At 70.9% G+C, this 56,767-nt stretch carries 52 protein-coding genes and 5 tRNA genes (1 of these 57 cut by a window edge); 38 read left to right on the forward strand and 19 right to left on the reverse strand.

Features of this window, described 5'->3' with window-relative positions:
• The 4 genes from IE206_RS31265 to IE206_RS31280 form a co-directional block, all read right to left on the reverse strand.
• Window positions 1-268, reverse strand: a 268-nt coding sequence (locus IE206_RS31265; protein WP_189968086.1) for an ATP/GTP-binding protein, incomplete at its 3' end; no start/stop codon positions are given.
• Entirely contained in the window at window positions 249-656 is a 408-nt protein-coding gene (locus IE206_RS31270) for a DUF742 domain-containing protein (protein WP_189968088.1), read from the reverse strand. The genes IE206_RS31265 and IE206_RS31270, both read right to left, overlap by 20 nt.
• A 178-nt stretch (window positions 657-834) precedes the next feature.
• Window positions 835-1,248: a roadblock/LC7 domain-containing protein gene (locus tag IE206_RS31275; protein ID WP_189968090.1), complete on the reverse strand. Its 414-nt coding sequence runs from the start codon at window positions 1,246-1,248 to the stop codon at window positions 835-837.
• A 9-nt stretch (window positions 1,249-1,257) separates the two neighbouring features.
• Window positions 1,258-5,082 (reverse strand): sensor histidine kinase, encoded by a 3,825-nt coding sequence (locus IE206_RS31280; protein WP_189968092.1) that lies wholly within the window; start codon window positions 5,080-5,082, stop codon window positions 1,258-1,260.
• A 581-nt stretch (window positions 5,083-5,663) separates the two neighbouring features.
• On the opposite strand from IE206_RS31280, the gene IE206_RS31285 reads away from it, so the two are divergent.
• The 3 genes from IE206_RS31285 to gltX all read left to right on the forward strand — a co-directional run bounded on the left by IE206_RS31285 (window position 5,664) and on the right by gltX (window position 8,282).
• A complete protein-coding gene (locus IE206_RS31285) occupies window positions 5,664-5,864 on the forward strand; it encodes a hypothetical protein (RefSeq protein WP_189968271.1) in 201 nt (66 codons plus the stop codon).
• A 173-nt stretch (window positions 5,865-6,037) separates the two neighbouring features.
• Entirely contained in the window at window positions 6,038-6,814 is a 777-nt protein-coding gene (locus tag IE206_RS31290; RefSeq protein WP_189968094.1) for a fumarylacetoacetate hydrolase family protein, read from the forward strand.
• Window positions 6,807-8,282, forward strand: a complete 1,476-nt coding sequence (gene gltX / locus IE206_RS31295; RefSeq protein WP_189968096.1) for a glutamate--tRNA ligase — start codon at window positions 6,807-6,809, stop codon at window positions 8,280-8,282. Before IE206_RS31290 ends, gltX begins: the two co-directional genes overlap by 8 nt.
• A gap of 93 nt (window positions 8,283-8,375) precedes the next feature.
• Here the strand turns inward: gltX and IE206_RS31300 are convergent, their stop codons facing one another.
• Window positions 8,376-8,687 (reverse strand): hypothetical protein, encoded by a 312-nt coding sequence (locus IE206_RS31300; RefSeq protein WP_189968098.1) that lies wholly within the window; start codon window positions 8,685-8,687, stop codon window positions 8,376-8,378.
• Complete coding sequence (locus IE206_RS31305) at window positions 8,651-9,142, reverse strand: hypothetical protein (protein ID WP_189968100.1); 492 nt, start codon at window positions 9,140-9,142, stop codon at window positions 8,651-8,653. The genes IE206_RS31300 and IE206_RS31305 overlap by 37 nt, the downstream gene beginning before the upstream one ends.
• Before the next feature lie 298 nt (window positions 9,143-9,440).
• On the opposite strand from IE206_RS31305, the gene IE206_RS31310 reads away from it, so the two are divergent.
• The 7 genes from IE206_RS31310 (at window position 9,441) to IE206_RS31340 (ending at window position 11,504) form a co-directional block, all read left to right on the forward strand.
• On the forward strand, window positions 9,441-10,112 hold the full coding sequence (locus IE206_RS31310) for a DUF4241 domain-containing protein (protein ID WP_189968102.1): 672 nt from the start codon (window positions 9,441-9,443) through the stop codon (window positions 10,110-10,112).
• Window positions 10,113-10,181: 69 nt separating this feature from the next.
• Window positions 10,182-10,901 (forward strand): HAD family hydrolase, encoded by a 720-nt coding sequence (locus IE206_RS31315; RefSeq protein ID WP_189968104.1) that lies wholly within the window; start codon window positions 10,182-10,184, stop codon window positions 10,899-10,901.
• A gap of 89 nt (window positions 10,902-10,990) precedes the next feature.
• A tRNA-Gln gene (locus IE206_RS31320) sits at window positions 10,991-11,062 on the forward strand.
• Window positions 11,063-11,084: 22 nt separating this feature from the next.
• Window positions 11,085-11,157 (forward strand) — tRNA-Glu (locus IE206_RS31325).
• Window positions 11,158-11,218: 61 nt separating this feature from the next.
• Window positions 11,219-11,291 (forward strand) — tRNA-Glu (locus tag IE206_RS31330).
• Window positions 11,292-11,307: 16 nt separating this feature from the next.
• Window positions 11,308-11,379 (forward strand) — tRNA-Gln (locus tag IE206_RS31335).
• Between the two features lie 52 nt (window positions 11,380-11,431).
• A tRNA-Glu gene (locus IE206_RS31340) sits at window positions 11,432-11,504 on the forward strand.
• A gap of 252 nt (window positions 11,505-11,756) precedes the next feature.
• On the opposite strand, the gene ndgR is transcribed toward IE206_RS31340, so the two are convergent.
• A complete protein-coding gene (gene ndgR / locus IE206_RS31345; RefSeq protein WP_005311436.1) occupies window positions 11,757-12,473 on the reverse strand; it encodes an IclR family transcriptional regulator NdgR in 717 nt (238 codons plus the stop codon).
• Window positions 12,474-12,646: 173 nt separating this feature from the next.
• Between ndgR and leuC the strand changes: the two genes are divergently transcribed.
• The 4 genes from leuC (at window position 12,647) to IE206_RS31365 (ending at window position 15,941) form a co-directional block, all read left to right on the forward strand.
• A complete protein-coding gene (gene leuC, locus IE206_RS31350; RefSeq protein WP_189968106.1) occupies window positions 12,647-14,071 on the forward strand; it encodes a 3-isopropylmalate dehydratase large subunit in 1,425 nt (474 codons plus the stop codon).
• A 5-nt stretch (window positions 14,072-14,076) separates the two neighbouring features.
• Window positions 14,077-14,670, forward strand: coding sequence for a 3-isopropylmalate dehydratase small subunit (gene leuD / locus IE206_RS31355; RefSeq protein WP_189968108.1), 594 nt, complete (start codon window positions 14,077-14,079; stop codon window positions 14,668-14,670).
• Between the two features lie 239 nt (window positions 14,671-14,909).
• A complete protein-coding gene (locus tag IE206_RS31360; RefSeq protein WP_053727896.1) occupies window positions 14,910-15,137 on the forward strand; it encodes an SCO5555 family protein in 228 nt (75 codons plus the stop codon).
• Between the two features lie 144 nt (window positions 15,138-15,281).
• Window positions 15,282-15,941 carry an HU family DNA-binding protein gene (locus IE206_RS31365; protein ID WP_189968110.1) on the forward strand — a complete coding sequence of 220 codons (660 nt, stop codon included), beginning with the start codon at window positions 15,282-15,284 and terminating at the stop codon, window positions 15,939-15,941.
• A gap of 96 nt (window positions 15,942-16,037) precedes the next feature.
• Here IE206_RS31365 and IE206_RS31370 read toward each other — a convergent pair whose 3' ends face one another.
• Together IE206_RS31370 and cofC are read right to left on the reverse strand one after the other, a co-directional pair.
• A complete protein-coding gene (locus tag IE206_RS31370; protein ID WP_189968112.1) occupies window positions 16,038-16,241 on the reverse strand; it encodes a hypothetical protein in 204 nt (67 codons plus the stop codon).
• Window positions 16,242-16,251: 10 nt separating this feature from the next.
• Complete coding sequence (gene cofC, locus IE206_RS31375) at window positions 16,252-16,875, reverse strand: 2-phospho-L-lactate guanylyltransferase (RefSeq protein ID WP_226600025.1); 624 nt, start codon at window positions 16,873-16,875, stop codon at window positions 16,252-16,254.
• Window positions 16,876-17,122: 247 nt separating this feature from the next.
• On the opposite strand from cofC, the gene IE206_RS31380 reads away from it, so the two are divergent.
• From IE206_RS31380 to IE206_RS31390, 3 genes are read left to right on the forward strand one after another with little or no spacing between them, the layout of a single operon-like run.
• Window positions 17,123-17,875: a lysophospholipid acyltransferase family protein gene (locus IE206_RS31380; protein WP_189968114.1), complete on the forward strand. Its 753-nt coding sequence runs from the start codon at window positions 17,123-17,125 to the stop codon at window positions 17,873-17,875.
• A complete protein-coding gene (locus IE206_RS31385; protein ID WP_189968116.1) occupies window positions 17,872-18,885 on the forward strand; it encodes an NAD(P)H-dependent glycerol-3-phosphate dehydrogenase in 1,014 nt (337 codons plus the stop codon). The genes IE206_RS31380 and IE206_RS31385 overlap by 4 nt, the downstream gene beginning before the upstream one ends.
• A 59-nt stretch (window positions 18,886-18,944) precedes the next feature.
• Window positions 18,945-20,102 carry a D-alanine--D-alanine ligase family protein gene (locus IE206_RS31390; RefSeq protein ID WP_189968118.1) on the forward strand — a complete coding sequence of 386 codons (1,158 nt, stop codon included), beginning with the start codon at window positions 18,945-18,947 and terminating at the stop codon, window positions 20,100-20,102.
• Here IE206_RS31390 and IE206_RS31395 read toward each other — a convergent pair.
• Both IE206_RS31395 and IE206_RS31400 read right to left on the reverse strand, forming a co-directional pair.
• A complete protein-coding gene (locus IE206_RS31395) occupies window positions 20,099-20,572 on the reverse strand; it encodes a DUF3515 family protein (protein WP_189968120.1) in 474 nt (157 codons plus the stop codon). The genes IE206_RS31390 and IE206_RS31395 overlap by 4 nt on opposite strands.
• A 20-nt stretch (window positions 20,573-20,592) precedes the next feature.
• Window positions 20,593-20,826, reverse strand: coding sequence for an Lrp/AsnC family transcriptional regulator (locus IE206_RS31400; protein ID WP_053727902.1), 234 nt, complete (start codon window positions 20,824-20,826; stop codon window positions 20,593-20,595).
• A gap of 224 nt (window positions 20,827-21,050) precedes the next feature.
• Here IE206_RS31400 and IE206_RS31405 point away from each other — a divergent pair, with 224 nt between their 5' ends.
• Window positions 21,051-22,016: a thiamine-phosphate kinase gene (locus tag IE206_RS31405; RefSeq protein WP_053727946.1), complete on the forward strand. Its 966-nt coding sequence runs from the start codon at window positions 21,051-21,053 to the stop codon at window positions 22,014-22,016.
• Complete coding sequence (gene thiD, locus IE206_RS31410) at window positions 22,013-22,804, forward strand: bifunctional hydroxymethylpyrimidine kinase/phosphomethylpyrimidine kinase (protein WP_189968122.1); 792 nt, start codon at window positions 22,013-22,015, stop codon at window positions 22,802-22,804. The genes IE206_RS31405 and thiD overlap by 4 nt, the downstream gene beginning before the upstream one ends.
• Window positions 22,805-22,929: 125 nt before the next feature.
• On the opposite strand, the gene rpmB is transcribed toward thiD, so the two are convergent.
• Window positions 22,930-23,115, reverse strand: coding sequence for a 50S ribosomal protein L28 (rpmB, locus tag IE206_RS31415; RefSeq protein WP_003957616.1), 186 nt, complete (start codon window positions 23,113-23,115; stop codon window positions 22,930-22,932).
• A 252-nt stretch (window positions 23,116-23,367) separates the two neighbouring features.
• Between rpmB and fakA the strand changes: the two genes are divergently transcribed.
• Window positions 23,368-24,975, forward strand: a complete 1,608-nt coding sequence (gene fakA, locus IE206_RS31420; RefSeq protein ID WP_189968123.1) for a DAK2 domain-containing protein — start codon at window positions 23,368-23,370, stop codon at window positions 24,973-24,975.
• A gap of 107 nt (window positions 24,976-25,082) precedes the next feature.
• On the opposite strand, the gene IE206_RS31425 is transcribed toward fakA, so the two are convergent.
• Entirely contained in the window at window positions 25,083-27,947 is a 2,865-nt protein-coding gene (locus IE206_RS31425) for a tetratricopeptide repeat protein (RefSeq protein ID WP_373301012.1), read from the reverse strand.
• Window positions 27,944-29,785 carry an HSP90 family protein gene (locus IE206_RS31430; protein ID WP_189968125.1) on the reverse strand — a complete coding sequence of 614 codons (1,842 nt, stop codon included), beginning with the start codon at window positions 29,783-29,785 and terminating at the stop codon, window positions 27,944-27,946. Before IE206_RS31430 ends, IE206_RS31425 begins: the two co-directional genes overlap by 4 nt.
• A gap of 167 nt (window positions 29,786-29,952) precedes the next feature.
• Here IE206_RS31430 and recG point away from each other — a divergent pair, with 167 nt between their 5' ends.
• The 8 genes from recG (at window position 29,953) to mutM (ending at window position 37,342) form a co-directional block, all read left to right on the forward strand.
• Window positions 29,953-32,166, forward strand: a complete 2,214-nt coding sequence (gene recG / locus IE206_RS31435) for an ATP-dependent DNA helicase RecG (protein ID WP_189968127.1) — start codon at window positions 29,953-29,955, stop codon at window positions 32,164-32,166.
• Between the two features lie 47 nt (window positions 32,167-32,213).
• Window positions 32,214-32,810, forward strand: coding sequence for a 16S rRNA (guanine(966)-N(2))-methyltransferase RsmD (gene rsmD, locus IE206_RS31440; RefSeq protein WP_189968129.1), 597 nt, complete (start codon window positions 32,214-32,216; stop codon window positions 32,808-32,810).
• A gap of 26 nt (window positions 32,811-32,836) precedes the next feature.
• Window positions 32,837-33,316 carry a pantetheine-phosphate adenylyltransferase gene (gene coaD / locus IE206_RS31445; protein WP_189390095.1) on the forward strand — a complete coding sequence of 160 codons (480 nt, stop codon included), beginning with the start codon at window positions 32,837-32,839 and terminating at the stop codon, window positions 33,314-33,316.
• Window positions 33,317-33,424: 108 nt separating this feature from the next.
• Window positions 33,425-34,522, forward strand: coding sequence for a F0F1 ATP synthase subunit B (locus tag IE206_RS31450; RefSeq protein WP_189968131.1), 1,098 nt, complete (start codon window positions 33,425-33,427; stop codon window positions 34,520-34,522).
• A gap of 174 nt (window positions 34,523-34,696) precedes the next feature.
• A complete protein-coding gene (locus tag IE206_RS31455) occupies window positions 34,697-35,344 on the forward strand; it encodes a YceD family protein (RefSeq protein ID WP_189968277.1) in 648 nt (215 codons plus the stop codon).
• A 2-nt stretch (window positions 35,345-35,346) separates the two neighbouring features.
• Window positions 35,347-35,520, forward strand: coding sequence for a 50S ribosomal protein L32 (gene rpmF / locus IE206_RS31460; protein ID WP_007493396.1), 174 nt, complete (start codon window positions 35,347-35,349; stop codon window positions 35,518-35,520).
• Between the two features lie 19 nt (window positions 35,521-35,539).
• Window positions 35,540-36,349 carry a ribonuclease III gene (gene rnc, locus IE206_RS31465; protein ID WP_189968133.1) on the forward strand — a complete coding sequence of 270 codons (810 nt, stop codon included), beginning with the start codon at window positions 35,540-35,542 and terminating at the stop codon, window positions 36,347-36,349.
• 132 nt (window positions 36,350-36,481) lie between these two features.
• On the forward strand, window positions 36,482-37,342 hold the full coding sequence (gene mutM, locus IE206_RS31470) for a bifunctional DNA-formamidopyrimidine glycosylase/DNA-(apurinic or apyrimidinic site) lyase (RefSeq protein WP_189968135.1): 861 nt from the start codon (window positions 36,482-36,484) through the stop codon (window positions 37,340-37,342).
• Here mutM and IE206_RS31475 read toward each other — a convergent pair.
• Complete coding sequence (locus IE206_RS31475) at window positions 37,315-37,737, reverse strand: winged helix-turn-helix transcriptional regulator (RefSeq protein WP_189968137.1); 423 nt, start codon at window positions 37,735-37,737, stop codon at window positions 37,315-37,317. The genes mutM and IE206_RS31475 overlap by 28 nt on opposite strands.
• 163 nt (window positions 37,738-37,900) lie before the next feature.
• On the opposite strand from IE206_RS31475, the gene IE206_RS31480 reads away from it, so the two are divergent.
• Window positions 37,901-38,491 carry a flavodoxin family protein gene (locus IE206_RS31480; protein WP_189968139.1) on the forward strand — a complete coding sequence of 197 codons (591 nt, stop codon included), beginning with the start codon at window positions 37,901-37,903 and terminating at the stop codon, window positions 38,489-38,491.
• A gap of 223 nt (window positions 38,492-38,714) precedes the next feature.
• On the opposite strand, the gene IE206_RS31485 is transcribed toward IE206_RS31480, so the two are convergent.
• Entirely contained in the window at window positions 38,715-39,602 is an 888-nt protein-coding gene (locus IE206_RS31485) for a CAP domain-containing protein (protein ID WP_189968141.1), read from the reverse strand.
• Window positions 39,603-39,784: 182 nt separating this feature from the next.
• Here IE206_RS31485 and IE206_RS31490 point away from each other — a divergent pair, with 182 nt between their 5' ends.
• The 4 genes from IE206_RS31490 to IE206_RS31505 all read left to right on the forward strand — a co-directional run bounded on the left by IE206_RS31490 (window position 39,785) and on the right by IE206_RS31505 (window position 46,127).
• Entirely contained in the window at window positions 39,785-40,078 is a 294-nt protein-coding gene (locus tag IE206_RS31490) for an acylphosphatase (protein ID WP_078966592.1), read from the forward strand.
• A gap of 380 nt (window positions 40,079-40,458) precedes the next feature.
• Entirely contained in the window at window positions 40,459-40,677 is a 219-nt protein-coding gene (locus tag IE206_RS31495; protein WP_053727915.1) for a hypothetical protein, read from the forward strand.
• Between the two features lie 199 nt (window positions 40,678-40,876).
• Complete coding sequence (smc, locus tag IE206_RS31500; protein ID WP_189968142.1) at window positions 40,877-44,458, forward strand: chromosome segregation protein SMC; 3,582 nt, start codon at window positions 40,877-40,879, stop codon at window positions 44,456-44,458.
• A 250-nt stretch (window positions 44,459-44,708) separates the two neighbouring features.
• On the forward strand, window positions 44,709-46,127 hold the full coding sequence (locus IE206_RS31505; protein WP_189968144.1) for a sugar porter family MFS transporter: 1,419 nt from the start codon (window positions 44,709-44,711) through the stop codon (window positions 46,125-46,127).
• Between the two features lie 142 nt (window positions 46,128-46,269).
• On the opposite strand, the gene IE206_RS31510 is transcribed toward IE206_RS31505, so the two are convergent.
• Together IE206_RS31510 and IE206_RS31515 are read right to left on the reverse strand one after the other, a co-directional pair.
• On the reverse strand, window positions 46,270-47,235 hold the full coding sequence (locus tag IE206_RS31510) for an LLM class flavin-dependent oxidoreductase (RefSeq protein ID WP_189968146.1): 966 nt from the start codon (window positions 47,233-47,235) through the stop codon (window positions 46,270-46,272).
• A 70-nt stretch (window positions 47,236-47,305) separates the two neighbouring features.
• Window positions 47,306-48,778, reverse strand: coding sequence for a cytosine permease (locus IE206_RS31515; RefSeq protein WP_189968148.1), 1,473 nt, complete (start codon window positions 48,776-48,778; stop codon window positions 47,306-47,308).
• 192 nt (window positions 48,779-48,970) lie between these two features.
• Here IE206_RS31515 and ftsY point away from each other — a divergent pair, with 192 nt between their 5' ends.
• Window positions 48,971-50,179 (forward strand): signal recognition particle-docking protein FtsY, encoded by a 1,209-nt coding sequence (gene ftsY / locus IE206_RS31520; RefSeq protein WP_189968150.1) that lies wholly within the window; start codon window positions 48,971-48,973, stop codon window positions 50,177-50,179.
• A gap of 86 nt (window positions 50,180-50,265) precedes the next feature.
• Here ftsY and IE206_RS31525 read toward each other — a convergent pair whose 3' ends face one another.
• A complete protein-coding gene (locus IE206_RS31525) occupies window positions 50,266-50,931 on the reverse strand; it encodes a bifunctional DNA primase/polymerase (protein WP_189968152.1) in 666 nt (221 codons plus the stop codon).
• 452 nt (window positions 50,932-51,383) lie between these two features.
• Here IE206_RS31525 and nsdA point away from each other — a divergent pair, with 452 nt between their 5' ends.
• The 4 genes from nsdA to IE206_RS31545 form a co-directional block, all read left to right on the forward strand.
• Window positions 51,384-52,859, forward strand: a complete 1,476-nt coding sequence (nsdA, locus tag IE206_RS31530) for a transcriptional repressor NsdA (protein ID WP_189968154.1) — start codon at window positions 51,384-51,386, stop codon at window positions 52,857-52,859.
• A 352-nt stretch (window positions 52,860-53,211) separates the two neighbouring features.
• On the forward strand, window positions 53,212-54,552 hold the full coding sequence (locus tag IE206_RS31535; RefSeq protein ID WP_189968156.1) for an ammonium transporter: 1,341 nt from the start codon (window positions 53,212-53,214) through the stop codon (window positions 54,550-54,552).
• A complete protein-coding gene (locus IE206_RS31540; RefSeq protein ID WP_053727924.1) occupies window positions 54,549-54,887 on the forward strand; it encodes a P-II family nitrogen regulator in 339 nt (112 codons plus the stop codon). The genes IE206_RS31535 and IE206_RS31540 overlap by 4 nt, the downstream gene beginning before the upstream one ends.
• Window positions 54,888-54,902: 15 nt before the next feature.
• Window positions 54,903-56,767: the 5' portion of a [protein-PII] uridylyltransferase gene (locus IE206_RS31545; RefSeq protein ID WP_189968158.1), read on the forward strand. It continues 595 nt past the right edge of the window; only the first 1,865 of its 2,460 coding nucleotides appear in the window; the start codon lies at window positions 54,903-54,905; its stop codon lies beyond the right edge, outside the window.

Genomic DNA, 56,767 nt, shown 5'->3' on the forward strand with positions numbered 1-56,767 from the left:
GTGTACCGAAGAGGTACAGGATCAGGTCCTGGTCCAGGGTGATGCGGCCGAAGTCCATGGCGACCGTGGTGGTCGTCTTGTCCCCGGTGTGGGTCAGGTCGTCGATGCCCGCGCTCGCGGACGTCATCACGGCTTCCGTGCGCAGCGGGTTGATCTCCGAGACCGCGCCGACGAACGTGGTCTTGCCCACGCCGAAACCGCCCGCCACCACGATCTTCGCCGACGTGGTGGAACGGGCGGCACCGCCGCTAGAGCTTGCGAAGTCCACTGAGCACCCTCTCGAGCAGCGTTACGTCCGGCGTGCCGCCGGTCTCTCCATTGCCCGGCTGGTGGATCGCCACCATGCCGGCCTCCGCCAGGTCGGCGACGAGGATCCGGGCGACACCGAGTGGCATCTGGAGCAGCGCGGAGACCTCCGCCACCGACTTGACCTCACGGCAGAGGTGGCAGATCCGCTGGTGCTCGGGAAGGAGCGTGGCAAGGTGCGCCGGGTCTGCTGTGGTGCTGACCAGCGCCTCGATGGCGAGCTGGTAGCGCGGCCTGGTCCGGCCGCCGGTCATGGCGTACGGACGGACCAGCGGCTGGTCGCCTTCACTGTCGTACGCCGCGTCATGCAGTGCGCCGTACGAATCGTGTGAGGCGGGGGGCGGGGTCATTGGTTCCTCCGGGCGGAGACAGCAAGCCATCTGCGAGCCGTCAGACAGGGCCGGTGGGGGGCGAGGTGCGGCCGGGACGGATATCTGCATCGTGCGGGAGCGGTCCGGGCCGGAGGGGGGCGGCGTCGGTGGCTCCCGACCCCCGGCCTCGCGAGCGGCTCGGCCGGGGGGTTTGCGGTCAGTGGAGCAGGCTGCCCTGGAGCTCGGCGCGCAGGTCCGGCGTCAGGACGCTGCCCGCGCGGTCGACCAGGAGGGCCATCTCGTAGCCCACCAGGCCGATGTCGCACTCCGGGTGCGCGAGCACGGCCAGGGAGGAACCGTCGGACACGGACATCAGGAAGAGGAAGCCGCGCTCCATCTCCACCACGGTCTGGGCGACGCTGCCCCCCTCGAAGATCCGGGAGGCCCCGGCGGTCAGCGAGGTCAGCCCGGACGCCACGGCGGCCAGCTGGTCGGCGCGGTCGCGCGGGAAGCCTTCGGACATGGCGAGGAGCAGGCCGTCGGCGGAGACCACCACCGTGTGGGACACCCCGGGGGTGCTGTCCACAAAGTTGGTGATCAACCAGTTCAGGTTCTGTGCCGCCTGGCTCATCGGACTCAACTAACGCTCCTGCTGGTGAGTGGGGTCCACGTGGAAGCTGCCGGTGGAGCCGTTGCCGGCTTGCCGGCCCTGCTGGATGCCCCGGCGGAGATTGGTCAGCCGGCCGCGCACGTCGTCGGGCGCCCGGGAGACCTGGGGTCCTGCCTGGTGGTTCTGCTGCTGTGCGGTGCCCGGCACCAGGTTGGCGCGCGGGACCCGCTTGGGGAGTCCGGACGTGGTCACGCCGCCGGCGGCGGGCTTGCGGGCCCGCTCGGCCTGGCGGACCAGGTCGTCGTTGGGCGAACTGCGCCAGGCGCCGGAGCCGTTGGAGGCGTCCGAGCCGTTGGCGCCGTTGTTCGCGGTGGCGTTGCCGTTCCCGTTGCCGCCCTCGCGGACCGGGCGGCGCTCGGGGGCCGGCCGCTGCGGAGCGGCGCTCCGGCCCTGCGGGGCCTGCGGCTGCTGGGCCTGGGGCGCCTGCGGTGCGGACTGCTGCGGTTGGCCGCCCTGCTGGCCCTGCTGCTGGAACCAGTTGGTCTCAAGGGTGTCGAACAGCGGGGTCCGCCCGTCACCGGCACCGGCCGGCGGCAGGGCCTCGTGCTGCGGCTGCGCGGGCAGGCTGCCGGCCGGCTGGCGCGGGCCGCCGAACTCGTTGCCGTCCCGGCGCTGACGCGGGGCACCCTGACCGAAGTCCTGGCCCTGCTGGGGCGCCTGCTGCTGGTACTGCTGCGGCTGGGCCGGCTGCGGCGCGGGAGGACGCGGCGCGTTGAAGTCCGGGCGGGCGAACTCGGAGGTCGCCGCCGGGTTCTGCCGGTCGTCGGCCGCGGGGCGCTGGTAGGAGCCGGTGTCCTGGCCGGGCCGGGCGAACTGGCCGGTGCCGGACGCGTCCTGGTTCGGCCGGGGGAACGAGCCGGTGGCGGACGGGTCCTGGTCCGGACGCGGATACGAGCCGGTGGTGGACGACTGGTCGCCGTACCCGTTGTAGGAGCCCGGGCGCTCGAACTGCCCGGTCGCCGACGGGTCCTGCGCGGCCGGCGCGCCGAACACGTCGGGGCGTACGAACTGGCCGGTGCCCGCGTTCTGGTCCTGCTGGGTGCCCGGCGGGGGGCCGTCGAAGTCGGGGCGGGCGAACTCGGCGGTCGCGCCCGGGCCCTGGCGGTCGTCGGTGGCGGCGGGACGCGGGTACTGGCCGGTGTGCTGCTCCGGCTCCTCGTGGCCGCGCGGCGCGTCCAGGGCCGAGGACTGGTCGGTGCCCCAGCTCGCGGCCTGCGGCCGGGCCGGCTGCTGCCCCTGCGGGTTGCCGCCGGGCAGCTCGGCGCGCGGGGCGCCGGGCGGCGGGGTGATCGGGCGGTCGCCGCGGCGCGGGGCGGCCGGGGAAGCCGGGCCGCTGCCGAACGCGGACTGCTGGCCCTGCTGCGGGGGCTGCCCCTGCTGCGGGCCGCCGCCCCGGGGCGGCAGCGCGGCGCGCGGGCCGGGACCGCCGGTGACCTGGCCGCGCGGGGCGCCCGCGGCGAGCCGGCCGCCGGGAGCACCCGGGCCGCCGCTGAGCGGCCCTGCCGCGAGCCCGGCACGCGAGGGCGGGCCGCCCGCGAGACCGGGACGGCCACCCTGGCCGGCCGGAGCCTGCGGCTGACCGGCACCCGGCTTGCCGGGCACCTTCTTGCCGCCCTGGGCGACGTCGACGGGCAGCATGACGAGCGCGGTCGTACCGCCGGAGTCGGACGGGCGCAGCTGGATGCGGATGCCGTGTCGCAGGGACAGGCGGCCGACCACGAACAGACCCATGCGGCGCGAGACCGAGACGTCCACGGTGGGCGGCGACGCCAGCCGCTCGTTGATCGCGGCGAGGTCCTCGGGGGAGAGGCCGATGCCGGTGTCGTGGATCTCGACCAGAACGCGGCCGTCGGGCAGCGCGTGACCGGTGACGCGGACCTTGGTCTGCGGCGAGGAGAACGAGGTCGCGTTCTCGAGCAACTCGGCGAGGAGGTGCACGAGGTCGTTGACCACGCGTCCGGCGACCTCGGTCGCGGGCACGGCGGCCAGCTCGATGCGCTCGTACTGCTCCACCTCGGAGGCGGCGGCGCGGAGCACGTCGACCAGCGGGACCGGGCGGGTCCAGCGTCGGCCGGGCTCCTCACCGGCGAGGACGAGGAGGTTTTCGCCGTTACGGCGCATACGGGTCGCGAGGTGGTCCAGCTTGAACAGCGAGGACAGCTGGTCGGGGTCGGCCTCGCGGGACTCCAGTTCGGAGATGAGCGAGAGCTGACGCTGGATCAGACCCTGGGAGCGGCGCGAGAGGTTGGTGAACATCGCGTTGACGTTGCCTCGCAGAAGGGCCTGCTCGGCGGCGAGTCGTACGGCCTCGCGGTGCACGTCGTCGAAGGCCGCGGCCACCTGGCCGATCTCGTCCCGGGAGTGCACGCCGACCGACTCCACGGAGGTGTCGACGTCCTGCGGGTCCGACTCGGAGAGCTGCTTGACGAGCTCGGGCAGGCGGTCCTGGGCGACCCGGGTCGCGGTGTCCTGCAGCCGCCGCAGCGAGCGGATCATGGAGCGGGCCACGACGAACGCGCCGACCAGCGAGACGCCGAGGACGACGAGGATCAGCACACCGTTGAGGATCGCGTCGCGCTGCGAGGTGTCGCGGAGCTCGCGGGCCTTCTGCTCCATCTCACCGAGCAGGGTCTGCTCGATGGTCTTCATCTGGTTGATCTTGTTGGAGTCCTGGTCGTACCAGTCGAGGTACGAGCGCTTCTGCTCCTGGTTGATGCCGCCCGGGTTCTTCAGCACGCGCTGCGAGTACGCGTTGGCGGCGGTGATCTCCGAGTTGCCCTTGTCGAGCGGGGCCATCAGCTCGGTGGAGTTGCCGCCGTTGGCCTCGTACACGTTCTGGAACGAGGCGAGCGACTGGCGCTCGCCGTCCTGGGCGGCCTTGGCGTACAGGCGGTCGGGCTCCAGGAGGTTGCCGGACTTGTCCTTGGTGGCGGGCAGCGCCGCGGCGATGATCGCGCGCTGGACCGAGGCGTACTCCTTCGCGGAGGAGAAGGCGGCGAGCGCACGGGTCCGCTTGATCATCTCCGGGTTGGAGGTGGCCTGCGCCATGTCCTGGGAGAGGCTGAGCAGACCGCGGATGAGACGGCTGTAGGACTCGACCGTCTGCGAGTGAGTGGTGGTGGTGCCGTCGCCCTTGTACGCGGTCTTGCGGATGCTCTCCAGGTCCTGGAGCTGGATCGCGATGTTGGTGACGTTACGGCGGATCGACTCCAGGGCCTCGTCGTTCTCCGTGCCGCTGACGTCCTGCGTCGCCTGGATGAACGACTTCCGGACCAGGTCGGTGGCCCCGCGGTCGGTCTGGACGCGGGCGTCGGAGGTCTGGGTGGAGAGCGGGCCCGCCGAGTCGTCGCGCTCGGTCTGGAGCGCGGCGGCGAGCTCGGTCGCCTGCTTGGTCATGTCGGTGAGCAGCTGCATGTGGTCGAGCTGCTGCATGTCGTTCATCGACTGGTTGATGCGGAGCCCGCCCAGGGTGGTCGCGGCGACCACGGGGAGGGCGAGCAGGGCGACCAGTCGGGTCGAGATGCGCCAGTTGCGCAGGGCTATTCGGGAGCCCGTGTCCACGGGCCCCGTCGGCTTCCGTTCGGCGCCGTTCTGGTCGCCGCCGGAGGGACCCGAGGGCCCGCTGGTGCGCGCCGTCTGTCCGCCCGTCTCGCCGGCCGGTGAGGCGGAGGGGTTTTCGGGGCCCCGGGGGTTCTGGGCGTGCTGGGGCGAGGAACTGGCCGTCTTGGGGCCAGTCCCGCCCTGCGGCTCCTGCTCCGCCGCAGCGCTGCCATCCCTCTTGAAACGTCCCTGCACTAGCGTCGCAACCTCTGGACCAGGCGTCCCTCCGTAAAAACGGATAGGACGGTGTCGGCGTCATGGGGGGCACTGCGCGCCCCCTGTGTGGTCTGAGTGACCGGCGCTTGTCCTGCTCCCCCTCCCGCCGCACACCCGGCGCTGCGTTGCGCCCCTGCGCGCCGGTCAGTGACCCGCGGCGGTGCGTGGAATTCCAGCACAGTGCCGGATCTCCAACAAGGCCCGCGTACTGGGCCGTGACCTGAGTGACACATTGTGAGTATCGCGTCACAAAATGTAGAAAGTGATCACGGAGAAAACGGACTAATGCGTGCGAGTCGCTTAGGGGTGGGGGGTGTCCCAGTCGAGATGATCAGGAGCGGAATGAAGGGTTCAATACCGGAATGTCCGTTCCTGGACGGCCAGTTGACGGACCCTTATATCCCTTTTGTGGCTTGATTCGTGAGCAAACTCACATGTTGATCGTCGTCTCTACGACCCTTTGCCGGGAATTCGAATGTTTAGCCTGACGCTTTACAGGGATGGCCAATCCGACAACCGGCGCCCCCGCGGCGCCCGTACCGACAGGGTTCGTAGCAGAGATGAAGACGACGATGATCATCCGGAACATAGCCAACCCGCGCCGCACCACCCTCGCGCACCTCGCGGACGCCGAGGAGCTCCAGCGGCCGGCCCAGCCGGAGCACACCGTCGAGCTGCCCACCCAGACGGCCAACCCGCGCCGCACCATTTTGATGAAGGCCCCGGCCCCGGCCGACGCCGTCGAGGCCGCCGCCGTCTGATCCGGGAGCTCTCTCCGTCCTCCCCGTCGGCCCCGCCCGGCCCCCCCCGGCGGGACGCTCCGCCGCCGGTGGCGCCGCGGAGTAATGCGCACGGCCGGTGTCCCTGCCCGGTTAGCCTGGAGTGTCAGACTCCAGCCAGTACCAGTTAAGCGAAGTGAGGGGCGACAGCACTCGTGCGCATCGCCAGGTTCTCCATCGACGGCAATGTCGCCTTCGGAGCCGTCGAGGGCGAAGGCCCCGACGGTCTCGTACTCGACATCATCAAGGGCATCCCGTACGGCGACTTCGAACTCAGCGGCACCAAGGTGCCGCTGACCAAGGTCCGCCTCCTGCCGCCCGTGCTCCCCAACAAGGTCGTGGCCATCGGCCGCAACTACGCGGAGCACGCCAAGGAGCTCGGCAACGAGGTCCCCGAGGTGCCGGTCGCCTTCTTCAAGCCGACCACCTCGGTGATCGGCCCCGGCGACACCATCGAGTACCCCTCCTTCTCCAACGAGCTGCACCACGAGGCGGAACTCGCCGTCGTCATCGGCCGCATGTGCCGCGAGGTCCCGCGCGAGCGCGTCAAGGACGTGATCTTCGGCTACACCTGCGCCAACGACGTCACCGCCCGTGACGTTCAGCAGCGCGAGAAGCAGTGGGCCCGCGCCAAGGGCTTCGACACCTCGTGCCCGCTGGGCCCCTGGGTGGAGACCGAGCTCGACCCCACGGATCTCACCATCCAGGCCACGGTCAACGGTGAACAGCGCCAGCTCGGCCGAACCGCGGACATGGTCCGCTCCATCGAGGACCTGGTCGTCCACATCACCGAGGCCATGACGCTGCTCCCGGGCGACGTCATCCTCACGGGGACTCCGGCCGGAGTCGGCCCCCTCAACGTCGGCGACGAGGTCGCCGTCACCATCGAAGGCATCGGCACTCTCACCAACAGGGTGATCAAGCGTGGCTAACGCGAACGTCCGCGTACGTTTCTGTCCCTCCCCGACCGGCAACCCCCACGTGGGCCTGGTCCGCACCGCCCTGTTCAACTGGGCGTTCGCCCGGCACCACGGCGGCACGTTCGTCTTCCGCATCGAGGACACCGACGCGGCCCGCGACAGCGAGGACTCCTACAACCAGCTCCTCGACTCCCTGCGCTGGCTGGGCTTCGACTGGGACGAGGGCCCGGAGGTGGGCGGCCCGCACGAGCCGTACCGCCAGTCGCAGCGGATGGACCTCTACAAGGACGTCGCCGAGAAGCTGCTCGCCGCCGGCAAGGCGTACAACTGCTACTGCACGACCGAGGAGCTCGACGCCCGCCGCGAGGCCGCCCGCGCGGCCGGCAAGCCGTCCGGCTACGACGGCCACTGCCGCGAGCTGAGCGCCGAGCAGGCCGAGGCGTACAGGGCGGAGGGCCGCGCGGCGATCGTCCGCTTCCGCATGCCCGACGAGCCGATCACCTTCACGGACCTGGTCCGCGGCGAGCTGACCTTCACCCCGGACAACGTGCCGGACTACGGCATCGTCCGCGCGAACGGGGCGCCGCTGTACACGCTGGTGAACCCGGTCGACGACGCCCTGATGGAGATCACCCACGTCCTGCGCGGCGAGGACCTGCTGTCCTCGACCCCGCGCCAGATCGCCCTGTACAAGGCGCTGATCGAGCTGGGCGTGGCGAAGGAGATCCCGTCCTTCGGACACCTGCCGTACGTGATGGGCGAGGGCAACAAGAAGCTCTCGAAGCGAGACCCGCAGGCCTCCCTGAACATCTACCGGGAGCGAGGCTTCCTCCCGGAAGGCCTCCTGAACTACCTCTCCCTCCTGGGCTGGTCGTTCTCGGCCGACCAGGACGTCTTCTCGATCCAGGACATGGTCGCGAAGTTCGACATCGGGGACGTGAACGCGAACCCGGCCCGCTTCGACCTGAAGAAGGCCGAGTCCATCAACGCGGACCACATCCGCATGCTGGACGAGCAGGCGTTCGCCGCGGCCTGCGAGCCGTGGCTGCGCGCCCCGCACGCGAACTGGTCCCCGGAGTCCTTCGACGAGAAGGCCTGGCAGGCCATCGCGCCCCACGCGCAGACCCGCGTGACCGTCCTCTCCGACATCACGGCGAACGTGGACTTCCTCTTCCTGGACCAGCCGGTCGAGGACGAGGCGTCCTGGGCGAAGGCGATGAAGGAGGGCTCGGACGCGCTGCTTCGCACGGCCCGCGAGAAGCTGGACTCGGCGGACTGGACGTCCCCCGAGTCCCTCAAGAACGCGGTCCTGGCAGCGGGTGAGGAGCACGGCCTGAAGCTGGGCAAGGCCCAGGCTCCGGTCCGCGTAGCCGTAACGGGCCGCACGGTGGGCCTCCCCCTCTTCGAGTCCCTGGAAATCCTGGGCAAGGAGAAGACGCTGGCGCGCATCGACGCGGCGCTGGCGAAGCTGGCGGCGTAGTCGTAGGCGACAGCTCGACGAGGGGCGGCAGCCATGGGGCTGCCGCCCCTTTGGCATGCCGAGCCTGCCCGCCCATCCGCGTACGTCCCTGACTCAGGCATCCTCGAACCGCCACGCAACAAGGATCCGATCCGAGTCCACAGAGATGGGACAGATGTCATACAGGGTGACCGCGAGCGAGTTGAAGTGGAACCCGGTCACGAGGAATTGAGCCTCCTCGCCGTCTTCGGCGTGACCGTGATTGGTGAAGTATTCGACGCCGGGCCCGAAGGAATCCAGAACTTCCTGGATGGAGCGGGCCAGCACGAGGTCGGACGCGATGAGTTGCGCATCCAGCCCGTGGAAGAGCGACCCGGAGAGGATCAGCTTCAGCAGGTCCTCGGCGCCGCGCCGCGCGACAGGCACAAGGCTCTCCCGAAGCCGGTCGAGGGACGCCTCCCCGAGCAATGGAGCGGGATCGACACCGATTCCCTGTATTCCGTGAGAGGGGTCCATCCGGGGCCGGATTCGTCGACCATGAGGCGCGGCGACTTTGGCACCCGGGCCTCGGCCACGCTGGCGTAGCAGCTGAAATGCGGGCCGAACCGGGACAGTGCGTCTCGGGCCGGCGTCAGCAGGCCTTCGGGGTTCTCCGAAAAGCTTGGAACCTTGGTGATCCGGCACCAATCGTCCGCGTGCGCGACCAACAGCCGCACCGCGGTCCCCGTATCGATTTCGCGGAGCTTCCGGGCGATCTCCTCGGCGGAGCCGGGGGTGAACGGGAAGTCGGGCCGCGAGGATGTCCGCTCGATGGAGTCCTCGTCCCAGTCCTGGCCGGCCCAACCGCACGGATCGGCCACCTCCCGCCGCATGACGGCCAACGCGTCCTCCTCCCACGCTCCGCTGCCCCGATGCCCGACGGCGACGAAGACGTACTCGTCCTCGAACAGGGCGCAAAGAGCCGCGGCTCAGCCTTCTTCGCCTACCGTGTACATGAGTTGGGATCCCAACGAGGAGGAAGCAGACAACACGCCGTAACGGTACGGAAGTTGTTCCTGAGGCAGAAGTTGCCGCGAAGGCACCGCCGTCCCCGACCCGCATGTCAGTGCTCCGAGTTATGTTTTCTGGCAGTGCGGAAAACCGCCGACCACTGCCGCCGTGCCTTCCCGGGAGACCCTCATGCCCATGCCCGCCCCCGACTTCTCCTGGCACTTCACGCCGGGCAACACCTTCACCGAGGAGTCGGGCACCAGCGGCACGCTGAGTGTGGTGGCCGGTGGGGAGTTGTGGCTGCACACCGGGCGGGTCATCGCCTGTGACCCGTTCGTCTCGCTCGGGGCCGGCGAGGCCGAGCCGTTCACGGCGCAGGTGGAGCCGGGGCGGTACCGGGTGGACGCGGCCGTGGCGACGCTGGTGCGCGAGGGGGAGCCGGAGGCGGACACCCCGCATCTGCGGGTGGCCGCCGCGCGCCTCGTCATAAAGGAGGCCCCGACCGTCTCGTGGGAACTCGCGCTCCAGCCCGGCCAGGACCTGGCCGAGCTCGATGACGAGGAGTTCTTCGGATACGGGGTCGACGCGGGCACCGGCTGCTTCTACGACGCCGGGTCCGACGGCTCCTTCCCGGACTGCGACGGCGACGAGGGCCCGCTGTGGGACGCCTTCGACACCGTCCCGCCCTCGCCGGGCCCGCACACCGTCACCGACCCCGCGACCGGCCACAACCTGATCGCCTTCACCTCGGGCTGGGGCGACGGCGCCTACCCGACCTGGATAGGCCGGGACGAAGCGGGCGCGATCACCTGCTTCGTCACCGACTTCTTCGTCGTTCCGGTCGAAGCGCTCGTCCCCTGACGTAGCGGCCCCCGGCCGCATGTGCCAGAACGCCGTCCGCGGTCCGGACGCAGGGCCTACGCTCGGAGTATGGCCATCCGTGCGGTCCTGTGGGACATCGACGACACGATCTTCGACTACTCCGCGGCCTCCCGTTCCGGCATGCGTACGCACCTCGGCCTGGAGGGACTGCCCGACGCATACGAATCCGTGGAGCGGGCGCTGGATCACTGGGCCGAGATCACGGCCTACCACTGGGCGCGGTTCGCGGCGGGGGAGACCGACTGGCACGGGCAGTGCCGCGACCGGGTACGGGCCTTCGTCGGCGACGCCATGAGCGACGAGGAGGCCGACGCCTGGTACGACCGGCACGTCGCGCACTACGAAGCCGCCTGGAGCCTCTTCCCGGACACCCTGCCCGTCCTCGACGTACTCGCCGAGGGCTACCGGCACGCCATCCTCTCCAATTCCTCCCTCTCCAGCCAGGAGCGGAAGCTCCGGATCCTCGGCGTACGGGACCGGTTCGAGGCGCTGCTGTGCGCCGCCGAACTCGGCATCGCCAAGCCGGAGGCGGCCGCCTTCCACGCCGGCTGCGAGGCACTCGGACTGCCGCCGGAGGAAGTCGTCTACGTCGGCGACCAGCCGGACATCGACGCACGCGGGGCGGACGATGCGGGGCTCAGGGGAGTCTGGCTGGATCGCTCGGGGACCGGCGGACGACCCGAGCTCATCCGCATCACAGGACTCGACCAGCTCCCCGACCTCCTGCGGCTCGATACCCGTTTTGGAGCGCCGGACACCTTCGGGTAATGTTCTTCCTGCGCCGAGGGGAGCGGGAAGAAAAGCCCCGAACCGAAAGCGCAAGCCGAGCAAAACTCCCCATGGGAGTTGCGTTTTGGTGGGCTATGGTGTAATTGGCAGCACGACGGTTTCTGGTTCCGTTAGTCTAGGTTCGAGTCCTGGTAGCCCAGCTCGCAGAGCTTTATCTGCAAGGCCCCCGTTGTGTAGCGGCCTAGCACGCCGCCCTCTCAAGGCGGTAGCGCCGGTTCGAATCCGGTCGGGGGTACAGATCCTTCCCGCGGGATCACCAGGGTCGCACCCGGTGAACTCGATGCAGGATCGCTAGGGCCCCCGTTGTGTAGCGGCCTAGCACGCCGCCCTCTCAAGGCGGTAGCGCCGGTTCGAATCCGGTCGGGGGTACTGGTCTAAACCACCATGGGCTATGGTGTAATTGGCAACACTACGGTTTCTGGTACCGTCATTCTAGGTTCGAGTCCTGGTAGCCCAGCGGGTCTTTTCAAGATCCTGGATCTTCTTCGAAGGTCCGAAATTGCAGGCAGGCCCCCGTTGTGTAGCGGCCTAGCACGCCGCCCTCTCAAGGCGGTAGCGCCGGTTCGAATCCGGTCGGGGGTACGCACAGAGAATGGGCCCTTCGCATCTTGCGGAGGGCCTTTTCGTTTGCCCGGGCATGTATCCCGGCACGGATCCGGACGCACGCCTCGCACGCACCCCGGCGGGCTCAACTCCCGTATCGCGCAGAGAAGTTCGGCACAGCCGGACCGAACCGTCCTTTCCGCATCGCCCGTTGAACGGCCCCGGACACACCTCCGGCCCACCGCTGCGGCGTTGAAGCGGTGGGCCGGAATGTGACAGAAGGGGAAGGCGTCAGCCGTTGCGGCGCAGGGCCTCGGACAGACGGGCGGCGGCGTCGATGACCGCCTGGGCGTGCATCCGGCCCGGGTGCCGGGTCAGGCGCTCGATCGGGCCGGAGACCGAGACGGCGGCCACCACCCGGTTCGACGGGCCGCGTACCGGCGCCGACACCGAGGCCACGCCCGGCTCGCGCTCGCCGATCGACTGGGCCCAGCCCCTGCGCCGTACCCCGGACAGGGCCGTCGCCGTGAAGCGGGCGCCCTGGAGGCCGCGGTGCAGGCGCTCCGGCTCCTCCCAGGCCATGAGGATCTGGGCGGACGAGCCGGCCTTCATGGTCAGCGTCGAGCCGACCGGGACGGTGTCGCGCAGGCCGGAGAGGCGCTCGGCGGCCGCCACGCAGATCCGCATGTCGCCCTGCCGGCGGTAGAGCTGGGCGCTCTCGCCGGTGACGTCGCGCAGATGCGTCAGGACCGGGCCGGCCGTGGCCAGCAGGCGGTCCTCGCCGGCCGCTGCCGCGAGCTCTGCCAGGCGCGGGCCGAGAATGAAACGGCCCTGCATGTCCCGAGCCACCATCCGGTGGTGTTCCAGTGCCACGGCGAGGCGGTGTGCCGTGGGTCGTGCGAGCCCAGTGGCCGCGACCAGACCTGCGAGGGTGGCCGGACCGGACTCCAGAGCGCTCAAGACAAGGGCAGCCTTGTCCAGAACGCCTACGCCGCTAGAGTTGTCCATGCAACGATATTCGCGTCTCACTCTGTGAAACGCAAGTTCAATTTTCTCCGGAAGTCGTCAAGCTGTACTGGCGATCCGTACAACGGAGCGCGGCCCCGCCCGGGGCGTGCGGTACGGGCATGGGCAATCGATCTCTAGTAGTGCCGGCGACGACGTCGGCCGGAGGGAAGGCGATGGGTAGGACACTCGCGGAGAAGGTCTGGGACGACCATGTCGTCAGGCGCGCCGAGGGCGAGCCGGACCTGCTCTTCATCGATCTGCACCTGCTGCACGAGGTGACCAGCCCGCAGGCCTTCGACGGACTGCGCAAGAACGGTCGCCAGGTGCGGCGCCTCGACCTCACCATCGCCACCGAGGACCACAACACCCCGACCATCGACATCGACAAGCCGATCGCGGACCCGGTCTCGCGGGTCCAGCTGGAGACGCTGCGCAAGAACTGCGCCGAGTTCGGTGTGCGCCTGCACCCGCTGGGTGACGTCGAGCAGGGTGTTGTCCACGTGGTGGGACCGCAGCTGGGACTGACCCAGCCCGGCACCACCGTGGTCTGCGGCGACTCGCACACCTCCACGCACGGCGCCTTCGGCGCGCTGGCGTTCGGCATCGGCACCAGCCAGGTCGAGCACGTCCTGGCCACCCAGACGCTGCCGCTGGCCCCGTTCAAGACGATGGCGATCACCGTGGAGGGCGAGCTGCCCGATGGTGTCACGGCCAAGGACCTGATCCTCGCCATCATCGCGAGGATCGGCACCGGCGGCGGCCAGGGCTACGTCCTGGAGTACCGGGGCTCGGCCATCGAGAAGCTGTCGATGGAAGCCCGCATGACCATTTGCAACATGTCGATCGAGGCCGGCGCCCGCGCGGGCATGATCGCCCCCGACAAGACCACGTTCGACTACCTGGAAGGCCGCGTCCACGCCCCGCAGGGCGAGGACTGGGACGCGGCGGTCGAGTACTGGAAGACGCTGAAGACGGACGAGGACGCGGTCTTCGACGCCGAGGTCGTCATCAAGGCCGACGAGCTCTCGCCGTTCGTCACCTGGGGCACCAACCCCGGCCAGGGCGCGCCCTTGTCGGCGAACGTCCCCGACCCGGCTTCGTACGAGGACGCTTCGGAGCGCCTGGCCGCCGAAAAGGCCCTGGAATACATGGGGTTGACCGCCGGGCAGCCGCTGCGCGACATCAACGTCGACACCGTCTTCGTAGGTTCGTGCACCAACGGCCGCATCGAGGACCTGCGCAACGCGGCCGCCGTCATCGAGGGCCGCAAAGTCGCCGACGGCGTACGGATGCTGGTCGTCCCGGGCTCGGTCCGGGTCGCGCTGCAGGCCATGGACGAGGGCCTGGACAAGGTCTTCACGGCCGCCGGCGCCGAATGGCGGCACGCGGGCTGCTCGATGTGCCTGGGCATGAACCCGGACCAGCTGGCCCCCGGCGAGCGCTCCGCGTCCACCTCCAACCGCAACTTCGAGGGCAGGCAGGGCAAGGGCGGCCGCACCCACCTGGTTTCGCCCCAGGTCGCCGCCGCGACAGCGGTTCTCGGCCACCTGGCCTCGCCCGCCGACCTGTCCGACGTCCGTACCCCCGTGGAGGCCTGAGAACCATGGAAGCTTTCACCACGCACACCGGCCGGGCCGTTCCGCTGCGCCGCTCCAACGTCGACACCGACCAGATCATCCCGGCCCACTGGCTGAAGAAGGTCACCCGCGACGGCTTCGAGGACGGATTGTTCGAGGCCTGGCGCAAGGACTCCGAGTTCGTCCTGAACAAGCCCGAGCGCAAGGGCGCCACGGTTTTGGTGGCAGGGCCCGACTTCGGCACCGGCTCCTCCCGTGAGCACGCGGTGTGGGCGCTGCAGAACTACGGCTTCAAAACGGTGATCTCGTCCCGCTTCGCCGACATCTTCCGCGGCAACTCGCTGAAGAACGGGCTGCTCACCGTCGTTCTCGACCAGAAAGTCGTGGACGCGCTGTGGGAGCTGACCGAGCGCGACCCCAACGCCGAAATCACCGTTGACCTGCAGGATCGCCAGGTTCGTGCGGAAGGCGTCACCGCCGACTTCGAACTCGACGAGAACGCCCGCTGGCGGCTCCTGAACGGCCTGGACGACATCTCGATCACGCTCCAGAACGAGCCCGACATCGCCTCCTACGAGGCCCGCCGACCCGCCTTCAAGCCCAGCACGATCCAGGCCTGAACCGCGTATTGACCCCCCTTCGGCTGCATCGCGCCCCCCGTTTTCCGGATTGATTTCCGGGCGGGGGGCGCGTCGCGTTTTGGGCTCCGGGGGTGACGTCAACTAGCCTTGTACGCAGGGCAGATGGCTGGATAGTCGCTTGCGCGATCGAGGTACCGTACGGACGTCCAGGAGTCGCTGGATTCGCTCAGTTGCCCCCGCCGGAGGTGACAACTCGCCTCAGATGGCACAATCGACGCATGGAACGCGACAGCCAACTCAAGCTCTACGGGCTGGTGGCGGACCAACTGAAAGAAGCGCACACAAGGGTGCGCGAACTGCAAGTCCCGGAGGGCGTACGGATGGCGCTGTCCCGGAAGCTGCTGGTCATAACAGCAGCGGCCAAACACGATCTCGCCGATGCGGCAACGCGTCTGGAGCGGTTGATGAAGGACCTCGACGAGGGCCGATTCCCCGAAGGTGACTGAGCCGTAAGGAACTCGGCGAGAGCCGACTTCGTTGCGGCACTAGGGTGATTAGCCCGTTTCGTGTTTGATTTGCGGTATATATCTGCCTAACGTGCGAAAAGGCCTGGACACTTTCGCTCAGGCAATGTCTCCGAAGGGGAAGACGTGAACAAGGCGCAGCTCGTAGAAGCGATTGCCGACAAGGTCGGCGGCCGTCAGCAGGCCGCGGACGCGGTGGACGCGGTGCTGGACGCGATCGTCCGTGCGGTCGTCGCCGGCGACCGCGTCTCGGTCACCGGTTTCGGCTCGTTCGAAAAGGTCGACCGCCCGGCCCGGTACGCCCGCAACCCGCAGACGGGTGAGCGCGTACGGGTCAAGAAGACCTCGGTTCCGCGGTTCCGCGCGGGTCAGGGCTTCAAGGACCTCGTCGCGGGCTCGAAGAAGCTCCCGAAGAACGACGTGGCCGTCAAGAAGGCCCCCAAGGGCAGCCTCTCCGGCGGTACTTCGACCCGCAGCACCGTCAAGAAGGCCGCGGCCAAGAAGGCCACCGCCAAGAAGACGGTCGCCAAGAAGGCCACCGCGGTGAAGAAGACCACCGCGGCGAAGACCACGGCGGCCAAGAAGGCCACCACGAAGAAGGCCACCGCCAAGAAGACGACGGCCACCGCCAAGAAGGCCGCGCCGGCGAAGAAGGCCGCGACCGCCAAGAAGGCCGCCGCGAAGAAGACCGCGCCGGCCAAGAAGGCCGTCGCGAAGAAGGCCCCCGCGAAGAAGGCCACGGCGCGCAAGACCACCGCCAAGAAGGCGACCGCTCGCAAGAAGTAGTCACCAGCGGCGAGGCTCAAGCGCCGGGCCGGGCTCCCCTCGGGGAGACCCGGCCCGCGGCCGTTTTCGGCCAAGTCGCCCCGCGCGCTCCGGGGCTCAGAACGTCTGCAGCGTCACCAGCGTGATGCGCAGGTCCGCCCCCGACCCCTCGGTCTCGATGCGGACCCGCTGGCCCGGCCGCAGCAGCCGCAGCCCGCCCGCCTCGAAGGCCGGGGCCCCGAAGTCCACCGGGGTGCCGTCGTCGAGCAGCACACTGCCGCTGCGGGTCTCGGAGTCGTACGTGTACGCGGTCGCCTGCATACCCGCCAGCCTAGTGCCCCCGTACGGGATCCAGGGCGCCCCGCAGGGCCGCGGTGGCCGGGCCCACGCCGAGGGACAGCGCGGCCCGCAGGTCCGCGCCCGTGTCGACGTCCCGGCGCACCGAATCCACGCCGTCGAGCAGGATTTCGGCGGCCCCGGAAGCCGAATGGGCCGCCCGTGAAGGACCGCCGAATACCGGGTTCAAATCCCTGCCCGGAACCGCCGAAAGGAAAGTCGTCCCGATTCCCGCCGCATCCGCGAGAAAAGCCCGCGGAAATGCGGCGGCCGCGGCGAGCACCCGGCCCAGTTCCGCGGGGCGCAGCGCGGGCAGATCCGCGTTGAGGGCGGCCACCGGGAGCGCCGGATGCCGCGAGCGCAGCCGGTACGCCCCGTGCGCCAGCGCGGCGTTGAGACCCGCGCCGGGGGAGTCGGGCACGATGCGCGCACCCAGCGCGGCCAGCTCCGCGCCCGCCGGCGGATCATCCGTGACGACCGCCACATTGCGCACCGCGGGACATTCCAGCGCGGCGGCCACGGTGTCCAGGGCGAACGCGAGGGCGAGCCGCGGGCGGAGCTCGTCGCCGACGGCGGCTGCCAGCCTGCTCTTGGCCAGGGCCAAGGGCTTCAGCGGGATGACGAGGGACCAGCGGGCAGCTGTTGCGGTGTTCGTGGCGTCCCCTCCGTCCGGGCGCCGCCTGGATCGGGCCGGGCGGCGGCGGGCTTCATTGTCACCCGCCCGGAGGGCCGCCGTGCGGGCCGGGGCGTACGGTGTTCTCGACAGACCAGGGGCCTGGGGCGACACTTGCCCCCAGCAGCCACGCAGAGTCAGTTCCCCCGGTCTCGCAGAGGCCTGGCCGGGGTCCACAGAGGAAGGTGTCCGAGTGTCCCGCCGCAGAATCGGCTTCTGGTACCGCCTGGCAGCGGTCATCGCAAAACCGCCGCTGGTCGTTCTGTTCAAGCGGGACTGGCGGGGAATGGAGAACATTCCGGCCGACGGCGGATTCATCACCGCCATCAATCACAACTCGTATCTGGACATGTTCTCGTACGGGCATTTCCAATACAACACGGGCCGCGTGCCCCGATTCCTGGCGAAGGCCGCGCTTTTCAAGGCCCCCGGCGTCGGGATCCTGCTGCGCGGCACGGGCCAGATTCCCGTCTACCGCGAGTCCACCAACGCGGTCGGCGCCTTCCGGGCCGCCGTGGACGCTGTGGAGCGCGGTGAATGCGTCGCCTTCTACCCCGAGGGCACCCTGACCCGCGACCCCGGCCAGTGGCCGATGACCGCGAAGACCGGAGTCGCACGGGCCGCCCTGATGACGCGGGCGCCCGTCGTCCCGGTCGCCCAGTGGGGCGCCAACTTGGCGATGCCGCCGTACGCCAAGGAGAAGAAGGTCAACTTCTTTCCGCGCAAGACGCTCCAGGTGAAGGCCGGTCCGCCGGTCGACCTCGACCGGTTCTACGACAAGGAGCCGACGCCCGAGGTCCTCAAGGAGGTGACCGAGGTCATCATGGCCGCGATCACCGCGCTCCTTGAGGAGTTGAGGGGCGAGAAGGCCCCCGAGAAGCCGTACGATCTGCGCGAAGTCCGCGCACGGCAGCGCCGCGAGGCCGCCGGGGAGGGCACCAAGTGACACACGGCACCACCAAGGCAGCAGTGTTCGGGACGGGTTCGTGGGGCACGGCGTTCGCCATGGTCCTCGCCGACGCGGGCTGCGAGGTGACCCTCTGGGCCCGCCGCCCCGAACTCGCCGGAGCGGTCAACTCCACGCGCACGAACCCGGACTACCTGCCCGGCATCGAACTCCCCGCGTCCGTACGGGCCACCACCGACCCCGCCGAGGCCGCGGCGGGCGCAGACTTCACCGTCCTCGCCGTCCCCTCGCAGACGCTCCGCGACAACCTCGCCGCCTGGGCGCCCCTGCTGGCCCCCGACACCGTGCTCGTCTCCCTGATGAAGGGCGTCGAACTCGGCACCGCCAAGCGGATGAGCGAGGTCATCGCCGAGGTCGCCAAGGTCACCGAGGACCGCGTCGCGGTCGTCACGGGGCCCAACCTGGCCAAGGAGATCGCCAAGCGGATGCCGGCCGCGGCCGTCGTCGCCTGCCGGGACGAAGCCGTCGCCCGGCGCCTCCAGGCCGCCTGTCACACCCCGTACTTCCGCCCGTACACCAACACCGACGTGGTGGGCTGCGAACTCGGCGGCGCCGTCAAGAACGTCATCGGGCTCGCCGTCGGCATCGCCGACGGCATGGGGCTCGGCGACAACGCCAAGGGCTCGCTCATCACCCGCGGTCTCGCCGAGACGACCCGGCTCGGCCTCGCGATGGGCGCCGACCCGCTGACGTTCTCCGGCCTCGCGGGCCTCGGCGACCTCGTCGCCACCTGCTCCTCGCCGCTCTCGCGCAACCACACCTTCGGCACCAACCTCGGCAAGGGCATGACCCTGCAGGAGACCATCGCGGTCACCAAGCAGACCGCGGAGGGCGTCAAGTCCTGCGAATCCGTGCTGGATCTGGCCCGCCGGCACGGCGTGGACATGCCCATCACGGAGACCGTCGTCGGCATCGTCCACGAGGGCAAGCCGCCGGTCGTCGCCCTCAAGGAGCTCATGTCCCGCAGCGCCAAGGCCGAGCGCCGCTGACCGCGCCGGGTGCCCGCGGCCGTGGACCGGGCGCCCCGAACGGGTACCCTCAACGCGATATGAGCAGCGAGAACCTCCCCCAGAGCCCTGAGAAGCAGCTCCGCAAGCCGCGGGTGGCCGTAGTGTTCGGCGGCCGCAGTTCGGAACACGGCATCTCGGTCGTGACCGCCGGCGCGGTCCTTCGCGCCATCGACCGTACGAAGTACGACGTGCTGCCCATCGGCATCACGACGGACGGCCGCTGGGCGCTCACCGCCGACGAACCGGAGCGGATGGCGATCAGCGACCGTCGCACGCCCAGCGCCGACGAACTCGCCGTGTCGCCCGACGGCGGCGTGGTCCTGCCCGTGGACCCGGGCAGCCGTGAAGTCGTCTACAGCGAGCCCGGCATGGTGCCCAAGGACCTGGGCGAGGTCGACGTCGTCTTCCCGATGCTGCACGGCCCGTACGGCGAGGACGGCACCCTCCAGGGCCTCCTGGAGCTCTCCGGCATCCCGTACGTCGGCGCGGGCGTCCTCGCCTCGGCCGTCGGCCAGGACAAGGAGTACATGAAGCGCGTCTTCACCTCCTTCGGGCTGCCCGTCGGGCCCTACCTCGTGGTGCGCCCGCGCGAGTGGGAGCAGGACGAGAAGGGCGCCCGTCAGCGCATCGCCGACTTCGCCGGTGAGCACGGCTGGCCGCTGTTCATCAAGCCGTCCAGGGCCGGCTCCTCGTTCGGCATCACCAAGGTGGACTCCTTCGAGGGCCTGGACGAGGCCATCGTCGAGGCCCGCCGCCACGACCCCAAGTTCCTCGTCGAGTCGCTGCTGCGCGGCCGCGAGATCGAGTGCGGGGTGCTCGAGTTCGAGGACGGGCCGCGGGCGAGCGTGCCCGCCGAGATCCCGCCGGTGACGGCCCACGAGTTCTACGACTTCGAGGCCAAGTACATCGACTCGGCGGCCGGCATCGTGCCCGCGCCGATCGGCGAGGAGGCCACCGCCGAGGTGCAGCGCCTGGCCGTCGAGGCCTTCGAGGCCGCCTCCTGCGAGGGCCTGGTCCGCGCCGACTTCTTCCTCCAGGACAACGGCGAGTTCGTCATCAACGAGATCAACACGATGCCGGGCTTCACGCCGATCTCGATGTACCCGCGGATGTGGCAGGAGAGCGGCGTCGAGTACGCGGACCTGGTCGACAAGCTGATCCAGGCGGCGCTTCGCCGCTCCACGGGGCTTCGCTAGAGGCTCTTGGTGGCCTTGAGGACGGGGGCGCCGAACGCCTGGAGCACGGACGCGTCGTGCGCGTACCGCGTCCCCGTCAGCAGCTCGATGTAGGGGTCCCGGTAGGCGGTGACGAACCGGGGGCCCTCGGAGCGCGGGAACAGGACCCACCAGACGCCGTTCACCTGAACACCGTTGGACTTGGGGTCGTTCATCTCCTCACCCCGCGGGATCCCGCAGCGCAGTACGATCTCCGCGTCCCCGTCCCCCCACCGGGCCGTCAGCGGCGAGTCCGGGGCGGGGTCGTGTCGCTTCTGGCCGGCCACGGTGTCGGGCAGGAGCTTGTCCAGGGTCTCGCACGCGGCCCGCTCCTGCGCAGGTGGTGAGGGAACCGCCACCTTCGCGGTGGCGTCGGACGAAGAACAGCCCGCGGCCGCCAGGACGGCGACCGCGGACAGGACGAGAAGCGGCCGGCGGCGAGAAAGAGTCACCGGCCCAGGGTATGCGGGGGCTACAGATGGACGACCGGGCAGGTCAGGGTTCTTGTGATGCCGTCCACCTGCTGGACCTTGGCGACCACCATGCGACCGAGTTCGTCGACCGTCTCGGCCTGGGCGCGGACGATCACGTCGTAGGGTCCGGTCACGTCTTCGGCCTGGATCACGCCGGCGAGCTTTCCGATGGCCTCGGCGACTGTCGACGCCTTGCCCACCTCGGTCTGAATGAGGATGTACGCCTGTACCACGGAACCTCCAGGGCGGCCACGAGGATCATGTGGGGGAGAGAAAGAGACGCCACGGTACCGCGTCGCCCCGCGCGACGGGGAGACCCGCGCGACCGGCCGCTCGCGCCGAGGGGCGAGAGCGGCCATGAAGTTGACGTATGTGTTGACGGTACCCACGCCCGTGACCGCTCGCGACCGCAGCCGCACGGGGCCAGAAGGGGTACGAAGATGAGAGGTGGGACACGGTGAAAGGCACTGTGGGCGAGTTGGGGGAGTTCGGGCTCATCAGGGAGCTGACCTCCCGGCTCACCTCCACCCCCGCGGTCCGGCTGGGCCCGGGCGACGACGCGGCGGTCGTGACCGCACCCGACCGCAGGGTGGTCGCCAGCACGGACATCCTCCTCGAAGGACGGCACTTCCGGCGCGACTGGTCGACGGCGTACGACGTGGGCCGCAAGGCCGCCGCGCAGAACTTGGCCGACATCGCCGCCATGGGCGCGGTGCCGACCGCGGTGCTGCTCGGCCTCGTCGTGCCGGCCGAACTGCCGGTCACCTGGCCCACCGAGCTGATGGACGGCATCCGCGACGAGTGCCAGGTCGCGGGCGCGGCCGTGGTCGGCGGAGACGTCGTACGCGGGGACACCATCACCGTCGCGATCACCGCGCTCGGCGATCTGCGCAACCACGAGCCGGTGACCCGGGCCGGCGCGCAGCCCGGCGACGTCGTCGCGGTGACGGGCTGGCTCGGCTGGTCGGCGGCGGGCTACGCGGTGCTCTCGCGCGGCTTCCGCTCGCCGCGCGCCTTCGTCGAGGCACACCGCCGCCCGGAGCCCCCGTACCACGCGGGCCCCGCCGCGGCCGGGCTCGGCGCCACCGCCATGACCGACGTCAGCGACGGGCTTGTCGCCGACCTCGGCCACATCGCCGAGGCCAGCAAGGTCCGCATCGACCTGCGCTCGGGCCTCATCGACATCCCGACGCAGATGAGCGACATCGGCCAGGCCGTCGGCGTCGACCCGCTCCAGTGGGTGCTCACCGGCGGCGAGGACCACGCGATCGTGGCGACGTTCCCGCCGGACGTGAAACTCCCCGCCCGCTGGAAGGTCATCGGCGAGGTCCTCAACCCGTCCGCGCTGCCCACCGTCACCGTGGACGGCGCCCCCTGGACCAGCAAGGGCGGCTGGGACCACTTCGGGGACGACCCCGCATGATCCCCGCGATCCCCAACGTGCTGACCGTCGCCGGATCCGACTCCGGCGGCGGCGCCGGCATCCAGGCCGACCTCAAGACGATGCTGGCGCTCGGCGTGCACGGCATGAGCGTGATCACCGCCGTCACCGCGCAGAACTCGCTGGGCGTCCAGGGCGCCTGGGAACTCCCGGTGGAGGCGGTACGGGCCCAGTACCGGGCCGTCGTCGACGACATCGGCGTCCAGGCCGTGAAGACCGGCATGCTGTCCTCGGCGCCCCTGGTGGAGGCGGTGGCCGAGCTGCTCGCCGGCACCGACGCCCCGGTCGTCGTGGACCCGGTGGGCGTCTCCAAGCACGGCGACCCGCTGCTGGCCGCCGAGGCCCTCGATTCCGTACGCACCCGGCTGCTGCCCGCCGCGACCGTCGCCACCCCCAACCTGGACGAGGTGGCCCAGCTCACCGGCGTCCAGGTCGAGGACGAGGACGGGATGCGCCGGGCGGCGGGAGCCATCTTGGAGTTCGGGCCGCGGTGGGCGCTCATCAAGGGCGGGCATTTCCCGGGCGACGCCGTGGACCTGCTCACCGACGGCGCCGAGGAGCACTGGCTGCGGGCCCCGCGCCTGGACAACCGGCACACCCACGGCACGGGCTGCACGCTCGCCTCCGCCATCGCCTCGGGCCTCGCCAAGGGGCTCGCGGTCCCGGAGGCGGTCCGGGCGGCCAAGGAGTACGTCACGGGCGCCATCGCCGCGGGATTCGCCCTGGGCGCGGGCATCGGCCCCGTCGACCACGGCTGGCGCTTCCGCTAGCCGTACCGCCAGCTCGCGAGTACGGCTGGCGGGCAGGGCTTGCGGGTACGGCAAAAAGCCGGTCCACCGAGGTGGACCGGCTTTTCAAGGCAACCGCAGGGGCTGCGCTACGACAGACGTCGCAATTAGCGCGAGACCTTGCCGGCCTTGATGCACGAGGTGCAGACGTTGAGCCGCTTCGGCGTCCGACCGACCACGGCACGCACACGCTGGATGTTCGGGTTCCAGCGACGAGACGTACGGCGGTGCGAGTGCGAAATGTTGTTGCCGAAGCCCGGCCCCTTGCCGCAGACGTCGCAGTTGGCAGCCACGGGTCACTCCAAAGACTTCAGATGCATTAAATGCACTTACAGTGAAATCCGGCGCACCGGAATCAGAGATCTGAAGTGGCTTGCCGGGGTAATTTGGCCCGACTCTCGCCGGGCAACCGAAGCAGCATACAACGGCTGCTCCCGAGATACGAAACTACCACGGCCCCGGCCGCCCCCGCCCCGGACCCCGGCCCGCACCGGGTCTACCCTGCGCTTCAGCCGCTCATCCGCTCCCGCAAGGAGGACCACCAGGTGCCGCAGACCCTCGATGCCGTCGCGGTACGCGGCTGGTGCGCGCTGGCGCTGGACGCGCTGGGCCGGGACCGCGAGGCGATCGACGCCATCAACGTGTACCCGGTCGCGGACGGGGACACCGGCACCAACCTCTATCTGACGATGGAGTCCGCGGCCCAGGCCGTCGAGGCGGTCTTCGCCGCCTACCCCGAGCCGCCCGTGTACGACGGCATCCCGCCCGCCGCCGATGTCGTACGGGCCATGGCGCACGGCGCGCTGATCGGCGCCCGCGGGAACTCCGGCACGATCCTCGCCCAGCTCCTGCGGGGCATGGCGGAGGTCGTCGCGGAGGGTGAGGGGGACCTGGCCGCGGCGCTGCGCAGGGCCGCCTCCGCCGCCTACCTCGCGGTCGCCCACCCCGTCGAGGGCACCGTCCTGTCGGTGGCGACCGCCGCCGCCAAGTCCGCCGAGAACGCGAGCGGCACCCCGGCGGCGGTCGCCCAGGCCGCCTACGCGGGCGCCCGCGACGCCCTGGACCGGACGCCGTCCCAGCTCGCCGCCCTCGGGCGCGCGGGCGTCGTGGACGCGGGCGGCCGGGGCCTGGTGACGGTGCTGGGCGCCCTGGTCCAGGCCCTCTCCGGCGAGGCCCCCGTCGTGCGCCACGAAGCGCGGGTCCCCGTACCCGTGGAGGACTGCCCGGCCGAGGAGGCCGGCGCCGGGCCCGCCTTCGAGGTCATCTACCTCCTGGAGGCGGACGACGCGGCCGTGGACCGGCTGCGTGCCAGGCTCGACGGGCTCGGCGACTCCCTGGTGGTCGTCGGCGGCGACGGGCTCTGGAACGTCCATGTGCACGTCGACGACGCGGGCGCCGCCGTCGAGGCCGGGGTCGAGGCGGGCCGGCCGTACCGGATCCGGATCACGCACTTCGAGCAGCCGGCCGTCGTCGAGCCGCCCCGGGAGCAGGTCCAGCGGGCCGTGGTCGCCGTCGTGCCCGGCGAGGGTCTGGCCGGGCTCTGCGCCGAGGCAGGGGCCACGACCGTGCTCGCCCGGCCCGGCGAGGCCCCGGCCAGTGGGGAGCTCGTCGAGGCGATCCGGCGCGCGCACGCCCGCGAGGTCGTGCTGCTGCCGAACGACGCCGAGCTGCGCCACACGGCCGCGGCCGCCGTCGAGCAGGCCCGGTCCGAGGGCATCCGGGTCGCGCTCATCCCGACCCGGGCCGCCGTCCAGGGCATCGCGGCGCTCGCCGTGCACGCTCCCGAGCGGCGCTTCGACGAGGACGTCGTCGCGATGACCTCCGCGGCCGGCGCCACCCGGCACGCCGAACTCGCCGTCGCCGAACGGCAGTCGTGGACGATGGCCGGCGTCTGCCAGGCCGGGGACGTCCTCGGCCTCATCGACGGCGACGTGGTGGTCATCGGTCACGACCTGGCCGGGACCGCCCGCACCGTCCTCGACCGGATGCTGGCGGCGGGCGGCGAACTGGTCACCCTGGTCCTGGCCGCCGACGCCCCGCCGGAGCTGGCCGCCCAGCTCGAATCCCATGTGAGCAAGGCCCACTTGGCGGTCGACACCGTGGTGTACGAGGGCGGCCACCAAGGGGTTCCGCTGTTCATCGGCGTGGAGTGACCCCGAGGGCGCGGTGGCCCGGCCCGGCATGACAACTCCCGTACGGCGCACGGCTGTTGACGCCGCACGGGATGCTCGTCCCTGGCCGGAGGAGGCGCCCGCCCGCCTCAGCCCCGCACGTGTTCCAGGACCGACTCAGCCTCCTCCCGGCGTGCCGCGGCCTCCGGGGTGGCGGCGTCCGCGTACGCCGCGAGAACACCCCGGGCCCGGGCTTCGGCGGCCTCCGGGCGGCCCAGGTCCAGCTCCATCCAGGCGGCCATCAGCTCCGCCCCGGTGCGCGCGTCCAGATGGTCCGGGCCCGCCTCGGCGAACGTGGCCACCGCGCGGTCGGCGAAGGTCAGGGCCTCCTCGGTCGGGGCCTCGGCCATGCGCGCGAGCAGCTCGGCGCTCTGGCGGTGCGTATCGGCCAGCTCGGCGAGCAGGTGCGGCCTTGCGTCCGCCTCCGCCCCGGCCAGCGCGCGCTCGCACTCGGCCGCCGCCTCGGCCATGAACGCCCGGGCCGCCTCGGGCCCTGCCTGGCCCTCGCGCAGGGCGAGCCAGCCCCGTACGCGCACCGTACGGATCAGGGCCTGCGTGTTGCCGAGCTCGCGCCACAGCTCGCCCGCGCGCCGGTAGGCCTGCTCCGCCTCGGGGTTGAGCTCCGCCCGGTACAGCGCCTGGGCGGCCAGGTTCGCGAGCATCGCGTGGTCGCGCTGCTCCGGCCAGTGCCGGGCGATGTCCGCCGCCCGCAGCCAGTGCTCCGCGGCCTCGCGCGGCTCGCCGAGCGCGGTGAGGCAGTCGCCCAGCCACCACAGCGTCTGGACGACCGCGCCCGAGCCGTGCTCGTCCTCCGTGAGGTCGAGCAGCGCCGCCTCCAGGACGGTCGCCGCCTCGGCCGTACGGTCCAGGCGCAGCAGCCAGCCGCCGAGCAGATGCCGGGCGTACGCGCCGATGCCCGCGCCCTCGCCCGCCTCGTCCGCCCAGTAACCGGCCTCCAGGGCGTGATCGGCCGCGCCCTCCAACTGGCCGGTGGCGCCCAGGACTTCACTGAGCTGGAGGTGCAGATGGGCGCGGCCGGCCGGCTCCACATACGCGCCGCCGTGCTCCAGAGCCGCGCGCAGGGCACGCTCGGCGCCCTCCGCGTCGTCCAGGTGGCGGCAGAGCCCGGCGAGCCTGGCCTCGGTCTCGGCCGCGTACCAGGCCAGATTCGCCTCGGTGTACGTCGTGATGGACCGCTCGTACAGCTCCCTCGCGCCCGCCAGGTCACCGCGGAACCCGGCCAGGTCACCGAGCATCCCGTACGCGTCCGCGACCCGGCTCGCCACCCGGTCGTCGGCGATGCGGGGCTCCGCGAAGGCCAGCACCTCGCGGACCGCCCGTTCGAGCGCCTCGGCCCGCTCGGGGTGCTCCGGGTGCATCCGGCACTCGTGGACCCGGGCGAGCGCGACCAGAACCCCGCTCACCTGGCGGGCGGTGGCCCGGCCCTCGGCATGCAGCGCGAGCACCCGCGCGTGCGGCTCGGCCAGGGCAGCCAGTGCCTCCTCGGCGCGGCCGTCCCGGGCCAGCGCGTACGCTGCCCGGGCGCGGGCCGCCGCGGCCTCGCCCGGGTCGCCCGCCGCCTCGTACAGCTCCGCCGCGTCGCGGAAGGCCGTCACCCGCGGCCCGGCATCGAGCGCGCCGCGCATCGCCCAGTGGTCCAGGACCTGGGCCCGGTCGTACGGGTCCAGCGCGGACTGGTCGCCGGAGGCTCCCACCGCGGCCCACGCCGCGCCCGCGTCGGGATGAGAGGCATCGCTCAACTGCCGTGCCCGAGCGAGCAGTTCGGGCAGCGAGGCCGATGCCGCGGGCTGTTCGGCGGACTTGGGCGCGGCGGCCGGCGCCAGGCGGCGCGCCCGTATGCCAAGGGGCAGCCGGTCGAGCAGCGGGGCCTGGTCCATCCGCTGCCGCGTGCGGTCGCCGATCTCGGGGGTGCCGTTGCGCGCGTCGAAGAGCGCGGCGATCGCGAGGGCCTCCGTACGCGCGTGGACGGCCAGGGCGGCCGCCGTCCAGTCCTGGCCCGCCGGGCCGGGCACCGCCTGGCCGCCGAGGCCGAGCGCGGTCAGCCGGTCCATGAGCAGCGTGACCGCTTCGAGGAAGTTGCTCCGGCTGTCCGGGTTGCCCTCGCCCGCGAAGTAGCCCGGCCGCTCGGCGAGGATCTCCAGGGCGCGGGCCTCGTTGCCGGTCAGCGCGCAGAACTCGATGTGCTGGGCGAACGCGCTGCGCATCGACTCCATGGGCCGCACCAGGCGGAAGCCGCGCAGATGGTTCGCCCGGGCCTCCTCCAGGCGGCCCAGGCGAACCAGCGGCAGGAGCGAGGAGGCGAGGGCGGCATGCGGCTCGTGGGCGCAGGTGTGCTCGCCGTCGAGGACCGGCCGCCACAGCTCCAGGGCCTTCGCGTCGTCGCCCAGATGACGCTGCCAGGAGCCCTGGCTGTGCAGCTCGCAGGCGTGGCAGTCGGCCATCTCGTCCCGGTCGGCGGCCAGCCACGCCTCGTACGCCCGCGCGGCGCGCTCACGGTCGCCCACGTGCCGGGCGATCGCGAACTGGCCCATGCGCACGGCCCGTTCGGAGTGGCCGGCGAGCCGGTAGCGGTGAGCCATCTCGGCCTGCCACTTCTCGATCGCGGCGAGCGGCACCGACGGCTGGTCCAGCATGCCGCCGGCCATCCACTTGAAGGTCCAGTGCAGGGTGTGGATCTCGTACTTGTCGAAGTCCTCGGGGCGCTCGTCCCACATCCGCAGCAGCCGCGCGAAGGGCACGAACATCTTGTTCTTCTCGGAGCTGTAGTTGTAGACCTGCAGCTGGTGGCGGAGCCCCTCGATCACGGCCAGCGGGTCGCCGAGCTGCTCCGCCTCGGCGAGCAGGTGCTCGGCGCGGGCGTTGCGGGCGGGGCCCTCGGGCTGCCCGTAGTTGTCCTGCGCGGCCTCGCGCAGTTCCTGGAGCGTCATCGTCATCGGCCGTTCTCCTCACTGTGGTCGCCGGGGTGGGTGGCCCACTCGAGCAGGCCGATGAACGCGCGGTTGAGCAGCGCCTGGTCCGCCGGGCGCAGCGGGCGCTGCGCCATCAGCAGGGCCTGCCCGTAGAGGGCCTCCGTCGCCGTGGCGGCGAGCGCCGGGTCCCCCACCGAACTGATCCTGCGGACAAGCGGGTTGAGATGGTTGAGCACGAGCCGGGCACGCGGCGCGCCACCGCGCAGCGAGCCGAGGATTCCCGCCCACAGATCGTCGGCCCGACCCTCCTCGTCGGACCGTGCCTGTTCGTGGCGGGCGGCACGGTCGTCGAGGTGGAGCGCGGGCACGGTCAGCGGGTGGAAGGCGCGCAGAGCGACATCGCATCCGAGGGAATCGAGCTTGGCACGCGCCACTGACAAGAAGCCCGAGAGCGCCAGTTCCTCGGCCGGATCGACCGAGTCGAGGTGCGCGGTCACGGTGTCCGGATCGAGCTCGGCCACGACCGCGCCGGCCCGCACCGAAGGCAGCCGCTCGATCAGCTCGCAGTCGTACGTGTAGCCGCCGTTGATCACCCCGATGCCCTGCGCGGAGGCGATCGGGGCGACCTGGCGGTACTCCTCGACGCTCCGCGTGAAGTGCACGACAGGGTGGCGCCGCGCGAACTCCTCCAGCGAGACCCGCCCGTCGGTGGTCTCGAACGGCAGCCACGGCAGCATCGTCCGCAACATCGCATCGTCGTGCCGGGCAAGGGACTTGACGCCCAGGTGGTGCACCGCGAGGAACTGCCCGAGCCGTTCCGGATCCCCGGCGGCGAGCCCCGTCAGCCACTCCCGGATCCGGCCGCCGAGCGCCTCGCGCACCCCGGCCAGCGTCTCGTCCTCGTACAGCGACTCGCGCGAGGCCGTGGGCCGCAGGCTGTCGGTGTCCAGGACGCAGCGCACGAAGAACGCCCAGTCGGGCAGCAGCCGGTCGGCACGCTCGGTGAGCAGCATGCCCTTGAGGTGCACCCGGTGGCTCAGCTGCTGGGACGGGCTCACCGACGACGGCAGTACGTAGGCGACGCCGCGCACCCCGGCCACCGGCAGGTCGAGCTCGATCGAGTCGAGCGGGGCGAAGCCGAACAGCGCCTCGCAGTGCCGGGCGAGCGCGACCCGCCGGGCGGCCGGGCCCGGGTAGGAGCGGTCCCAGGGCGCGGGCAGATCGGTGACGCGCTGCTCGCCGACGCGTACGTCGTAGGGAAGCAGCGAGCCGAAGTCCCTGGCCAGGGCGAGGACCCGGTCCTCGGCGAGCCATTCGGCGCTGCCGGGGCGGGCGTTGAGGTACACCGTGGTGCCGGGCTCGGGGCGCGCGCTGTCCGCAAGGGTTCGTACGGAGTACGAACCGTCGTCGCGGGCCGACCACTCCACCGGGGCGGCGTCGGGCGTGCGGGCCGAGCGGCTGACCACCCGGATCTCGTCGGCGACGACGAAGCAGGCGAGCAGCCCGATGCCGAACTGGCCGAGGAATCCGGCCCGCGCGGACTCCAGGCCGCCCTCGCGCTTGGAGCTGCGGCCGATCGTCGCGAGCAGGCTGTGCACGTCCTGCTCGGTCAGGCCGACCCCGCTGTCCTCGACGCGCAGGGTGGCGCCGTCCGCGTACAGGCGTACCTCGGCGGGGGCGTCCGGCTGGTCGGCGCGGCGGGCGGTGATGGCGTCGACGGCGTTCTGCAGCAGCTCGCGCAGATACACCTTGGGGCTGGAGTAGAGGTGGTGGGAGAGCAGGTCCACCAGGCCACGCAGATCGACCTGGAAGGTGTGCGGGGCAGCGGGCAGCGAAGTGTCTCGGGAAGTCTCAGGTGTCATCGTCGCAGCGCCGGTGGGGGGACGGGCGACGGCGCGGGTAGGGCGGATCCCGTGCGAGGGGAGGCGCGTCGGCTGGAGTGGGGGAGGCGTCATCCTAGGGGGCGCGGCGCCGGTGTGACCAGCGGTTATCCACAGGCTTTGGCGGGCTGTCAGTCCGGTGGTGTGCAATGGATCGCGTGCCTGCGCTCGAAGAACCACTGAAGAAGCTGCTCGGCGGACCCACCGCGAAGGTGATGGCCGAGCACCTCGACCTGCACACGGTCGGCGACCTCCTGCACCACTACCCGCGGCGGTACGAGGAGCGCGGCCAGCTCACCAAGCTGGCCGAGCTGCCCCTGGACGAGGACGTCACCGTCGTCGCCCAGGTCGCCGACGCCCGGGTGCACACCTTCAATGGAGGGCGCGGCCAGCGCCTGGAGATCACCATCACCGACGGCAGCGGCCGCCTCCAGCTGGTGTTCTTCGGCCGCGGCATCCACAAGCCGCACAAGGAGCTGCTGCCCGGCAGCCGGGCGATGTTCGCCGGCAAGGTGTCGATGTTCAACCGGCGCATGCAGCTCGCGCACCCCACCTACGCGAAGCTGGGCGCGGAAGCGGCCGAGGGCGACGACGCGGTCGACATCGACTCCTGGGCGGGTGCCCTCATCCCGATCTACCCGGCCTGCAAGGGCCTGGAGTCCTGGAAGATCGCCAAGGCGGTCGACGCGGTGCTGCCCAGTGCCCAGGAGGCCGTCGACCCGCTCCCGGAGGCCCTGCGTGAGGGCCGAGGATTCGTCTCCCTGCCCGAAGCCCTCCTCAAGGTCCACCGGCCGCGCGCCTTGGCCGACATCGAGGACGCCCGCCAGCGCCTGAAGTGGGACGAGGCGTTCGTCCTCCAGGTGGCCCTCGCCCGCCGCCGTCACGCGGACGGCCAACTCCCGGCAGTGGCAAGGCGACCGGCCCCGGGAGGCCTGCTCGACGCCTTCGACGCCAAGCTGCCCTTCACCCTCACCGACGGCCAGCAGAAGGTCTCCAAGGAGATCTTCGACGACCTGGCCACCGAGCACCCGATGCACCGGCTGCTCCAGGGGGAGGTCGGTTCGGGAAAGACGATGGTCGCGCTGCGCGCCATGCTCGCCGTCGTCGACTCCGGCGGGCAGGCCGCCATGCTCGCGCCCACCGAGGTCCTCGCCCAGCAGCACCACCGCTCCATCACCGAGATGATGGGCGAGCTCGCCGAAGGCGGGATGCTGGGAGGCTCCGACCTCGGGACGAAGGTCGTCCTGCTCACCGGGTCCATGGGGATGCCCGCCCGGCGCGAGGCCCTGCTCGACCTGGTCACGGGCGAGGCGGGGGTCGTCATCGGAACGCACGCCCTGATCGAGGACAAGGTGCAGTTCCACGACCTCGGCCTGGTCGTCGTCGACGAGCAGCACCGCTTCGGCGTCGAGCAGCGCGACGCCCTGCGCGGCAAGGGCAAGCAGCCCCCGCACCTGCTCGTCATGACCGCCACGCCCATCCCGCGCACGGTCGCCATGACGGTCTTCGGCGACCTCGAGACATCGGTCCTGGACCAGCTGCCCGCCGGGCGCTCGCCCATCGCCAGCCACGTCGTCCCCGCCCAGGACAAGCCGCACTTCCTGGCCCGCGCCTGGGAGCGGGTCCGCGAGGAGGTCGACAAGGGGCACCAGGCGTACGTGGTGTGCCCGCGCATCGGCGATGACGAGGACGAGGCCAAATCGGCCAAGGGGAAGAAGAAGGCCGAGGAGGCCGAGACCGCCGACAAGCGGCCCCCGCTCGCCGTGATCGAGATCGCCGACCAGCTGTCCAAGGGCCCCCTGCAGGGGCTGCGCACCGAGATCCTGCACGGCCGGATGCAGCCGGACGACAAGGACGACGTGATGCGCCGGTTCGGCGCGGGCGAGGTGGACGTCCTGGTGGCCACCACGGTCATCGAGGTCGGCGTGAACGTGCCGAACGCCACCGCGATGGTGATCATGGACGCCGACCGGTTCGGCGTCTCCCAGCTCCACCAGCTGCGCGGCCGCGTCGGCCGTGGCTCCGCACCGGGCCTGTGCCTGCTGGTCACCGACATGCCGGAGGCGAGCGCGGCCCGGGCCCGTCTCAACGCCGTGGCCTCCACCCTCGACGGCTTCGAGCTCTCCCGCATCGACCTCGAACAGCGCCGCGAGGGCGATGTGCTGGGCCAGGCTCAGTCCGGGGTGCGCTCCTCGCTGCGGATGCTCACCGTCATCGACGACGAGGAGGTCATCGCCGCCGCCCGCGAGGAAGCCGCCGCGGTGGTCGCCCAGGACCCGGATCTCGCACACCTCCCGGGGCTGCGCACGGCTCTGGACGCCCTCCTGGACAAGGACCGCGAGCAGTACCTCGACAAGGGCTGAGAGACTGGGGAGGCACATCCGACGCATGTACACGGACAAGGACTGAGATGACCCGCGTGATCGCCGGCCGGGCCGGTGGACGCCGCCTCGCCGTACCGCCGGGCACCGGCACCCGCCCCACCTCCGACCGGGCGCGCGAGGGCCTCTTCTCCACCTGGGAGGCGCTGCTCGGCACGCTCGACGGCATCCGCATCGCCGATCTGTACGCGGGCTCCGGAGCCGTGGGCCTGGAGGCGCTCTCGCGCGGCGCGGTCCATGCCCTGCTCGTCGAGGCCGACGGCCGCGCCGTCCGCACCGTCCGCGACAACGTGGCCGCGCTCAAGCTGCCCGGCGCCGAAGTGCGTACCGGCAAAGCGGAGCAGATCGTGACAGGCCCGGCGCCCGCCGACCCGTATGACGTGATTTTCCTGGACCCGCCGTACGCCGTCACCGATGACGATCTTCGGGAGATCCTGCTCACACTCCGTCGTGGGGGCTGGCTCGCGGAGGACTGTCTCGTCACCGTGGAGCGCAGCACCAGAGGCGGGGAATTCGGCTGGCCCGAAGGATTCGAAGCACTGCGGGCCCGTCGCTACGGCGAGGGCACGCTTTGGTACGGTCGCGCCGCCTCCACGTGCGAAAACGCACCGCGAGACACCCCATGACCGGACCGGAGAGCGAGGGACATCAGTTGCGCCGCGCCGTCTGTCCGGGGTCCTTTGACCCCATCACCAACGGACACCTCGACATCATCGCCCGCGCCTCCCGCCTGTACGACGTCGTACATGTCGCGGTGATGATCAACCAGTCGAAGCAGGGCCTGTTCACCATCGAGGAGCGGATCGAGATGATCCGCGAGGTGACGGCCGACCTCGGCAACGTGGAGGTCGAGTCCTTCCACGGCCTGCTCGTCGACTTCTGCAAGCAGCGGGACATCCCCGCGATCGTCAAGGGCCTCCGCGCCGTCAGCGACTTCGACTACGAGCTGCAGATGGCCCAGATGAACAACGGGCTCTCGGGCGTCGAGACCCTGTTCGTGCCCACCAATCCGACGTACAGCTTCCTGTCGTCCTCGCTGGTCAAGGAGGTCGCGACCTGGGGCGGAGACGTCTCCCACCTGCTGCCGGCCACCGTCCACGAGGCCCTGGTCGCCCGGCTCGCCGAGAAGTGAGCCACCAGGCCGTCCACTGACGGCCCGTCACCCGGTGTCGGGCGGGCGCCGACTGGCCTTACAGTCGTCCCGTCCGTCTCCAATCCGTTAGAAGAGTGGCGATCACCGGTGGACGTGCAGAAGAAGCTCGACGAGATCGTCGAGGTGGTCGGCAGCGCCCGGTCCATGCCCATGTCGGCCTCGTGCGTGGTCAACCGCGCCGACCTCCTCGCGATGCTGGAAGAGGTGCGCCAGGCCCTGCCCGGCTCGCTCGCCCAGGCCCAGGAGCTGATCGGCGGCCGCGAGCAGATGGTCGAGCAGGCCCGCCAGGAGGCCGAGCGGATCATTGAGTCCGCGCACGCCCAGCGCGGCACGCTGATCTCCGACACCGCCGTCGCCCGCCAGTCCCAGGACGAGGCCGACCGCATCCTCAATGAGGCCCGCCGGGACGCCGAGGAGATCCGCGCCGAGGCCGACGACTACGTCGACTCCAAGCTCGCCAACTTCGAGGTCGTCCTCACCAAGACCATCGGCTCGGTCGACCGCGGCCGCGAGAAGCTGCTCGGCCGCGGCCCCGGCCTGGACGACCAGGGCCGCACGGACGAGGACGCCCCCGAGTACAGCGCGGACCCGGGCACTCTGATCCAAAGGGCCGACGAGTATGTCGACGCCAAGCTGGGCGCCTTCGAGGCAGTGCTCGCCAAGACCCTCGAAGCGGTCGGCCGCGGCCGCCAGAAGCTGCACGGCCGCACCGCATCCGACGAGCTGGGCGCCCACATGGCCGCCCAGGACGCGGCGGGCGACCTGCACCAGCACACCAGCGACGCCGACTACCTGGCAGGCCTCGCCGAACTCGCCGAGCCGGACCCGGCCGCCGCCCCCCAAGCCGCCGCCGAGCCGCACATCCCGGCCCAGCAGCAGCCCCAGGCGTACGACCCGTACGGCTACCAGCAGCCCCAGCAGGATCCGTACGCCTACCAGCAGTACCAGCCCCAGCAGCAGGAGCAGTACGCGCAGTACGGGTACGCCCAGCAGGACCCGTACGCCTACGACCCGAACCAGCAGCAGTACGCGGTCCCCGACGCCGGGCAGTACGGCGTGCCGCCGCAGCCCCATCACCAGCCGCAGCAGGCCGCGCTCGACGAGACCAGTCTCTTCGACACCAGCATGATCAACCTGGACCAGCTGCGCGCCTACGAGCAGGGCCACGGGCAGAACCGGCCGTAACCTCACGGGGCCGTACGCCACCCGAACGTGAGGGGACCGGGCCGGATTGGGCCTATCGCGGCCGGTCCGTTATCCTGGCTGTTCGGTCGCGCGTACGTCCGCGATCCAAGCTGCCCGATTCGCCCAGCGAAGCCGGTGGCAGCACACTCCACGACCTCGAAAGCAGGAAGAGCCCTGAGCACGCGCCTCGACCACCGCAACCCCCTCGTGTTCGACACACACGAGCTGGGACGGCGTCCCGGTGCGCTCCAGCGGCTCTCCCGCACCGTGGAGGCCCCGAAGGATCTCGGCATCCCCGAGGTCATCCACGTGCCCGAGGGCAGGCCCGTGGACATCGAGCTCCGCCTGGAGTCGGTCATGGAAGGGGTGCTTGTCACAGGCACCGCCCGTGCATCGGCCGAGGGTGAGTGCGTAAGGTGTCTGGAGCCGCTTCAGCAGGACGTTGAAGTGGACTTCCAGGAAATGTTCTCGTACCCCGACACCGACGACCGGGGCCGCCGCAAGGCAGCCGCGGACGACGATGCCGAGGACGACGAGGACATGATTCCGCTCGAGGACGGCATGTTCGACCTCGAGCCTTTGCTGCGCGATGCGGTGGTGCTCGCACTGCCGATGCAGCCGGTGTGCCGGGAGGACTGCCCCGGGCTCTGTTCCGAATGCGGAGCGAGCCTGGCGGACGACCCGGACCACCACCACGACGCCGTCGACATTCGTTGGGCGGCACTGCAGGGACTCGCCGGGACCATCCAGGACGGCGAGAAGGACAACATGAGCGGCACTGCGTCTGACGTGCAGGATGCCGCCGAGAAGCAGGAGAAGTAGCCGTGGCTGTTCCGAAGCGGAAGATGTCGCGCAGCAACACGCGCCACCGCCGGTCGCAGTGGAAGGCTGCGGTCCCCACCCTGGTTGCGTGCGAGCGCTGCCATGAGCCGAAGCTCCAGCACATCGCGTGCCCGAGCTGCGGCACGTACAACAAGCGCCAGGTCCTCGAGGTCTGAGCGGCTGGTGAGAGGCCCGATGTCTGAGTCCAACGCCAAAAAGGCGGACAACAACACGGCCTCGTCCCACACGCTTCTGGAAGGGCGGCTCGGGTATCAGCTCGAGTCCGCCCTTCTGGTGCGTGCGCTCACCCACCGTTCGTACGCGTACGAGAACGGCGGTCTGCCGACCAATGAGCGGCTCGAGTTCCTCGGGGACTCGGTGCTCGGTCTGGTCGTCACCGACACGCTGTACCGCACCCACCCCGATCTCCCGGAAGGCCAACTGGCCAAGCTCCGGGCCGCGGTGGTCAACTCTCGTGCGCTCGCGGAGGTGGGCCGAGGGCTCGAACTCGGCTCCTTCATCCGGCTCGGCCGGGGCGAAGAGGGCACGGGCGGCCGGGACAAGGCATCCATCCTCGCCGACACCCTTGAAGCGGTGATCGGCGCTGTCTATCTCGACCAGGGTCTTGAGGCGGCGTCCGCGCTCGTCCACAAGCTGTTCGACCCCCTGATCGAGAAGTCCTCGAACCTCGGGGCCGGCCTGGACTGGAAGACCAGTCTCCAGGAGCTCACGGCGGCCGAAGGCCTCGGCGTTCCCGAGTACTTGGTCTCCGAAACCGGACCCGACCACGAGAAGACCTTTACTGCTGCCGCTCGCGTCGGTGGTGTCTCGTACGGCACCGGCACCGGCCGCAGCAAGAAGGAAGCGGAACAGCAGGCCGCAGAATCGGCATGGCGGGCCATTCGTGCCGCCGCCGACGAGCGGGCCAAGGCCGCGGCGGAAGCTCCCGTCGTGGCCGCGGCCGATGGCGGGTCGCCGACCCCCGCCGCCGGCGCATCGGCCTGATCAGCCTCCTTCCTTCGAGCCCCCGCCCAGCGCACTCCGGTGCGGGGCGGGGGTTTTCGCTTGTCCCGCAGGCTGAGGCCCTCTTTCCGGGCCCGCTGCGGCTGTCCGTGGGGCGCGCGGTAATCTGCGCACATGCCTGAGCTGCCCGAAGTCGAAGTGGTCCGGCGCGGACTCGAGCGCTGGGTGGCCGGGCGCACCGTCGCGGACGTCGAGGTGCTGCATCCGCGCGCCGTACGCCGCCACCTCGCCGGGGGCGACGACTTCGCTGCACGGCTCAAGGGGCACCGGATCGGCGTCGCCCAGCGGCGCGGGAAGTATCTGTGGCTGCCGCTCGCGGACACGGACGCCTCCGTGCTCGGACACCTCGGCATGAGCGGGCAGCTGCTCGTGCAGCCGCAGGACACCCCGGACGAGAAGCATCTGCGGATCCGGGTCGGATTCCAGGACGAGCTCGGCACCGAGCTGCGCTTCGTCGACCAGCGGACCTTCGGCGGGCTCTCGCTGCACGACAACACCCCCGACGGGCTGCCCGACGTCATCGCGCACATCGCCCGTGACCCGCTGGACCCCGCCTTCGACGACGAGGCCTTCTTCGCGGCGCTGCGGCTGCGGCGCACCACGGTCAAACGAGCACTGCTCGATCAATCGCTCATCAGCGGGGTCGGCAACATCTACGCCGACGAGGCGCTCTGGCGCGCCCGGCTGCACTACGACCGCCCGACCGCGACCCTGAACCGCCCCAAGGCGGCCGAACTCCTGGGCCACGCACGGGACGTGATGAACGAGGCCCTCGCCGTCGGCGGCACCAGCTTCGACAGCCTCTACGTCAACGTGAACGGCGAGTCCGGGTACTTCGAGCGCTCCCTCGACGCCTACGGCCGCGAGGGCGAGCCGTGCCGGCGCTGCGGCACGCCGATGCGCCGGCGCGCCTGGATGAACCGGTCCAGCTACTTCTGCCCGAGGTGTCAGAGGGCCCCGCGCTCCGCGTCGTAACTCTGCTGCGCCTGGAGGACCGCAGGCATCCGGCCCTCCAGGAAGTGGATGAGCGAGAGCAGCCGTTCGGCCACATCGCGGCCCAGCGGGGTCAGTTCGTAGTCGACCCGCGGCGGGTTCGTCGGCTGCGCCTCGCGGTGTACGAGGCCGTCACGCTCCAGTGAGTGCAGCGTCTGGGAGAGCATCTTCTCGCTCACGCCGTCGACCCGGCGCCGCAGCTCGTTGAAGCGCAGGCTCCCCTCGTACAGCCCGCCGAGCGTCAGGCTGCCCCAGCGCCCCGTGACGTCCTCCAGCGTGCGCCGGGACGGGCAGGCCTTGGAGAACACATTGAACGCCAGCTCCGCGTCGTCGGCGGCCTCGGCGGTGCACTCGGTGCTCGTAGCGGTCTCTTCCATGACCCCAGGGTACTCCCATGCAGCGCGCACGCCCGGGTTGCGCTAACTAGAAGTTAGTGCTTACCTAGGGGTAGCGCCGCAGCGGGCAGCCGCCGCGGAACCGGCCATCGCCGTCGCACCCCAGCCCCGCCGCTTTTCTCACCTCTCCGAGGGGATTCCTGCCGTGACCACTCCTGTTGTCTCGATCGCCTACCACTCCGGCTACGGCCACACCGCCGTCCTCGCCGAGGCCGTCCGCAACGGCGCCGCCGAAGCCGGCGCCACCGTCCACGTCATCAAGGTCGACGCCATCACCGACGCCGACTGGGAACTCCTCGACGCCTCCGACGCCATCGTCTTCGGCTCGCCCACCTACATGGGCACCGCGTCCGGCGCCTTCCACCAGTTCGCCGAGGCCACCTCCAAGCGCTGGTTCACCGACGCCTGGCTGGACAAGCTCGCCGCCGGCTTCACCAACTCCGGCTCCAAGAGCGGCGACAAGAGCCACACCCTGCAGTACTTCCAGACCCTTGCCGCCCAGCACGGCATGCACTGGGTGAACCTCGGCCTGAAGCCAGGCTGGAACCTGACCACCGGCTCCGAGAACGACCTCAACCGGCTGGGCTTCTTCTCCGGCGCCGGTGCCCAGACCAACTCCGACGAGGGCCCCGAGGGCGTCCACAAGGCCGACATGGCCACCGCCGAACACCTGGGCCGCCGCATCACTGAGACCACCCGCGTCTTCATCGCGGGCAAGGCGGCCGTGAGCGCCTGATCGTTTTCCGACCGCTTGATCAATACGGACCAGCACGCGCTCCGATTTCTTCGCGTCGGGATCCGAATGCGCGCATACGAAAGGGCCCCCGCCGTTCGCAACGGAGGGGGCCCTTTCGTGCGCGTACGAAGCGCATTACGTACATGATGACGAATGAGCGACGGTCCCGACCGGATGTGCATCTTCGGGCAATGATCGAAAACCGGTGATCAGAAATCGGTGATCAAAAGCCGAAGTCCTGGGTCCACCAGGGGCCTCCGGGGCCGAAGTGCACGCCGACGCCCAGGGACTTGTACTCGCAGTTCAGGATGTTCGCGCGATGGCCCGGGCTGTTCATCCAGGCATCCATCACGGCCTTGGCATCCGTCTGGCCGCGGGCGATGTTCTCGCCGCCGAGGCCCTGGATGCCCGCCTTCGCGGCCCGGTCCCACGGCGTCCTGCCGTCCGGGTCGGTGTGGTCGAAGAAGCCGCGGGCGGCCATGTCGTTGCTGAAGGCGGTGGCGAGCGAGGCCAGCGCCGGGCTCGCCGAGACCGGGCTGCAACCGGCCTGCGCGCGCTCCATGTTGACCAGCGACATCACGGTGGCGGCGGCCGAGGCCTCGGCGGTCGGCATCTGGGCGCGCTGCGAGGGGACGAGCTTGGGCGGGTCGCTCGGCGGGGAGGCCGGCTTCGAGGGGGCCGGGGCCGGAGGCGCGGACTTCTTCTCCGGGGTGGGCGCGGACGCGGGCGCCGACGGCGTGGCCGAGGCGCTGGGGGAGGGGGCGGTCGAGGGCGCGTGTGCGGCCTTGGCCGACTCGGAGGGCGTGGACGCCGGGCTGCTCGGCTTCTCCGACTCGCCGCCCTGCGGCTGCACGTCCGGCGTCTGGCTCGCACGGAGCTGACCGCCGGCCATGGTGTCGCCGCTCACCTTGTACGTACCGCCGCCCGGCAGCAGGCCGGAGGCGACGGCCACCGCGCCCACGGCCACGGCGGCGGAGACGCCGAGCAGCCCGGTGCGCACGGGCACGATCACCCGCTTCTTCCGGCGTGTTCCACCCCGGGGGCGGCCGTCCTGGCCCACCGCGGGATCTGCGGGCGCGGGCTCGGCGGCGGAGCGACGATGGCGTCCCATCTGCTGTGCCTTCCTCAGTGCCGTGGGCAATGCCTGGCCGCATTGCCGCGGTGGCCGCAATCGGCCGTAAATGATCAAATGGGAACTGACCCATACGGGTGAGATCCATTTCGTCGCGACTGTACGCCATGACGCATGGGGGCGAAGTGCTGCGTGAGCAATTGGCCGGTTAGCGTGCAGGTATGAACGAAGATGCGCACGGAGATGTTCGACTCACGGCCTGGGTGCGCGGGCGAGTGCAACAAGTCGGCTTCCGCTGGTTCACCAGGGCAAATGCTCTGGAGATCGGCGGCCTCAGCGGGTTCGCCCTGAATCTGGACGACGGACGCGTCCAGGTCGTCGCCGAGGGGCCGCGTGAGAATTGCCACCGTTTGCTGGAGTGGCTTCGCTCCGACGACACGCCGGGCCGGGTCGACGGAGTGACGGAGATCTGGGACACAGCGCGGGGCGGCTACGACACCTTCGCCATCCGCTGAGCGCCGTCGCGCGACCGAGCGGCAGCCGGGCGCGGTGACACCCCGCATCCGGCTCGCAACCACGCGCTGACCTCGAACGATCTGCCTGTTGCCATCTCGCGCCCGGCGTGCAAGGCTGCCAACAGTAAGGATGATCTCCACGCCCCCAGGGCTCCGAGAAGAGGCAGCACCGCTCGTTCAGCGGTTGCGGGCCCCCGGATTGCCGGTGGATACGGGGCGTGATCGTGTTGACCGTCAAACTTTTTGGTGAGACTCTGGAAGCCCCGCGCACCTTAGCTGTTTGGCATGAAGAACCGCAGTCAAGTCCAAGCACCGCGGGTGCGATTCCCTCACGACCCACACCGCTTCGGTCGGTCACTCAGTGTGGAGGACCATCCATCATGGCAAAGGCGCTTCTCGGTTACGTCGGCGGTTCCGACCCGCGACTCCTCGCCGAGATGCGACGGCTCCAGCAGCGCGTCCAGGACCTCGAGTCCGAGCTCAACCGGATTCAGTCCGAGAACGACGTGCTGTCCGCTGCCGCCGCTTCGCACCGCGGAGATTCGCTGCTCGAAGGCATCGACATCGACGTCCCGCAGGCGGAGCCCGCCCTCACCTGACCCCGGGGTGAGAGAGGCTTCCGTCCCTCTCGTCGAGATCGAGAGATCCGCAAGATCTGCAATGTATTGCAAGGGACGCTCCGGCGTCCCTTCTTTCTTTCTTCCGGCGCACGATGGGCCGGCCCGCCTTTCCCTTACGGTCTGATGTGCCCTGCACCTTCCTGGGCGAAACCGAGAGCGAAAGGTAGAGTCCGGCGGCGTGCACCTCAAGGCCCTCACTCTGCGCGGATTCAAATCCTTCGCGTCCGCGACCACGCTGAAGTTCGAGCCGGGCATCACCTGTGTGGTGGGCCCCAACGGATCCGGCAAGTCCAACGTCGTGGACGCGCTGAGCTGGGTCATGGGTGAGCAGGGCGCCAAGTCGCTGCGCGGCGGAAAGATGGAGGACGTCATCTTCGCCGGGACGACCGGCCGCCCTCCGCTCGGCCGCGCCGAAGTCTCCCTCACCATCGACAATTCCGACGGCGCGCTGCCCATCGAATACGCCGAAGTCACCATCACGCGGATCATGTTCCGCAACGGCGGCAGCGAATACCAGATCAACGGCGACACCTGCCGGCTGCTCGACATCCAGGAACTGCTCTCCGATTCCGGCATCGGCCGCGAGATGCACGTCATCGTCGGGCAGGGCCAGCTCGACTCCGTCCTGCACGCCGACCCCATGGGCCGGCGGGCCTTCATCGAGGAGGCCGCGGGCGTCCTCAAGCACCGCAAGCGCAAGGAGAAGGCGCTGCGGAAGCTGGACGCGATGAAGGCCAACCTCGCCCGCGTCCAGGACCTCACCGACGAACTGCGCCGCCAGCTCAAGCCGCTCGGCCGCCAGGCCGCCGTCGCGCGCCGCGCCGCCGTCATCCAGGCCGACCTGCGCGACGCCCGCCTTCGCCTGCTCGCCGACGACCTCGTACGGATGCGGGAGGCGCTCAGCGCCGAGATCGCCGACGAGGCCGAGCTCCTTCGCCGCAAGGAGAGCGCGGAGGCCGACCTCAAGGCGGCCCTGGCCCGCGAGGCCCGACTGGAGGACCAGGTGCGGCAGCTGTCGCCCAGGCTCCAGCGCGCCCAGCAGACCTGGTACGAGCTGTCCCAGCTGGCCGAGCGGGTGCGCGGCACGATCTCGCTGGCCGACGCCCGGGTCAAGAGCGCGAGCGCGCAGCCGCCGGAGGAGCGGCGCGGCCGCGACCCGCAGGACATGGAGCGCGAGGCCGCCCGGATCCGCGAACAGGAGGCCGAGCTGGAGGCCGCCCTCGAAGCGGCCGAGCACGCCCTGGAGGACACCTCCGCCCACCGCGCCGATCTCGAGCGGGAACTCGCCGTCGAGGAACGGCGTTTGAAGGATGTGGCCCGGGCCATCGCGGACCGGCGCGAGGGCCTCGCGCGGCTGCACGGGCAGGTCAACGCGGCGCGGAGCAGGGCGGGTTCCGCGCAGGCCGAGATCGACCGGCTCGCCGCCGCGCGTGACGAGGCGGGCGAGCGGGCCGCGCTCGCACAGGAGGAGTACGAGCAGCTCAAGGCCGAGGTGGACGGCCTCGAGGCCGACGACACCGAGCTCGCCGAGGCCCATGACGCGGCCAAGCGCGAGCTCGCCGCGGCCGAGGCCGCGCTCGGCGCCGCCCGCGAGGAGGCCACCGCCGCCGAGCGGAAACGTGCCGCCACCGCCGCCCGGCACGACGCGCTCGCGCTGGGGCTGCGCCGCAAGGACGGCACGGGAGCGCTGCTCGGCGCCCGCGACACGCTGACCGGACTGCTCGGCCCCGCCGCCGAACTGCTCACCGTGGCACCCGGGTACGAGGTGCCGGTCGCGGCCGCCCTGGGCGCCGCCGCCGACGCGATCGCGGTGAGCGGGCCGTCGGCGGCCGCCGAAGCCATCCGCATGCTGCGCAAACAGGACGCCGGCCGCGCCGCCCTGCTCCTGAACGGCGCTCCCGAGGACGAGGACGGGCGGCCGGTGCGCGGCGAAGGACCGCCTCGCGCCGCCGACCTGGTCCGCGGCCCCGCCGAACTGATGCCCGCCGTACGGCGCCTGCTGCGCGACGTCGTCGTGGTCGGCACCCTGGAGGACGCCGAGGACCTCGTCTACGCGCGGCCCGCGCTGACCGCCGTCACCGCCGAAGGCGACGTACTCGGAGCCCACTTCGCGCACGGCGGATCGGCCGGCGCGCCCAGCCTCCTGGAGGTCCAGGCCTCCGTCGACGAAGCCGCCGCCGAGCTCGCCGACCTGGCCGTACGGTGCGAGGACCTGGCCCGCGCGCAACAGGAGGCAACCGCGCGACGCAGTCAACTGGCGGCAGCCGTCGAGGAGTTGGGGGAGCGTCGGCGGGCCGCCGAGAAGGCGCGGTCCTCCGTCGCCCAGCAGCTCGGCCGGCTCGCCGGGCAGGCGCGCGGTGCGGCCGGCGAGGCCGAGCGGACCGCGGCGGCCGCCGCCCGCGCCCAGGAAGCTCTGGAGAAGGCCACCGAGGAGGCCGAGGAGCTGGCCGAACGGCTGCTCGTCGCCGAGGAGATGCCGGTCGAGGAGGAGCCCGACACGTCCGTACGGGACCGGCTCGCGGCGGACGGCGCCAACGCCCGGCAGACCGAGATGGAGGCCCGGCTCCAGGCCCGTACCCACGAGGAGCGCGTCAAGGCGCTCGCCGGGCGGGCCGACGGGCTCGACCGGGCGGCCCGGGCCGAACGCGAGGCACGGGCCCGCGCCGAGCAGCGCCGCGCCCGACTGCGCCACGAGGCGGCCGTCGCCGCGGCCGTGGCATCCGGCGCCCGCACCCTGCTCGCCCACGTCGAGGTGTCGCTCGTGCGGGCCGAGCGGGAGTGGGCCGGGGCCGAGGCGGCCAAGGCCGAGCGCGAACAGGAGCTGACCGGGGCCCGCGGCGCCGGCCGGGACCTCAAGGCGGAACTCGACAAACTCACGGATTCGGTTCACCGCGGCGAGGTACTCGGTGCCGAGAAGCGGCTGCGGATCGAGCAGCTGGAGACCAAGGCGCTGGAGGAGCTGGGGGTCGAGCCGGCCGGGCTGGTGGCGGAGTACGGGCCCGACCAGCTGGTGGCCCCCTCGCCGCCCGCCGAGGGAGAGGAGCTGCCCGATGCTGCATCAATCAGCGGCTCCGCCGCGGGCGAGCACCCCCGCAACCAGCCGGTCCCCTACGTACGCGCCGAGCAGGAGAAGCGGCTCAGGGCAGCCGAACGGGCGTACCAGCAGCTCGGCAAGGTCAACCCGCTCGCCCTGGAGGAATTCGCGGCGCTGGAGGAGCGCCACAAGTTCCTCTCCGAGCAGCTGGAGGACCTCAAGAAGACCCGGACCGACCTCCTTCAAGTGGTGAAGGAGGTGGACGAGCGGGTGGAGCAGGTCTTCACGGAGGCCTATCGCGACACGGCCAGGGAGTTCGAGGGGGTCTTCTCGCGGCTCTTCCCGGGCGGCGAGGGCCGGCTGATCCTGACCGATCCGGGCAACATGCTGACCACCGGGATCGACGTCGAGGCGCGCCCGCCGGGCAAGAAGGTCAAGCGGCTCTCGCTGCTCTCGGGCGGCGAGCGCTCCCTGACGGCCGTCGCGCTGCTCGTGTCCATCTTCAAGGCCAGGCCGAGCCCGTTCTACGTGATGGACGAGGTCGAGGCGGCCCTGGACGACACCAACCTCCAGCGGCTGATCCGGATCATGCAGGAGCTCCAGGAGTCCTCGCAGCTGATCGTGATCACGCACCAGAAGCGGACCATGGAGGTCGCCGACGCGCTGTACGGCGTCTCGATGCAGGGCGACGGCGTGTCCAAGGTGATCAGCCAGCGGCTGCGCTGAGGCGGCCGGCGGCTTCGGCCCGCGCCTGTGGCCCATCCCCGGGCTGACCTCCACTTCTTCAAGTCTTGAACATTCGGCGGCGAGTCGTGCCTGCAAATTCACAACCGAACAGGTATTGACTTCGAAACTTGAAGGCATAGTCTCTGCAACGTTGCTTTTACCTTCAAGTGGTGGGTGACAGGAAGTTGTGCGCCACTTGGAGGAGTCCCCCCACGCCCGGCGACGTTGCAGGGCGGCCCCAGGAGTACACGTGACCAGTACCGCGCAGGCGCAGGCGTCCGGAGGCGGCCAGACCGCGCCGGACCACCTCGGCCATGTCATCTTCATCACGGCGGCGGCCGCGATGGGCGGCTTCCTCTTCGGCTACGACAGTTCCGTGATCAACGGCGCCGTAGAGGCGATCCGTGACCGGTACTCCATCGGGTCCGGGACGCTGGCCCAGGTGATCGCCATCGCCCTGATCGGCTGCGCGATCGGCGCCGCCACCGCGGGCCGGATCGCCGACCGCATCGGCCGCATCCGCTGCATGCAGATCGCGGCGACCCTGTTCACCATCAGCGCCATCGGCTCCGCGCTGCCGTTCGCGCTGTGGGACCTCGCGTTCTGGCGGATCATCGGCGGCTTCGCCATCGGCATGGCCTCGGTCATCGGCCCGGCCTACATCGCCGAGGTCGCCCCGCCCGCCTACCGCGGCCGGCTCGGCTCCTTCCAGCAGGCCGCGATCGTCATCGGCATCGCGATCTCCCAGCTCGTCAACTGGGGCATCCTCAACGCCGCCGGCGGCGAGCAGCGCGGCAAGATCATCGGGCTCGAGGCCTGGCAGGTCATGCTCGGCGTGATGGTGATCCCGGCCATCCTGTACGGCCTGCTGTCCTTCGCCATCCCCGAGTCGCCGCGCTTCCTCATCTCGGTCGGCCGCGACGCCGACGCCAAGAAGGTGCTCGCCGACGTCGAGGGCGAGAACGTCGACCTCGACGCCCGCGTCGCCGAGATCGAGCACGCCATGAAGTCCGAGCACAAGTCGAGCTTCAAGGACCTGCTCGGCTCCAAGTGGGGCTTCCTGCCCATCGTCTGGGTCGGCATCGGCCTCTCGGTCTTCCAGCAGCTCGTCGGCATCAACGTCGCGTTCTACTACTCCTCGACGCTGTGGCAGTCCGTCGGCATCGACCCGTCGAGCTCGTTCTTCTACTCGTTCACCACGTCGATCATCAACATCATCGGCACCGTGATCGCGATGGTCCTCGTCGACCGGGTCGGCCGCAAGCCGCTCGCGCTGATCGGTTCCATCGGCATGGCGGTCGCGCTCGCCGTCGAGGCCTGGGCCTTCTCGGCCCACCTCGTCGACGGCAAGCTCCCGACCACCGAGGGCGTCGTGGCCCTGATCGCCGCCCACGTCTTCGTGCTGTTCTTCGCCCTGTCCTGGGGCGTCGTGGTGTGGGTCTTCCTCGGCGAGATGTTCCCGAACCGGATCCGCGCCGCGGCCCTGGGTGTCGCCGCGGCCGCCCAGTGGATCGCGAACTGGGCCATCACGGCGAGCTTCCCGAGCCTGTCGGACTGGAACCTGTCGGGCACCTACGTCATCTACTCGGTCTTCGCCGTGCTCTCGATCCCCTTCGTGCTCAAGTACGTCAAGGAGACCAAGGGCAAGGCGTTGGAGGAGATGGGCTAATCCCCGCTGCCCCTCTCCTCTCGCCAAACCGCCCCGGCTCGCCATCGAGCCGGGGCGGTTTGGCGCGTGGTCCATGCCGGGAGGCTTCGGGTTTCCTCGCCCCCCCGGCCCGCGGCCGGGGCGGCCACGTCCCGCGGAGCGCTCAGAGCGCCGGAAGCACCCGCTCGCAGAACAAGTGCAGGCTTCGCCACGCCTCGTCCACCGGCATTCCGCCGCACAGGGGGTGCAGGACCAGGCTGTCGGCTTCCAGGGCCGCGCACTGCTCCGGGGTCACGACGCGGTAGACGCCCTCCGCGCGCAGCTCCTCCACCGTGGTGGCTCCGGACTTCACCGCCGAGCGGATGTCCTTGGACTGCCAGGACGCGTACATCCGTGCCTCGTGCAGGAAGTGCTCGCCGTACTCGGCCCAGGTCCGGTCGGGGTCCTCGCTGACATGCAGCAGGGGAGTCTCGGCCGCGGGCATCATGCAGAAGCCCTCGGTGCCGTACTCGGCGAGCTTCTCGTTGTAGTGCGCCTCGAGTTCGGGCAGATGCGCGCTCGGGAAGAACGGCAGACCGAGGCGGGCCGCGCGGTTGGCGGCCGCGCGTGAGGAGCCGCCGACGAGCAGCATCGGGTGCGGCTCGGTGAACGGGCGCGGGGTGACGCGTACCCGACGCCCGCGGAAGGTGAACTCCTCACCCGTCCACGCCTTCAGGAGGGTTTCGAGCAGCTCGTCCTGGAGCTTGCCGCGCCGGCCCCACGCGACGCCCTGCTGCTCGTACTCGGCGGGCCGGTACCCGATCCCCGAGACGGTCACGAGCCGGCCGCCGCTCACCAGGTCGAGCACCGCGATGTCCTCGGCCAGCCGCAGCGGGTCGTACAGCGGGCCGATGATCGCGGAGACCGTCACCGCGATGCGGCGGGTGGCGCCGAAGACCGCGCCCGCGAAGGCGAAGGGGGAGGGCAGCCAGTTGTTGTCCGTGCCGTGGTGCTCCTCGGTCTGGACGGTGTCGATGCCCCGGTCGTCGGCGTACGCGGCCATCTCCAGGGCCGCCCGGTAGCGCGCGGACAGCGACTGGGCGGTGGCGTCCGGGTCCACCAGATTCATGCGTACGACCGTGAACGGCATGGAAAAGTCCCCCTCCACCGGGCGGGTTCCGCAGAACCCCGGGCAAAGGGGGACGGTAGCTGACGCTACGTCAGACAGCCAGGGTCTCGGGGGACTTGGCCGGATCAGAAGCCTCATTGGCCTCAGAAGGCTCTGCGGCCACCACGGGCGGCTTGGGCAGCACGACGTACAGGAGGCCGGAGATCACGATGGTGGCGACCCAGCCCAGGCCGTACTCGCCGACCGGGTTGTTCCCGGACAGCGGGCCGGTGAACCAGTCGGACTTGGTGAACATCAGGCCGCCGACCAGGCCGATCGCCCAGGCGATGACGGCGGCGGGGGAGAAGCCGCCCTTGTACCAGTAGGCGCTGGTGCGCGTGGTGTCGAGCAGCGCCTTCGCGTCGTACTCGGTGCGGCGCAGCATGTCCGCGCCGAACACGCCGACCCAGGCCGAGAACGCGACGGCGAGCAGCGAGAGGAAGGCGATGAACGAGCCCATGAAGCTGGTGGCGACCAGCATCAGGACACCGCCGAAGATCAGCGAGATCAGCGCGTTGACGGAGACCGCCCAGTGCCGCGGGATCTTGAAGCCGAGGGTCTGCGCGGTGAAGCCCGCCGAGTACATCGACATCGAGTTGATCAGCAGCATGCCGACAAGGGCGATCAGCAGGTACGGCACCGCGATCCACATCGGCAGGATCTCGCCGAGGAAGGACACCGGGTCGGCGGCCGAGGCCAGGTCCGGTGTGGAGACCGCCATGACGGCGCCCATCAGGACCATCGGAAGCACCACGATGCCGGCGCCGCCGATGGAGTTGCCCACGATCGCCTTGGCGGAGGCGTTGCGCGGCAGGTAGCGGGCGAAGTCGGGGGCGGACGGGATCCAGCTGACACCGCCGGCGGCGATCATGCCGGTGCCCGCGACCATCAGCGAGGTCTTGCCGGCCGGCTGGTGGAAGACGGCCGACCAGTCGGTGTTCATGACGAGGTAGACGAGCACCAGGATCGAGAACGCGCCGAACAGGAACGTCGCGTACTTGTTGCACTTCTGCACGACGTGGATGCCGAGGCCCGATATCGCGAACGTGATGACCACGAAGACGGCGAGCGTGACGATGATCAGGAACGTGTTGCTCTTGATCCCGAAGAGGATGTCGAGCACGGTGAGCACCGCATAGGCGCCGGTCACCGCGTTGATGGTCTCCCAGCCCCAGCGCGCCACCCAGATCAGTGAACCGGGCAGCAGATTGCCCCGCTGGCCGAACACCGCACGCGACAGCGCCATGCCGGGCGCGCCGCCGCGCTTGCCCGCGATCCCGATGAGCCCGACCAGGCCGTACGAGAGGACGGGCGCGGCCACGGCGACCACGATCGCCTGCCAGAAGTTGAGCTTGTACGCGACGACGAGGCTGGCGCCCATCGTGAGCAGCAGCACGCTGATGTTCGCGGCGACCCAGGTGGGGAAGAGCTCGCGGGTTCTCGCGGTGCGCCCCGCGTCCGGCACGGGCTCAAGGCCGCGTGTTTCCAGGGCGCTCTGCGGTTCGTCGGTGGTGCCAGTGTTCATGGGGGTGGAGTTCCATGCCTCTCGCTCGGCTCGACGCTGAGCCGGTGGGGTAGTCGAAGGGGACTCTACGCGCGTTGATGCGCCCACCTCTATCGTACTTTAATCTGACACCCGTCCCATAATTCCCTTCCGTTCTCGGAGGAAGCCACAAACTGGGTGCTCGTGGGGCCCGTACCCGATACTGGGAGAGTTATGGAATTCGTCATCCTTGCTGTAGTCATCGCCCTGGTCGCGGTCGGCGCCATCAGCGGGCTCGTGGTCAGCAGCCGCAAGAAGAAGCAGCTGCCGCCCACCGCCCCGCCGAGCACGCCGACCATCACAGCCCCGCCCGCCGAACCTCAGGTCGGTGAGGACGCCGCGGAGACGGCGCAGGAACCGCGCCGCACCATCGAGGAGGTCGGCCTTCCGGAGGCACCCGCCGCGCCGGTCGTCGTCGGGGAGCCGGTGGCCCCCCAGGCCCCGGCCATCGAGGTCCCCGAGCCCACCGCCGGCCGGCTCGTCCGGCTGCGGGCCCGCCTCGCCCGCTCGCAGAACTCGCTGGGCAAGGGGCTGCTCACCCTGCTCTCGCGCGAGCACCTCGACGAGGACACCTGGGAGGAGATCGAGGACACCCTGCTGACCGCCGACGTCGGCGTCGCGCCGACCCAGGAGCTGGTCGACCGGCTCCGCGAGCGCGTCAAGGTGCTGGGCACCCGCACCCCCGAGGACCTGCGCACCCTGCTGCGCGAGGAGCTCCTCACCCTGCTCGGTACCGACTTCGACCGCGAGGTCAAGACCGAGGGCGGCGAGACCGTCCCCGGCGTCGTGATGGTCGTCGGCGTCAACGGCACCGGCAAGACCACCACCACCGGCAAGCTCGCCCGCGTCCTGGTCGCCGACGGCAAGTCCGTCGTCCTCGGCGCGGCCGACACCTTCCGTGCCGCCGCCGCCGACCAGCTGCAGACCTGGGGCGAGCGCGTCGGCGCCCGCACCGTGCGCGGCCCCGAGGGCGGCGACCCCGCCTCGATCGCGTTCGACGCCGTCAAGGAAGGCATCGCCGAGGGCGCCGACGTCGTCCTGATCGACACGGCCGGCCGCCTGCACACCAAGACCGGGCTCATGGACGAGCTCGGCAAGGTCAAGCGCGTCGTCGAGAAGCACGGCCCGCTGGACGAGATCCTGCTCGTTCTCGACGCCACGACCGGCCAGAACGGCCTGGTACAGGCCCGGGTGTTCGCCGAGGTCGTCGACATCACCGGCATCGTCCTGACCAAGCTCGACGGCACCGCCAAGGGCGGCATCGTCATCGCCGTCCAGCGCGAACTGGGCGTGCCCGTCAAGCTCGTCGGCCTCGGCGAGGGCGCGGACGACCTGGCCCCGTTCGAGCCGGAGGCGTTCGTGGACGCCCTCATCGGAGAGTAGCCGCACCGGTCGCGCACACCGGTTTGCGCACGAACGCCCCGCCGCATCGACAAGGATGCCGCGGGGCGTTCCCTCGTACGGGTGGTTTACGCCGCCGAGCGATGGCAGATGTACGCGAGCGTGCCCAGGAGCAGGCGGGCCTGTGGCGGGCGCGTAGCCGTGTCCAGGGACGGCGGGCGCAGCCAGCGCACCTCGCCCGACGGCGGCGCCGGTACGTAGCTGCCGCGCGGCGGGCAGCGCAGGTCCAGGACGGCGTCGTCCCAGCCCATCCGGTAGAGCAGCCCCGGGAGTTCGGCCGAGGCGCCCGGGGCCACGTAGAAGTGGGTGCGGCCGGTCGGCGTCGTCGAGACCGGGCCCAGCGGGAGGCCCATCCGCTCGAGGCGCACCAGGGCCCGCCGCCCGGCCGGTGCCGCCACGTCCAGGACGTCGAAGGTCCGCCCGACCGGGAGCAGCACCGCCGCACCCGGGCACTGCGACCAGGCCTTGGTCACCTCGTCGAGCGTGGCGCCCGCCGGGATCTCGGGCGCGAAGTCGAGCGGGTGAGCGCCCGGCGCCGTACAGGACGAACTGCCGCAGGAGCACTCGCCGTTCAGGGCGCGGGCGCCCGGCGCGACGTCCCACCCCCACAGTCCGGTGTACTCGGCCACCGCCGTGACCTCGCTCGTTCGGGTGATGCGCGCGGAGCGGCCGCGGCGCCAAGAGCCGGGCCGGGTCTCCCTGATCCCCCGGCTGCCGCCGATCGTGAAGCCCATGCCCCCTCCAACGGGTCTGCCGCGTCGGTGGTTACGACGCCAGTGACATAGTCGTGACGATCCGGAGTTTTCCCGTCACAATCCGTCTCCGCCAGGTAGGACACGGTCGTGAAGGGGGTGGTGCGAAACGCGCCGTGCGCCCCGGCTCGCTTCGCTCCACCCGACGCTGATCGTCATGTGTCAAGTGAATCGCGCCTGGCGGCAGGGGAGTTCATTCGAAGGGGTGGCGAATGGTGGCGTTTCTGGAATCGCCATGGCCGGACGCGTGATCGTAGGATTACCGTCGGTACACGGACCTTGGGGGTATACGCACCCGCGGGTATGCCGGAGGCAAGCCGGTTTCCGGTCCGGGCGGCTGCATCCGCAGGACAGGAGGCCCAACTAGCGGCATTCTGATAGAGGTTCGCGCAATCGATGCACAACCGAGGCTTCAGCGGATTGGGGGCGTTCCAGTGGGCGGCAGTGGGGCTAGCGAGACGAGCGCCGGCAAGCGCCCCAACGAGCAGCTGAGTTCGTGGTTCGTCCGCAGCGGCTGGTCCAAGGGCGAACTGGCGCGCCAGGTGAACCGCCGGGCGCGCCAGATGGGCGCGCACCACATCAGCACCGACACCTCCCGGGTGCGGCGCTGGCTCGACGGCGAGATGCCTCGCGAGCCCATTCCCCGGATCCTCTCGGAGCTGTTCTCCGAGCGCTTCGGCAGCGTCGTCGCCATCGAGGACCTCGGCCTGCGCCAGGCCCACCAGTCGCCGTCCGTGTCCGGCGTCGACCTGCCCTGGGCCGGGCCCCAAACGGTGTCCCTGCTCAGCGAGTTCTCCCGCAGCGACCTCATGCTCGCCCGGCGCGGCTTCCTCGGCACCTCGCTGATGCTGGCCGCGGGCCCCGCCCTGATCGAGCCCATGCAGCGCTGGCTGGTGCCCTCGCTCTCCGGCGAGTCCGGGCCCAAGGAGACCGCCGCCAGCGCCCGGCGCCCCTCCCGGCTCTCGAAGCCCGAGCTGGAGCTGCTGGAGTCCACCACCGCGATGTTCCGCCAGTGGGACGCCCAGTGCGGCGGCGGGCTGCGCCGCAAGGCCGTGGTCGGCCAGCTCCACGAGGTCACCGACCTGCTCCAGGAGCCCCAGCCCGCGGCCACCTCCAAACGCCTCTTCCAGTGCGCGGCCGAACTCGCGGAGCTGGCCGGCTGGATGAGCTACGACGTCGGGCTCCAGCCCACCGCCCAGAAGTACTTCGTGCTCGCCCTGCACGCCTCCAAGGAGGCGGGCGACAAGCCGCTCGGCTCGTACATCCTGTCCTCGATGAGCCGCCAGATGATCCACCTCGGCCGGCCCGACGACGCCCTGGAACTCATCCACCTCGCCCAGTACGGCAGCCGCGACTGCGCCACCGCCCGCACCCAGGCCATGCTGTATGCGATGGAGGCCCGCGCCTACGCCAACATGGGCCAGCCCAGCAAGACCAAGAGGGCCGTCCGGATGGCCGAGGAAACCTTCGGTGACGCCGGGCTCGACGGCGAGCCGGAGCCCGACTGGATCCGCTTCTTCTCCGAGGCGGAGCTCAACGGGGAGAACGCCCACTCCTACCGCGACCTCGCCTATGTGGCCGGCCGCAGCCCCACCTACGCCTCGCTCGCCGAGCCCGTGATGGAGCAGGCCGTTGCCCTGTTCGGAAAGGACGAGGAGCACCAGCGCAGCTACGCCCTGAATCTGATCGGCATGGCCACCGTGCACCTGCTCAAGCGGGAGCCCGAGCAGTCGACCGTGCTTGCCGAGCAGGCTCTGCGGGTCGCCAAGCGGGTCCGCTCCGAGCGGGTCAACACCCGGCTGCGCAAGACCGTCGACACCGCCGCGCGCGACTTCTCGGACGTCGCCGAGGTGGTCCGGATGACGGACCTGCTGAGCAGGGAACTGCCCGAGACGGCCGAAGCCGTCTGAGTCCGCTCCACCCAGGGGCCCTCGGGCCCGGCCGTGCGACGGCATACAAGACCCCGGCCGCGACACTCACCCCGTTCAGCCCGACTCGGCACCCCCACGCCAGGTCAAGCGGGTGACGTCGCGGCCGGTCCGCTGTGCCCGGACGTACGCGGATGGTAGTCGCCGATCCCCTTCTGATCCGGCAGTTCACTGGCGTGTAACACGCCCGCCCGCTTCGTCACTGCGGCGAAACATCGAGCGGCACCGCCGGAAACCGCGCTGGGACAACCTCATGGCGCATAACCGGCCTCCAGCCAGTTCCCGCCCGAGTAACGCCCCCGCACGGGCCGTACCCGACGACGAGGAGACGCCGATGCCTCCAGGCATCACGCTCGCAGCTGACGCTCCGCAGCTGTCCAGCGCCAACACCGGATTCATGCTGATCTGCTCAGCGCTGGTGATGATCATGACGCCCGGACTCGCCTTCTTCTACGGAGGCATGGTCCGCGTCAAGAGCACCCTGAACATGCTGATGATGAGCTTCATCAGCCTCGGCATCGTCACGATCCTGTGGGTGCTCTACGGATTCAGCCTGGCCTTCGGCGAGAGCAACGGCTTCATCGGCTGGTCCAAGGACTACTTCGGGCTCAGCGGCATCGGCCTGGTCCAGCTCTGGCCCGGATACTCCATCCCGATCTACGTCTTCGCCGTCTTCCAGCTGATGTTCGCGGTCATCACGCCCGCGCTCATAAGCGGCGCGCTCGCCGACCGTGTCAAGTTCACCGCCTGGTCGCTGTTCACCGCCCTGTGGGTCACCGTCGTCTACTTCCCGGTCGCGCACTGGGTGTGGGCCTCGGACGGCTGGCTCTTCAAGAAGGGCGTCATCGACTTCGCCGGCGGCACGGCGGTGCACATCAACGCGGGTGCGGCCGCCCTCGGCGTGATCCTCGTCATCGGCAAGCGCGTCGGCTTCAAGAAGGACCCGATGCGGCCGCACAGCCTGCCGCTCGTCATGCTCGGCGCGGCCCTGCTGTGGTTCGGCTGGTTCGGCTTCAACGCGGGCTCCTGGCTCGGCAACGACGACGGCGTGGGTGCCGTGATGTTCGTGAACACCCAGGTCGCCACGGCCGCCGCCATGCTCGCCTGGCTGCTGTACGAGAAGCTCCGGCACGGCTCCTTCACCACGCTCGGCGCCGCCTCCGGCGCGGTCGCCGGCCTCGTCGCCATCACCCCGTCCGGTGGCTGCGTCAGCCCCCTCGGCGCCATCGCGATCGGCGCCATCGCGGGCATCCTGTGCGCCATGGCCGTCGGCCTCAAGTACCGCTTCGGATTCGACGACTCGCTCGACGTCGTCGGCGTCCACATGGTCGGCGGCATCACCGGCTCGCTGCTCGTCGGCCTCTTCGCCACCGGCGGCGTACAGTCCACCGCCAAGGGCCTCTTCTACGGAGGCGGCCTGGACCAACTCGGCAAGCAGGCCATCGGCGTCGGCGCGGTCCTCGGCTACTCGCTGGTGGTCTCGGCGGTCCTCGCCCTCCTGCTCGACAAGACGATCGGGATGCGGGTCCCCGAGGACGACGAGATCTCCGGCATCGACCAGGTCGAGCACGCCGAGACGGCGTACGACTTCAGCGGCGCGGGCGGCGGAACCGCCCCCCGCAAGACCGTGTCGGTCCCGGGCGAAGCGGCAGCGAACAAGAAGGTGGACGCATGAAGCTCATCACCGCGGTCGTCAAGCCGCACAGGCTCGACGAGATCAAGCAGGCCCTCCAGGCCTTCGGCGTCCACGGCCTGACCGTCACCGAGGCCAGCGGATACGGGCGCCAGCGCGGCCACACCGAGGTCTACCGCGGCGCCGAGTACACCGTCGACCTCGTACCCAAGATCCGCATAGAGGTCCTGGTCGAGGACGACGACGCCGAGGAACTGATCGACGTCGTGGTCAAGGCGGCCCGCACCGGAAAGATCGGCGACGGCAAGGTGTGGAGCGTGCCGGTCGAGACCGCGGTCCGGGTCCGCACCGGCGAACGCGGACCTGACGCACTGTAGGCAAGGAGCTGCTGGGTGACGAGCGTTGACGTGAGTACCGAATCCTGTGACGACGACTCGGAGCCCGGCGGTTACGCGGCGGCCCGGCTGCGCCTTCTCACCGAGAAGGGGCGGTCCGGGCCGCCGCGCCGTGCGGCGCTGGCCGAGCTGACCGACGACTGGCTGGCCGCACTGTTCGCGGGCGCCGCCGAGGAGGCCGGGGTGGCGGGCGCGTCCCTGGTCGCCGTCGGCGGCTACGGGCGCGGTGAACTCTCCCCGCGCAGCGACCTGGACCTGCTGCTCCTGCACGACGGGCGGGCCGACGCCGGGGCCCTCGCCCTGCTCGCCGACCGGATCTGGTACCCGGTGTGGGACCTCGGCCTGGCCCTCGACCACTCCGTACGCACCCCCGCCCAGGCCCGCAAGACAGCGGGCGAGGACCTCAAGGTGCAGCTCGGCCTCCTGGATGCCCGCCATGTCGCGGGCGACCTCGCCATGACGTCCGCGCTGCGCACCGCGGTCCTCGCCGACTGGCGCAACCTCGCCCCCAAACGGCTGCCCGAACTCGACGAGCTGTGCCGCGAACGGGCCCAGCGCCAGGGCGAGTTGCAGTATCTCCTCGAAGGCGACCTCAAGGAGGCCAGGGGCGGTCTGCGGGACGCGACCGCCCTGCGCGCGGTCGCCGCGTCCTGGCTGGCGGACGCCCCGAGGGAAGGCCTCGCCGAGGCCAGGCGCCGCCTCCTGGACGTCCGGGACGCGCTGCATCTGTGCACGGGCCGCGCCACCGACCGCCTCGCCCTTCAGGAGCAGGACGCCGTCGCGGCCGAACTGGAGCTCCTGGACGCCGATGTGATGCTCCGTCAGGTATCGGAGTCGGCCCGCGTCATCTCCTACGCCGGCGACGTCACCTGGCGCGAGGTCGGCCGGGTGCTGCGGGCCCGCTCCGCCCGGCCGCGGCTGAGCCGCCTGTTCGGTGGCGGCCGCACCGGCGCCCCCGAGCGCACCCCGCTCGCCGAGGGCGTCGTGGAACAGGACGGCGAGGTCGTGCTCGCGCTGACCGCCCGCCCCGAGAAGGACCCGGTCCTCGCGCTGCGCGCCGCCGCCGCGGCCGCCCAGGCGGGCCTGCCCATCTCGCTGCACGCGGTACGCCGCCTGGCGGCCACCGCCAAGCCGCTGCCCACGCCCTGGCCCGCCGAGGCCCGCGAACAGCTCGTCACGCTGCTCGGCGCGGGGGAGTCCACCGTCCCCGTCTGGGAGGCGCTCGAAGCGGAAGGCCTCGTCACCGGGCTGCTGCCCGACTGGGAGCGCGTACGCTGCCGGCCCCAGCGCAACGCCGTGCACACCTGGACCGTCGACCGCCACCTCGTCGAGACCGCCGTGCGCGCCTCGCACCTGACCCGCCGGGTGCACCGCCCCGACCTGCTCCTGGTCGCCGCCCTCCTGCACGACATCGGCAAGGGCTGGCCCGGCGACCACTCGGTGGTGGGCGAGACCATCGCCCGCGACGTCGCCGCGCGGATCGGCTTCGGCGCCGCCGACGTGGCCGTGATCGCCACCCTCGTACGCCATCATCTCCTCCTCATCGAGACCGCGACCCGGCGCGACCTGGACGACCCGGTGACCCTCCGCTCGGTCGCCGAAGCGGTCGGCTCGACCGGAACCCTGGAGCTGCTGCACGCCCTCACCGAGGCGGACGCGCTGGCCACCGGGCCCGCCGCCTGGTCCTCCTGGCGCGGCTCGCTCGTCGCGGACCTGGTCAAGCGGGCCTCGGCGGTCCTCGCCGGAGAGACCGTCGACCCCGAGCCCGCGGCGGTCACCGCCGAGCAGGAACGCCTCGCCGTCGAGGCCCGCCGCACCGGAGGGCCCGTCCTCGCCCTGCGGGCCCGGGCGGACGGATCGGA

The organism is Streptomyces violascens, assembly GCF_014649955.1.
Taxonomy (GTDB): domain Bacteria; phylum Actinomycetota; class Actinomycetes; order Streptomycetales; family Streptomycetaceae; genus Streptomyces; species Streptomyces violascens.

Coding starts and splice junctions, on each gene's coding strand:
- IE206_RS31495 (WP_053727915.1), top strand. CDS start 40,459: ATGGCAAAGGCGCTTCTCGGTTACGTCGGCGGTTCCGACCCGCGACTC.
- IE206_RS31490 (WP_078966592.1), top strand. CDS start 39,785: ATGAACGAAGATGCGCACGGAGATGTTCGACTCACGGCCTGGGTGCGC.
- ndgR (WP_005311436.1), bottom strand. CDS start 12,473: ATGGACAACTCTAGCGGCGTAGGCGTTCTGGACAAGGCTGCCCTTGTC.
- IE206_RS31285 (WP_189968271.1), top strand. CDS start 5,664: ATGAAGACGACGATGATCATCCGGAACATAGCCAACCCGCGCCGCACC.
- IE206_RS31270 (WP_189968088.1), bottom strand. CDS start 656: ATGACCCCGCCCCCCGCCTCACACGATTCGTACGGCGCACTGCATGAC.
- IE206_RS31475 (WP_189968137.1), bottom strand. CDS start 37,737: ATGGAAGAGACCGCTACGAGCACCGAGTGCACCGCCGAGGCCGCCGAC.
- IE206_RS31540 (WP_053727924.1), top strand. CDS start 54,549: ATGAAGCTCATCACCGCGGTCGTCAAGCCGCACAGGCTCGACGAGATC.
- IE206_RS31425 (WP_373301012.1), bottom strand. CDS start 27,947: ATGACGATGACGCTCCAGGAACTGCGCGAGGCCGCGCAGGACAACTAC.
- leuD (WP_189968108.1), top strand. CDS start 14,077: ATGGAAGCTTTCACCACGCACACCGGCCGGGCCGTTCCGCTGCGCCGC.
- leuC (WP_189968106.1), top strand. CDS start 12,647: ATGGGTAGGACACTCGCGGAGAAGGTCTGGGACGACCATGTCGTCAGG.
- ftsY (WP_189968150.1), top strand. CDS start 48,971: ATGGAATTCGTCATCCTTGCTGTAGTCATCGCCCTGGTCGCGGTCGGC.
- IE206_RS31275 (WP_189968090.1), bottom strand. CDS start 1,248: ATGAGCCAGGCGGCACAGAACCTGAACTGGTTGATCACCAACTTTGTG.
- IE206_RS31370 (WP_189968112.1), bottom strand. CDS start 16,241: ATGCAGGCGACCGCGTACACGTACGACTCCGAGACCCGCAGCGGCAGT.
- recG (WP_189968127.1), top strand. CDS start 29,953: ATGGATCGCGTGCCTGCGCTCGAAGAACCACTGAAGAAGCTGCTCGGC.
- IE206_RS31310 (WP_189968102.1), top strand. CDS start 9,441: ATGCCCATGCCCGCCCCCGACTTCTCCTGGCACTTCACGCCGGGCAAC.
- IE206_RS31430 (WP_189968125.1), bottom strand. CDS start 29,785: ATGACACCTGAGACTTCCCGAGACACTTCGCTGCCCGCTGCCCCGCAC.
- IE206_RS31510 (WP_189968146.1), bottom strand. CDS start 47,235: ATGCCGTTCACGGTCGTACGCATGAATCTGGTGGACCCGGACGCCACC.
- mutM (WP_189968135.1), top strand. CDS start 36,482: ATGCCTGAGCTGCCCGAAGTCGAAGTGGTCCGGCGCGGACTCGAGCGC.
- IE206_RS31525 (WP_189968152.1), bottom strand. CDS start 50,931: ATGGGCTTCACGATCGGCGGCAGCCGGGGGATCAGGGAGACCCGGCCC.
- IE206_RS31390 (WP_189968118.1), top strand. CDS start 18,945: ATGAGCAGCGAGAACCTCCCCCAGAGCCCTGAGAAGCAGCTCCGCAAG.
- IE206_RS31315 (WP_189968104.1), top strand. CDS start 10,182: ATGGCCATCCGTGCGGTCCTGTGGGACATCGACGACACGATCTTCGAC.
- IE206_RS31535 (WP_189968156.1), top strand. CDS start 53,212: ATGCCTCCAGGCATCACGCTCGCAGCTGACGCTCCGCAGCTGTCCAGC.
- rsmD (WP_189968129.1), top strand. CDS start 32,214: ATGACCCGCGTGATCGCCGGCCGGGCCGGTGGACGCCGCCTCGCCGTA.
- IE206_RS31515 (WP_189968148.1), bottom strand. CDS start 48,778: ATGAACACTGGCACCACCGACGAACCGCAGAGCGCCCTGGAAACACGC.
- IE206_RS31360 (WP_053727896.1), top strand. CDS start 14,910: ATGGAACGCGACAGCCAACTCAAGCTCTACGGGCTGGTGGCGGACCAA.
- IE206_RS31485 (WP_189968141.1), bottom strand. CDS start 39,602: ATGGGACGCCATCGTCGCTCCGCCGCCGAGCCCGCGCCCGCAGATCCC.
- thiD (WP_189968122.1), top strand. CDS start 22,013: ATGATCCCCGCGATCCCCAACGTGCTGACCGTCGCCGGATCCGACTCC.
- rnc (WP_189968133.1), top strand. CDS start 35,540: ATGTCTGAGTCCAACGCCAAAAAGGCGGACAACAACACGGCCTCGTCC.